Origin of the sequence: Scandinavium lactucae, assembly GCF_033843265.1 — a bacterium.
Classification (GTDB): domain Bacteria; phylum Pseudomonadota; class Gammaproteobacteria; order Enterobacterales; family Enterobacteriaceae; genus Scandinavium; species Scandinavium lactucae.
Genome location: NZ_JAWXRD010000032.1, coordinates 1 through 57,671, shown reverse-complemented (window position 1 = coordinate 57,671; position 57,671 = coordinate 1). Strand labels below are relative to the sequence as shown.

The window sequence follows — 57,671 nt, the reverse complement described above, 5'->3', positions numbered from 1 at the left end:
GACCGGCGGCGTGGTCGGCACTTTGACCAACGGTCAGCTCACCAATGACAACAAACCGACGCTGACCGGCACCGCCGAAGCGGGCAGCACGGTCAGTATTTACGATGGTTCAACCTTGCTTGGCACCACCGTCGCGACGGGCGGCAGCTGGAGCTTCACGCCGGGCACTGCGCTTACCGATGGCTCGCATACGTTGACCGTGACCGCCACCGATGCCGCGGGCAACATCAGTCCGGCAACCGGCAGCTTCGCAATTGTGGTCGATGCCACCCTGCCGGTGACGCCCGTCATCACCACTATCGTCGACGATGTGCCAAATATTGTTGGCGCAGTGGGCAATGGGCAGCCAACCAACGACACCCTGCCAACGCTAAACGGCACGGCGGAAGCCAACAGCACCGTGCGCATTTACGATAACGGGGCGCTGGTTACCACCGTCACCGCCAATGGTTCAGGGAACTGGGCCTGGACGCCAACCACCGCCCTGGCTCAGGGCAGTCACAGCTATACCGTGACCTCCACCGATGCGGCGGGTAACCTCAGCGCCACTTCGGGAGCTGCCGCAATTGTGGTGGATACCGTGGCCCCAGGCGCACCAACCAACCTGGCGGCGAACAGCACCGGGACACGCATTACCGGCACCGCCGAAGCCAACAGCACCGTGACCATCACCAGCAGTACTGGCACGGTTCTGGGAACCGCCACCGCCGACGGCACCGGGGCCTTTACGGTCAACATTTCCCCGGCGCAAACCAGCGGTCAGCCGCTGCTGGCCTTCGCTCAGGATAAAGCGGGCAACGTCGGGGGATCCACGCCGTTCACCGCGCCGGACACCCGCCTGCCGGATGCGCCAACCATCACCAGCGTGGTGGATGACGTCGCCAACTACACCGGGGCGATTGCCAACGGTCAATTGACCAACGACCCAACGCCGACCCTCAGCGGCGTGGCGCAGGCTAACTCGACGGTCAATATCTACAACAACGGTACGCTGTTGGGCACCACTACCGCGAATGCCAGCGGCGCATGGAGCTTCACCCCAACCGCCAACATGACCGAAGGCAGCCACGCCTTTACAGCCACGGCAACCAATGCCAACGGAACGGGTGCAGCCTCGTCATCCATCAGCATTAACATTGATACCACCGCCCCATCGGCACCGGGCATCACCATCAGCGCCGACGGCAGCACCCTCAGCGGGACAGCGGAAGCTAACAGCACCGTGACTATCACCCTGCCGAACGGCGCGGGCACCTTGACCGCCACCGCAGGCAGCGATGGTAACTGGACGCTCACCCTGCCGGTTCGCCAGATTGAAGGCCAACTGTTAACGGCCACTGCTACCGATGTCGCCGGGAATACCTCCGGCCCTGGCTCGGTGACAGCGCCATCTCTGCCACTGTCGGCGGGGGATAACATCACCAACCTGGCGCTGACCTCCACCGCGACCACCACCACCGAGCATCTCACCGACTACGGCTTGCTGCTGGTCGGGGCGCTCGGCAACGTGGCGTCGGTACTGGGGAACGACACCGCACAGGTGACGTTCAACATCGACAACGGCGGCTCCGGGGATGTCACCATTGATGCAGCCGCCACCGGGATCGTGCTGTCTCTGCTCTCGACGCAGGAAATCGTGGTGCAGAGATTCGATACCGCCAGCGGGTCATGGCAGACCTTCATCAACACCAGTAATCCGGATTTCGCCAACCTGCTGACCCTGACCGGCAGCGGCGTAACGCTGAATCTGACCGGCCTTACCGGCGGGCAATATCGCGTCCTGACCTACAACTCAAGCCTGCTGGCGACCGGGTCTTACACCAGCCTTGAGGTGGACGTGCATAAAACCAGCGCTGGATCGGTCAGCGGCCCGACCACGGAAACCGGGAACGTTATCACCGATCAGGATCCGACCGGCGGGCTGGATAATGCCCCAGCTGGCACCACGGTGACGCAGGTGACCAACGCCAACGGCATCGTGACCACGGTCGGCGCAGGTGGAGCGGATATCGTTGGGCTGTACGGCACGCTGCACATTAACCAGGACGGGAGCTACACCTACACCCTGACTAACACCTCAGCGGCGGTGCTCGGTCATAAAGAGAGCTTCACCTACACCATTACCCACAACGGCGTCAGCGATTCGGCGCAGCTGGTGGTGACCCTCGGCCCGGTTCCGCCAGCCAGTACCGTGGTTACCGCCGATGACAGCGCTTCGCTGGTGTTCAACACCGACGTGGAAGCAGTCAATAACGGGGCGTCGTCGCAGTCGGGCTTTACGGTGGTGGGCGTCGGTCTGGGCAACGTGTTGAGCCTCGACGTGCTCGCCAACATGAGCAACCCTATCAAGTTTGATGTGGAAGATGGCAGCACCCGCACCATGACGCTGCAATCGTCGGTGGGCGGGGTGGCGCTGGCCTCAACCTTTGACCTTTACATCTACCGCTTCAACGATGTCACCCAGCAGTACGAGCAGTATCAGATACAGAAAGGCTGGCTGAACGCGCCGCTGCTCGGTGGCCAGTCGAGCCAACTGACCCTGACTCTGCCCGGCGGCGAATACGTGTTCCTGTTGAATACCGCCAGCGGTGTGACCGCGCTGACCGGTTATACCCTCAACATTTTGCAGGATCACACCTACGCGGTGGACAGCCTCACCGCCAGCACGACGGGGAATGTGCTGGGCAACGATGTGCTGCCAGCCGGGGCGCTGCTGACCGAAGTGAACGGCGTGGCAGTGTCGCCGACCGGCACCACCACCATTAATGGGCTGTATGGCACGCTGACCATTAATGCCCAAGGGAATTACACCTACACCCTGAAAAACGGTGTCGGGGCCGATGGCATCAAAACCCCGGACAGCTTCGTCTACACCGTGAAAGCGGCGAACGGCGATACCGACACGGCGTCGCTGAACATCACCCCAACACCACACGCCCTGGATGCGGTAAACGACACCAGCGCTGTGATGGCGGTCAGTACGGCGCACAGTACCGGGACATATAGCGATCTGAGCGTGGGCTCAGCGCAATGGAACAACCCGTTGATTGGCACCGGGTCAGGCAGCGGTAGCGGCAACTTTACGGTTGATGCCAATACCCTGTTGCAGGGCGCAACGCTGCATTTCAACATTGCCAGCGCCCTGGCTCTGGCGGGACTGAGCGGCACCTGGTCGATAACGCAGAACGGCAGCGTTATTCAGAATGGTACCTACAGCGGAACGAACACTAACATCAACATTGCCGACCTCGGGGCCGGGAGCTACACCCTGAACTTCACCGGCACCACCAGCGGGATAGGTATACTCGGCTCGTACACGGTAACGCCAACCGTGACCGGGACGTCGGTTAACCTGGATAACTACATCTCGAACAACGCCAATACCGTCCACGGCAATATCTTCGACGGGACCGACGCTGCCGGGGCCACCGATCAGCTGGCAAGCGTGCATACCACCCTGAGCATCACCGGTGCGGGCAGCAGTACCGCCTCGCTGGATCCTGCGGCGAGTGCCAGCAGTGCCACGGTGTTGGGCAAGTACGGCTCGCTGCAATTTAACCTCGATGGCTCATACACCTACACCCTGAACAACGGCGTGGCCGTATCGTCGATAAACAGCAAGGAGACCTTCACCTACACCCTGAACGATCACAATGGTCATACCGATACCGCGACCCTGACCATCAATATGAATCCGCAGATGGCCAGCACCGGTCAGCATGACGTTCTAACCGGATCTGCCTACGGCGATACGTTGATTTATCACCTGCTGAAAGGCAGCGACGCGACCGGGGGGAACGGTAACGACGAATGGACCAACTTTAACCTCGCTCAGGGCGACAAAATCGATCTGCGCGAACTGTTAACCGGCTGGGATCACCAGGCGTCTACGCTCGGGAATTTCATCCAGGTCAACACCAACGGGTCTAACACGGTGATTTCAGTCGACCGTGACGGCACCGGCTCCACCTATCACTCAACGGCTTTAATCACCCTGGACAGCGTCCAGACCAACCTGACGGAACTGCTGCAACAGAACCACATTATTACCGGCTAGTCACAACAGCCCCGGGGGTTACGGCTCCCGGGGCAAAAAACAGCAACATGTCGTGATTTTTAAAAGGGATAGAAAATGGGAAGAAGAGCGCCTGTCGCATTATTGCTGGCATTCCACCTCTGTTCCATTCAGGTGTATGCCGAAGATGAGCCACAAACTATCAGTTCTGAAGGACTGGCCAACGAGCAAGGATTACCGTCGCTCGATGGCTCCGCCGCTGAACTTCCCCTGAGTACCGCCGCACCCGGCACGCTGACGCTGGGTAACGCCGTGAATCGCTCGGTTAACTGGCACCCGGCTATCCGGGAGGCGATCGGTAAACTGCAGTCACAAAACGAGCAGATAAACGTCGCCAAATCGAAGTATTACCCGCAGATAAGCGCGGGCATGAACAACGGTTACAGCAATACATACACCAACAACGGCTACAGCCCGTCGCTGGTGCTGTCGCTTTCGCAAATGCTGTATGACTTCGGCAAAGTATCAAGCCAGGTGCGAGCCGAAACCGCCGGAGCTGCGCAGGAGCAGGCCAACGTGCTGCTGAGTATCGACAATGTCGCCCACGATACCGCCGTCGCCATGGTGCAGGTGCAGTCCTGGCAGCAGATGGTGGAGGCCGCCAAAGCACAGCTGAATGCGCTCAACGGTATCGGCAAGCTCACCGAACAGCGCAACGATGAAGGGGCGACTTCCCTTTCGGATGTGGTGCAAACCAATGCCCGCATCGAATCCGCCCGCTCACAAATGGTGCAGTATCAGGCCAATCTCGAGAGTTCAGAGGCCAACCTGATGACGCTGCTGGGTTGGAATACGCTGAACGATATCAGCAGTGATTTTCCGGCGAAGCTTGAACAGAGTTGCATGATGGCGAAACCGGAAGACCGGCTGGTGCCGTCGGTGCTTGCCGCCTGGGCTGGGGCCAGTGCCGCACAGGCCAATCTGGATTACGCCAACGCACAAATGACCCCGACCATCTCGCTGGAGCCATCGGTTCAGCATTACCTCAACGACAAATATCCGAGCAATGAGGTGCTGGATAGAACGCAATATTCGACCTGGGTGAAGGTCGAAATGCCGATTTATCAAGGGGGCGGCCTCACTGCCCGACGCGATGCCGCCAGCCATGCGGTGGAGTCGGCGCAGTCCACTATCCAGCGCACCCGGCTCGACGTCCGCCAGAAACTGCTGGAAGCCCGCAGTCAGTCGCTGAATCTCGCCAGCGCGTTGCAGATTTTGCGCCGCCAGCAGCAGCTCAGTGAACGCACCCGCGAACTGTATCAACAGCAGTATCTCGACCTGGGTTCTCGCCCGTTATTGGATGTGCTTAACGCCGAACAGGAAGTCTATCAGGCGCGCTTTGCAGAGCTGCAAACGCAGAGCCAGCTCCATCAGCTACAGCTTGACTGCCTGTATAACACCGGCACGATACGCCAGGCTTTTGGCTTAAATAATCGCAGCATTCAGTCCGTGGAGATCCAGCCATGACCCGTGCCGCTCCTCCTGTTGAAGAACTCATTAGCGATCGCGCCCTCAGCAACTGGGCGCTGGCTATCGGACACGTTGCCGCCCACTATCGGGTGGTCTGTTCGCCGGGCGCGATTCAGGCCAATGCCCCGTGGTTTAAAGGCAAAAATCGCACGCCGGCACTGACGCAGCTTGCGCGTCAGGCCGGGCTCTCATTCCACCTGCTCACCCTGACCGAACACGCGTTCAGCCAATGGCGACTGCCGGTGGTGGCGGAACTCGAAGATGGCCAGTTGGCGGTCATCGAGCACTTCAACGGCGACGATGCGGTCGACGTGTTCATGATTGACGGCGACAGCGAAAGCAACCGGGTGGTTGCCAGCGAACTGTTGTCATCGGTGAAATACGTTGCCGCCCTGCGTCCGCTCTCGGCGCTGAAGGACAGCCGCGTCGATGCCTACGTATCCCGCTTCAGCCCCGACTGGATGAAGGGGCTGGTGTTACAGGATTTGCGGCCCTACATCCCGGTGATGATCGCCGCATTTCTGGTGAACGTCCTGTCACTGGCCGGGATCGTCTTTTCGATGCAGGTCTACGACCGGGTGATCCCGGCGCAGTCCTACCCGACACTGTATGTGCTGGCAACCGGGGTGCTTATCTCGGTGATATTCGGCTTCCTGCTACGGGAGGCGCGAACCCACATCATGGACGTGCTCGGCAAACGCGCCGACATGCGTATTTCTGACCGGGTGTTCAGCCACGCCCTACGGCTGCGGAACAGCGCGGTGCCGCGATCCACTGGCAGCTTTATTTCCCAACTGCGCGAGCTGGAACAAATCCGCGAGATGATCACCTCCTCGACCCTTTCCACACTGGTCGATTTACCGTTCTTCTTCTTGTTTGTAATAGTGCTGGGGATCATCGCCCCGCAGCTGTCGTGGATAGCCCCGGTGGCCGCGATAATGATGGTGCTGCCAGGCCTGCTGTTGCAGAAAAAACTGGCGATCCTGGCGAACCAGTCGGCGCATGAATCGACCCTGCGTAATGCGGTACTGGTGGAGAGCGTACAGGGGCTGGAGGACATCAAGCTGATGCAGGCGGAGAACCGTTTTTTGCAGCAGTGGAACAGCTACATTCGCATCACCGGGGAGTCTGGCCTGCGCACCCGCAAAGTGACCCAGGGCCTGATTGGCTGGGGCATGTCGGTGCAAAGCCTGGTGTATGCGGCAGTCATATTGTTCGGCGCACCGCTGGTGATCGAGGGCGACCTGACCACCGGGTCGGTGGTGGCCGCCTCCATGTTGGCATCACGGATGATTGCACCTATGGCCGGGCTGTGCGGCGTGCTGGCCCGCTGGCAGCAGGTCAAAGCCGCCAAAATGGGGCTCGACAGCATCATGCAATTGCCGACCGAAACCCAGCGCGATGAAACCCTGGTGCATCAGGAAATTTTCCATGGTCACTACGTCTTTGAGAACGCGCATTTCCGCTATCACCACGAGGATCAGCGGGTGCCGCTGCGCATCTCGCGGCTTGAGATTTTGCCCGGGGAACGCGTGGCCCTGCTCGGGCGCAACGGCGCGGGCAAATCGACGCTGTTGCAGGCTCTGGCGGGCGGGGTTGAAATCGTCAACGGCAATCTACGCCTCGATAACCTCAGCATCTCACAAATCGACATGGCCGACCTGCGCCGCAACATCGGTTTTCTCAGCCAGAACGCGCGGTTGTTCTTCGGCACCCTGCGCGAGAACTTAACCCTCGGCGCGCCGCATGCCAGCGATGAAGCGCTCTTTGAAGTGCTGGAGATCTGCGGGGCAGACGGCTTTGTGAAACGCCTGCCGAAGGGGTTAGATCACCCGATCATGGAAGGCGGCAACGGACTGTCAGGCGGCCAGCGTCAGGCGATTCTGTTGGCCCGAATGCTGCTCCGTTCGCCAAATATCGTCCTGCTCGATGAACCGAGCGCCTCGCTGGATGAACACACCGAGCGGGAGTTTATTCAGCGCCTCGGCAACTGGCTCGGCAACCGGACGCTGATTGTCGCCACCCATCGCGTGCCGGTACTGGAACTGGTGGATCGCGTGGTGGTGCTGAAAGATGGCCAGCTGGTGATGGATGCCCCGAAAGCCCAGGCGATGAACAATGGCCGCACACCGGCTCCGACAACGGCCAATGGACGGGGGTGGAACAATGAAAACCAGTCAGCGTGATATCGCCATGGACGACCTCGACATCCGTCGGGAGAATGAGTTTTCCGGGGCCACCAAAATCGTACTGCTCTCTGCCGTCTTGTTTCTGCTGCTCGGCGCGTGGGCGTGGTTTGGTCAACTCGACGAAGTCTCTACCGGCACCGGGAAGGTTATCCCCAGCTCACGCGAACAGGTGTTGCAGTCGCTTGACGGCGGGATCCTCACCGAGCTGTTGGTCCACGAAGGCGACAAAGTGCAGGCCGGGCAAGTGGTGGCGCGGCTGGACCCGACCCGCTCAGAGTCTAACGTCGGCGAAAGTGCCGCCCGCTACCGGGCCTCGCTGGCCTCCAGCGTGCGTCTGAATGCCGAAGTAAACGACCTGCCGCTCAAGTTTCCCGCCTCGCTCAATGCCTGGCCGGACCTGATCGCCCAGGAAACCCGGCTGTATAAATCGCGCCGCGCGCAGCTCATCGACTCGCAGGCCGACCTTCAGGACGCACTGAACTCGGTGAATAAAGAACTCGCTATCACCGAACGTCTGCAAAAAAGCGGCGCGGCGAGTCACGTGGAAGTGCTGCGTTTGCAACGCGAGAAAAGTGACCTCGGACTGAAAATCACCGATTTGCGCTCGCAGTATTACGTGCAGGCGCGCGAGGCGTTGTCGAAGGCCAATGCCGAAGTCGACATGCTGTCATCGATCATTAAAGGCCGGGAAGACTCGGTCACACGAATGACCGTGCGCTCGCCAATGCGTGGGATTGTGAAAAACATTCAGGTGACGACCATCGGCGGCGTCATCCCGCCGAACGGGGAAATGATGGAGATCGTCCCCGTCGACGATCATCTGCTGATTGAAGCCCGCCTCTCCCCGCGCGATATCGCGTTTATCCACCCCGGGCAGCGGGCGCTGGTCAAAATCACCGCCTATGATTACGCCATTTACGGCGGACTGGAGGGCGAAGTCGAGACCATTTCGCCCGACACGATTCAGGACAAAGTGAAGCCTGAAATCGTTTATTATCGGGTGTTTATCCGCACCCATCAGGATTATCTGGTCAACAAGCGCGGGCATAAGTTCTCCATCTCGCCGGGGATGGTCGCCAGCGTCGACATCAAAACCGGTGAAAAAACCATCATGGATTACCTGATCAAGCCGTTCAACCGCGCAAAAGAGGCGTTACGTGAGCGATAAGTGAGCGTTTACGCGGGTTATAGCGGTGGCGCTGGGGGCAAAAGGTCTGTTATACTGACTGGAACACATTGGGGCTGATTCTGGATTCGACGGGATTTGCGAAACCCAAGGTGCATGCCGAGGGGCGGTTTGCCTCGTTAAAAGCCGCAAAAAAATAGTCGCAAACGACGAAAACTACGCTGTAGCAGCTTAATAACCTGCTAAGAGCCCTCTCTCCCTAGCTTCCGCTCTTAAGACGGGGATCAAGAGAGGTCAAACCCAAAAGAGATCGCGTGGACATCCTGCCTGGGGTGAAATCGCTAAAACTAATCAGGCTAGTCTGGTAGTGGCGTGTCTGTCCGCAGCTGCCCGGCGAATGTAAAGACTGACTAAGCATGTAGTACCGAGGACGTAGGAATTTCGGACGCGGGTTCAACTCCCGCCAGCTCCACCAAAATTCTCCATCGGTGATTACCAGAGTCATCCGATGAAGTCGAAAGCCCGCATAGCGAAAGTTATGCGGGCTTTTTTGTGGGAGCTCCCCGCCTCCTGGAAGCGCCCTCGCAGCCACTTTGTAACCGTTGCAACGCACACAATATCTTTGGAAATCAACTCGCATTCTGTCCGTTAGCGGGTTGGTTAACGTCTGCGATTTGCGATATAGTCAGCCCCGCTGTGGCAAAATCCACAGCCGGGATTTGCACCCCGCCAGAAACTACAGGATTCACTTAGTGTCTTTCATTAAGTGTCAACGCCTCTGCACACCCGCTGTTTGAACAGTTCAAAACTGTACTGACAACTTCAATGGTGGCTCAGGCAGGGCAGTCTTCGGGCTGGCCGGTGTCCTTGTAGGCCGGTAGTGCAAACCCTGTCTGGGCTACCACCAAGAGATTTGCACCTCTGGTGGTAGTCGTTATCACTACAAGAAGATGTAAAGGACCCTTTCACACAGCCCCACTTTCCTGCCCTTTCATCAAGACTGACACCCCGTCGATATCATCGCGGCATTACGTAAAAAAGGCACTTCACTGGCAGCAGTATCCCGTGCTGCGGGTTTAAGTTCTTCCACGCTCGCTAATGCGCTGACCTGCCCGTGGGCAAAAGGGGAAATGCTGATCAGCAGAGCCATTGGCGTTCCCGCCGAAAGCATCTGGCCAAGCCGTTATTTTGACGCAAAGACGCGAGAACGTATCGTCAGACCTATACGCTCACCTTATAAGAAAATTGCTGCGAAAATGTCAGCAGAGCAGTAAACGAAAGCATTAAAAGCCCGTATGGCAGAAAGTCCAACGGGCTTTGTTGTATCATCAATATTTAATAGCACTTAAAACCAATCTATATTTATCACCCATATTTTCACACTCCCCATACATTTATTCTATGGCACCTTCTGTAACTAAAAACCATAAAAAAGTGGCGTAGTGTTGCCCCTTCGGACACTAAATATTAGGGATTATTTATGGGATGGGATGCAAGTGCAGCCGTAAGCTATGCCCGCAGGCGCGCAAGCTCGGTTTCGCAGGGTCGTTGCGCAGAATTTACTCGTAAAGCCATTAATGAGGGCGGGATTGATATTGGGCATACTCATTTCGCCAGAGACTATGGCAGATTGCTGGAGAAATCAGGCTTTCGTCCAATAGGTCCAGGAGAGAATCCACGCGCGGGGGATGTCGTTATTATTCAGCCTTATCCCGGCGGAAATCCGAGTGGTCACATGGCTATTTTTGACGGAACGACCTGGTATTCTGATTTTATACAGCGTGATATATGGGCTGGGCCAGGTTATCGCAAAACACATCCCGCTTACGTCATATACAGGAAAAATTGATGCGTATCATCTTACTGTTATCACTCGTTCTGACGGGTTGCGCAGCCCACATCCAGGCACCAGAAGCCACAGTAAAAGAGTTTTATACTTTCTATCTCAATGCGTATGTTTCGGATAACCATGCAGATGATCTGGGTTCGCCTCAAATGCGGCAGTACATAACAAAAGACACGCTGGCGCGGCTTAAAGATATTCAGGGCATCAAGGAGCAAGAGATTGTAAGTGCGGATTACTTCACGTACAGCCAGGACTATGCCGCAAAATGGATATCCGCTCTTGAAGTCGGAGCAGCAGAGGATTACACAGGCGGTAAAGTAATGAATGTCTGGCTTGGGATAGAGGATGGTAAAACAAAGCAGCTGCGCGATTATCTGCGCCTCGAGGATGGAAAATGGAAAATCTATCGCGTGGTCAGTGTTTCTGATAGCTACGAGCAAAATATCTTTGATGACAACGCGATTTCCGCCGCTAAAGCTTATGCAGAGACAATACCTGAAGTGGTTGACTGAATTTGCCCACCGTTAAGTTGACTTATGCCGAGCACCACATAACTGGAACCGCTCTCGCAGCCACTTTGTAACCGTTGCAACGCACACAATATCTTTGGAAATCAACTCGCATTCTGTCCGTTAGCGGGTTGGTTAACGTCTGCGATTTGCGATATAGTCAGCCCCGCTGTGGCAAAATCCACAGCCGGGTTTCGCAGCCCGAAACTTACCTTGAGAACACATATATTCCATAATTATGTGTTGCGCCTCCGTTCATCTGTCAAACGCATAGCCGTGTTTGTACAATCAATGGTGGCTCAGGCAGGGCAGCCTTCGGGCTGGCCGGGTCATCTCCAAGGTAACCGGTACTGCGAACCTTGTCTGAGCTACCACCAATTAAATTAAGAGTTTCGCAGCTCCATTGGTGGTCAAAACCATTACCTTGGAGAAACCGATGACCCTATCTCACAGCCCCACTTTCCTGCCTTTTCATCAAGACTGGCACCCCGCCGATATCATCGCGGCATTACGTAAAAAAGGCACTTCACTGGCAGCAGTATCCCGTGCTGCGGGTTTAAGTTCTTCCACGCTCGCTAATGCGCTGACCCGCCCGTGGGCAAAAGGGGGAATGCTGATCAGCAGAGCCATTGGCGTTCCCGCCGAAAGCATCTGGCCGAGCCGTTATTTTGACGCAAAGACGCGGGAACGTATCGCCAGACCTATACGCTCACCTTATAAGAAAATTGCTGCGAATTGTGGCGGCTGAAAACCTCTACGCTCTTTTTGCCCGGTGGCGCTGACGCTTACCGGGCCTACACGCCTCATAAAGTATGGCCTGGCAAGTGTAACGCCGCCGGGCGTTTGGCAAGGTTGTCAGCGCTGCGAATCCGACTATTGAGCAGGAGACGACACTCCCGTTCAGTACGGATAGAAATGATACAGCCCCGCCAGCAGCGCAACATTCAATATCACACTGATGATAAACCAGGTTTTAAACGGCTGCTTTTGGGTTTTATGGCGAAAGAGTTGCTGGCCGAGGATCGCCCCAGGCCATCCGCCAACAAAGCCGAACGTCAGCAAGGTGGACTCCGGCACTCTGCGCCACGCTTTACGGGCCGCCATTTTATCCCCGCCATAAACCACCAGCGTCAGCACGTTCGCCAGCAGGAACCACATCACGACTGGATGCGGTAAAAATGCACTGCCAATAGCCGCCAAGGCCAGCAGTAAATAACAGAATCGATTGAGGTTCATACTCGTTGCCGTAATGGCTCTCCAGCGGAAAATGCGAACAACTATACCCGATATTCGTCCCGTTCCAGGCAGATATTTGAACTCATGGGTGTCATATAGTCGCGCCAATGAACCTCCCAACGTTGTTTTAATCAATAGATACCAACCAATTGTTTTAACTAAACAATTCACCATTTGCATAGCATTTTTAGGCTAACATCATTTTAATTTTTGGCTGTTAATTGTCCAGGAAATAACGCTCAAAAAAGGACATCTCAAATGGCTATTCCCGCGTATTTATGGCTCAAAGATGATGGTGGCGCTTTGATCAAAGGTTCGATTGATGTAAATAACCGAGAGAACTCAATAGAAGTCACTTCGTTTGGCCACTCTCTTAGCATCCCGACCGATAGCAGTAACGGTAAACTCACTGGTACTCGGCTACATGGTGCCATGCAAATTGAAAAGGATTTTGACTCCTCCAGCCCATATCTTTATAAAGCTGTGGCAACGGGTCAGACGCTGGAATCAGCAGAGTTGAAATGGTATCGCATCAATGATGCAGGGCAGGAAGTAGAGTATTTCAACATGTTCCTCGAAGGCGTAAAAATTGTATCGGTGGTTCCGATGATGTATGACACGAAAACTGTCATAAATGTCGGTCATAAGGAGGCGATTCAGTTGCGCTATCAGAGGATCACCTGGAAGTATCTTGACGGTAATATTCAGTTCTCAGACGCATGGAATGAGCGTATTACAGGATAGGTCGCGAATGGATACCACCGAACAAATAACCGGTTACTACCTCAGTGGCCTTTCAAACCTCGGGCCGGGTGAACTTTATTTCTGGGTATTCCTGGATGAAGCGGGCAAACAACTCGGAGTGCAAGATTTAGCTGGCTTGGCTATGTTTATCCTGGGCCAGCCTATTATCTCTACCCGCGGCAAACCAAAAGGTGCGACCAAGGGCACTTCACCACTCAGTTATCACTTAAGGCAATGGCTGAAACAGGAAGTTGACCACTGGCCTACACTTACAACAGGAAGTATCAAGCGCCTGGAGTTTTCTTACGTAACTAATCTCGGTGCCTTTGTTGGCCGCTGGATTCCCTTTCTCGGGGCCGGTATTCTCGCTTATGACATTACACAAATCGTATGGAAAACCACAAAGCGTTACAACACCATTGCAAAACAGAGTGACCGATTATGGTGAGTGATGAAGAGGTTATCACCTGGTACAACGCCAGATGGAATAAGAAACGGAAACGACATATTACGATTGATACTAGCCTTAACACACGTGGGGAAAATTGGTCGTGGGAAATGGGTGAGGAGATCATTGAAAGCTACGCCATAACCTATAACGTGGATATGGCGGAGTTTAATTTTCTCAAATACTGGCCGAATGATAAGCCCCTATTGCCGCAATTCATGGTAGCTAAAGCGCTTAGAGGCAATTATCCTGCTCCGGAGCCACTAACTTTTAAGATGCTGGCCGAGTCAGCCCGCGCGGGAAAGTGGTTGTACGATTGAAGCCCCCTCAGAATCACTGTTGAATGATTCCGAGTGGGTTTTTCGCTTGAGCACGACAAACAGCCCCCCCTTAATGCGATTATTAATAAACCTGTGGACCGTTCCTAATCAATTGTTTTAACTGAGTAATTCATCAAATCTATAGCATTTTTAGGTTAAAAATAATTCGAATTTTGCTTATTAATAGGCCGGAAATTACCTGAGGCCAACAACCCGTGAATCCACCCCGCCGTTACCACCGCTCTCTCCGCGCCATCTTCGTGCTTCTGTTTATCGCGTTATGCCTACTGGCCTATACGCGAATAATGGCCAGATGGGGTCATGCCTCACCACCGGCGTTACTGCCTGCTGCGCAACAGGCTGATTTAATCGTCATCCATAAATCAAAGCGCACGCTGACCCTGATGCGTCACGGGGTTCCGCTTGCAAACTATCACGTGTCACTCGGGAAGAATGCTGATGCCGGTCCGAAACAGCGTGAAGGAGATAAGAGAACCCCGCAGGGGCATTATTTTATCGACAGCCGCAATTCCCATTCACGATTCAGCCTCAGCCTGCATATTTCTTATCCGGACAAAAATGATATCAAGGCAGCAAAAGCGGCGGGATACTCGCCCGGTGAAAATATCATGATTCACGGTCTACCCAATGGCTGGGCAGGATTAAATCCACTGCTTCAGCTTATCGATTGGACCGATGGTTGTATCGCGGTGACCAATACCGAAATGGATGACATCTGGAGTCGGGTATCAACCGGTACGCCTGTTGAGATTGAACCATGATACTCAACCTCCCTTATCTGCCCCGATAACCTACCCCACCAGCCGATACACCGGCACCCGCCTCACCGTGTCCGTCAGCGTATCGAACGCGTCCACTTCGGCGGTGGAAATCTTCATCCCGGATTTTCGTAAGGTCGAGACATCGGCGGCGATGCGCTGCATTCCAAACCAGAACAGGCCATCCAGCGCGGTCACCGGCAATCCGGCCTCCAGCGCCAGGCGCAGGCGTTCGCGCGGGGCTTTGACCTGTTTGGCAATCTCCTGATAGGGGGTATTGCTGACATTGCCCGCTTCCACCCGGCGGATGCGATTGGAGAAGCGGTAGCGAAAGGTGTCGGGAATGTGGCTGATATCGGTTTTGAGGCTATACACACAGCCGTAGCGATTATCGCTGATGGTGACCGCTTTGCGGTTGAGCTGCAGTTCGCCGCGTAAACGGTCGATAAGCTGCGGGGCACGAATCAGCTGCAGACGAAAAGGCAGCTCAAAGCTGGTGACGTAATCAACGTTCAGCAACGCCAGACGCAGGCGTGCCTCGCTGCCTGCTTTCTCCTGCCGGCATTCCGCCAGCACTTCGCTCCACTGCTGCGCCAGCCGTGGGGGCTCACTCACTTCACTAAACTGGTATTTCTCAATTTCATAATCGATGCGTGCCGTCATGCAGAGTTCCTTACCCACATCCCCTCAATTTTTACTCACTTTAGCGCAAAAAACTTCTCTCGCGCTATCAGTGGCTTCAACTGACGGGAATGCGTTGCACATAATCTATCCGCTGCAACTCCTCTAGCGTGTATTCCCGATGTAGAAAATACTGAAACTGTGTGCCGTAGCCGAGATTCATTTTCCGGGCAATGGTGGTTACACGCTGATACGCCGCTTTCGTTGAGCAGTGCAAAAACGGCGACACCGCCGGAATAGAATTTTGTCCACGTAACGCACAGACAGCTCTTATCTCTAACGCTGTCAGAGTACGTAGCTCCCGATAATTAGTCACCACGGTCAGCGCCTGTTCGAGGGTATACCCTTTCCCTTCGCTAATATGGCGGCTGTACTCGGTCACTGATGCCCAGCGAGGGATACTCACCAGCGGAGAGAGCACTTTCGACAGCATGTCCCGGCCTTTGATAAAAAGAAGGCGATAGTCGGTAGTCAGCTCATTGAGAATACGGTACTTAACTTCACGCAGGCTGGAAAAAGACTCTATATCGATAATACATAACTGCTCGTTATCCTGTTCGTTCATGCTTGCTAACGCTTCCACACCACGAGAAAATAAAATATCACCAGAGAGAACAATAAGTGACACTAGACAGAACCTTATCAATGATTAAAAAAAGCAGATCGTCACTTGTGAAGTGAGTTACTGTGTAGTTGGATCCAGAATCGTTATCTCTTTTTTATTCGGCATCACAACGATCCCTTTTGCCGATAAACTTTCGAGGGTACGTGACAGCGTTGAAATTGAAATGCCTAGCAACTCCGCCAGCTCTTTCTTACTGAGAGGCAACTCGATAATGCGGTACTCAAAGCCATACTCTTTATAGGTGTCAGACAACAGTTGCAGGAAATATTGTACTTTTTGCAAGGTATCGCTTTTAGTCAGCACAGAGATAAATTCCTGTTTATTTCGCGCAGAACGCGAAAGGACTCTAAGAATATAATCCGTAAACCCAGGCATCAACTGGCTCATTTGATAGAAATGTTGGCTCCTGAGCATACAGACTTCAACGTCCGTGGCAGCCTGAATATCCTGCCGACAGACCCCCGTGTGCAGTTCTTCCACGCCCATCACCTGGCCGGGTAGCACTACCCCCATAAGCTGCCCACGACTATCGTACACTTTGGCGATGCCACGGCGCAGCGCATAAAGCGCATCGACTTTATCTCCCACTCGATAAAGATAACCACCGCGGGGGATCTTTTTTTTCGTTTCCAGGTCTCGTATAAATAATGGGTCCAGGTACTCGAACAAAAAGGCAGAACATAGCTCTGCAAATCCGCAGGTTGCACAATTTACACAATTATTTTTTTTCATAGTAAGCGGATAGCACAACCCTGACTATTGAATCACACAGTTCATTAAAGGTAATAAGGCATTAGCAAAGGTAATAAAATTATTGTCTTTTTTATACAGGTATACGGTGTACTCCCCGTTCAGGCCAAATACCTTGGATGCCAATGGCTCGATGTCTGCGGGGACATTATCATGCGCCATAATATCTTTGGTGGCGGAAATCATCCGATACTGGTTGCCACTGACATTATCATAGGTGAAGGTCACATAACGCGACAGACGGTAATAATTGCCCTGATATTCTATATTTCCGGAAATGTTAAACATCCCGGTTTTATTTTCATTAAATTCAAAAGTGACATTGCCTTTGAACAATAAATCATTATCCGATGAATCACCATAATTTACATTGGCAAAACACCGGTTATCAAAATAAACACCAGCACGCTCTTTCACCTGCCATATCAATAGACCCGTCAGAGCTACAATGGCTACCAGCAGCGTAGCGAGCAGTTTCATTTCAGCTCCCACTGAAAGGAATAATGGTTCTCACAATAGACAATCTCTAGCGTTGCCTTGTCTGTTGGGCAATACGCGTAGAAAAATCGACCATAGCTTCCATAAAGCACGCTGGGCTGAAAATACACCATAATCTCCGCGGGCTGTTCGCTACACTTTTGTTCCAGATCCGGCTGTAAATGACGCAGGATATTCAATACCTGCGGGTCTACTTCATCTAATAGACCGTCGAACGTCATAAACGTGCAGTTGCCTATGTCACCAATACTGTATGACGACGCAAAACGCAGCGAGGCTTTTGGCAGGCTCCCTATCCACAGATTCCCCAATAGCAAGAGCACGATGATCGCCTCCAGCCACAGCGGTTTCTTGTCCTTCAGGCGAGGTGTCGGGATGGCGACAGGCACCGGCGCGAGAGTAATACGCTCGTCATCTGTGTTCAGACTTTCGACCCCGATATCCCGTGAAAAATAAAACCCTACTTTTGGCACGGCAATAATGATTTCCTCAATGAATATTAAGGAAGTTAATGTTTTCCTGAGGATACTTATATATTGGCTGAGGGAAGAACTGGATCCGGGATGACCGGCTTCCTCCCAGACTTTATCCAATAAGTAATCGCGCTTAAGCACCCTGCCAGGTGACGCAATCAGCAAAGAAAGAATGCGGTTAGCAGTATTTGTTAGCCTCTTACTCTGCTCAGAGCCGGGTTCATTGACCACCAACTCTCCGCTTTCACTATCGTAAATGACTCTATTGGCTATCAAATATTTCATTCGTTTTTCTTTCGGTAAATTAGAGCAATATTCTTCTTGCCTGACAGCGCGTGTCGCTAGTGCTGACAATTTAGTTCATCGTCACCAGTGGCCTGAGTACCGATATATTATGGCTTACCAGGTTGACGATGTCCTGGTCCAGTCGAAAGTTTGCCGCCTCTTCCTGTAATATAATCAATGCCTTCTCGCTGGACATTCCCTGCCGATAGGGACGATTTTCGGTCATCGCAGTAAACACATCCGCTACCGCAATGATGCGTGAAGGGATGTCCAACGCGGCCGCGCCCAGACGAAAAGGATAGCCGCTGCCGTCGAGACGTTCATGATGCCTGGCGGCCCAGGGCACAATCTCCCCCAGTTCAGCAATGGGATGCAGCATCTCCAGAGTTTTATAACTGTGGCGCTTCATTTGCGCATATTCATCAGGTTCGAGCTTGCCCTGTTTCTCGAGGATTTCCAGCGGAATACACAGCTTGCCGATATCGTGCAGGTAGCCCGCAATGCAGATTTTATCCCGGGTATAAGCATCGTATCCGTACAGTTCGGCGAGCTTTGCCGCCACGTGTGCCACGCTGGTACTGTGGGCCTGCGTAAAGCTGCTGTATTTATCGACAATATTCGAGATAAGCAGGCATACCTCAAGAAAATCATGGTGATCCAGCACCACATCATTCAGCGGACTGACGACGCGCAGCACCTGCTGTATTGACGGCGTACTCAGTCGAAACCAGAACCCGTCTTCATGGCTGACATCCTTTAGGGCCTCTATCAGGCTCGTCGGCCATTGACGGCTGCTGGCCAGAAAGCCGGAAATAATATTATGCCGCTGCGCAACATAGTCGCCTTCGATCCCACGCAGCCACAACTCGAACTCATCGGCCATATGCACCAGGCGCCAGCTATGCGGCGATGCACTCTGCGAATAGCCCAGCGCATCCGCATGGCGCGTTTCCAGGAGCGTAGTGACCGGGCGTAAAAAGCGCACGCCGGACATCATCGAAATCCCAAGCCGTCCATGCTCTTCGAAAAAGTCGCTGCCACGATCTTTGTTAAACGGGTAGGCCTTACTCAGCGCGCCGATATTATGCAACATGCCCGCCAGCCAGGCGTTATTGATCGTTGCGCTATCAAATCCTGCGCGATGCCCCAAATACCAGCAAATAAGCCCCGTGCGCTGCAAATGATGCACCAGCTCAGGCGAAAGCGGGTGCATAATGCTGTGCAGAAGATCCAGTACGGTCTGTAAAGATATTTTCATGGCGTCCTTTCAGGGTATAAATCTAAATAATTACTTATGCCCGGCAGGGCCAGACTCAATATCTAAGATTAATCATAGCCAAACATTAGCTGGGCCGTCGCTACCACGCTGCCGGTGGATAATTTCGACGGGTCATACACTTTGTAATACGCATGAAGATAAATATACTGTGTCATACTAATATCATCGCCCTTATCAATCTCTAATATTTTAGTGGCATGTTCCAGATCGTTGCTACTGGATAATTGTACTTCTTCATAACCGCCCAAGAACATACGGCTACGGATCGCGATACCAACCCCTCCGGCAGTGGTTTCAGCGTTCACCATTATCTGATAAGTGGTATCTGTCTCTACCAAATCATTGCTCGACAGCCAGGTCTGAACATTTCGTGTAGACGTTTTAACTCCGGAGAGATTGCCGCACCTGAGCGGAATGGTGAAATTAGTGCCCTCAGCTTTGCCATTTTTTTTCAGGTCGTTATAGCCCGCTCGAGGTAATTTAACACTCATGTCCCGGGTCATATTGCAGGTGGTCTCTTTCGGTTCGAACTGAATCGTAAGCTTTTCATAAGCCAGAAAATCGCTGGTACTCCAACTTTTACGCGGAGTCTCGGCCATCATATTATCCCAGGCGCGCTGAGCGTAATTTCTCTTGTCCCACAGACCCCAACCGTCAGAACCGCGGCCAGTGCCGCTCATGACCGCAGGAATCACCGTCAAAGCCCCATTGGTGGTTGTTTTGGTATAGCTTCCCACCCCTGTCGGGGCCACAGTCAGTAGTTCTGCCCGCAGCGTATATTGGGTCTGATACGCCAGGGAGTGGATCCCGACGATACCGCTGACGGTCACCCTCGTGTCACCGGTAATAGTGGACGTTAATTTAATCCAGTAGCTATTTTCACCATCCGTGCTGTTAAAATGCAAATAAACAGGAGCGTCATTAAATGCTGTGAAGTAATATAAATGGTCCTGCGCCAGACCACCAATACCGATATTCCCGTATGTACATGTCATGCTCCCTGACCAACTGGTTGTATACGTATATTCAACGACGTTAGAATTCACGAAGGCGTTTGAGAGATTGAGCGACTTATCCGACTCTGCGACACGAGCAAAGAAGATCCCAGAATTACGGCAGGTATCGCCTGTAATGCCGCGCTCCTGCGCCTGGGAGTTTGCATGCGCAGATAATATAGGGACAACGGTCATCATTAATGCCGTTAGCATAAGATACAAGAGTTTTTTCATGGTTAGTTCTGTCTTAGTCATAAATTGAGTTAACGGCAAATATTGACTGTATGCTCAGCGGGCCTTGAAATAACGCAGCTATTTTTGGTTTTCCCCTTACTGGTATTCACTTTGAGGCTATCCGGCAGCACATCAGCTTTAATAAATATCTGGCTACCCTGCGCCACATAACCGAGTTCTTCATTTCCTGCCCCGGTCACCATCGCACCGAACGGCAGTTGGCTGCCGTCACCGGCTTGCACATCGAAGGTAAATAACTTACGGGTATCCGTTTTATATTTCAGCCAGCTGATGCTGCCTTCGTACGGTGCCACGTTAAGCAAATTCCCCTCAAGATCGACGTCGCTGCTTTGGGTGCCATCCTGCTCAAGATGGAAATTGTTCTGCCGATAGGGTGTGGCGCTGGTGACAAGCGCGATGCCTTTTGCATTGGTGTGCGTAGCGCTATCCCCGTTAACCACCGCATTGACCACCCCAGGCGCTTCGATAATCACAAAATTGCGCCCATTGTTTGGCGAGGCCAACAACCCGCCTTGCCAGGCCAGCACGTTACCACTGGCTCCCAGACTCAGCTGGCGATACTCACGCGACAGCGTTGCACCGCTGTTCATACTGGTATAGTCATTTTTCCAACTGGTGTAGAGGTCAGCCGCGCGCGAATTACCGTCGCTGTCGTGGCTTAGCATCAGGCTGTAATCGACGTTATGCGCTTCTCCACTCATGCTGACATCGGACGAAGAATACTTGCCGTTCTGCACGCTAGCATGAGAAGAGAGGCTCCCGCCGCTGCCAAAAATGGAGAACGGCACCGTCACCGAAAAATAGAGGTTGTTTTCGGTCTTGCCGCGCGAGCGCAGGGCGGTCACCAGGTCGCCTTCATAGTTGGTTTCATAGTCGTAATACGACTGCGTGACCTCCGAACGGCGCAGCGAAACCGAGTAGTTCACGCTGTGGTACGCATTGCTCCAGGTCAGGTTGTACTGACGATTGCTTTTCTGGCCGCGCCAGTAATCACGCCAATAGGCGGAAAGCGACAGTCGGCCAAACGAGTCCCCTAGCGGCTGGCTAATATTGGCGCTAAAGGCCTGTTTGCTGTTCACCGTCGAAGTGCCCGTTCCGCCATAATCTTTAATGTTGGATTTGGTCAGGATATAGTCGCTGAACGAAGCGTAATCCTGGGTTCGGTAATAGTACGAGGCCAGTGAAATATTCGTCCGGGTCGGAAAGTACTTACTCCATGACAACGAATATTTTTCCCCGTGGCGACGGCCATCGCCAGGTAGGCGGTACTGTGACTCCTCCACGGTCGCCGAGACCGATCCGGCGTAGGGAATAGACACCGCGCCGCCCAGTAGCAGGGAGTGATAGTCGCTGTTCCAGATACCGCCCGCGAAGGCGGTCAGATAATTATTCACTCCGCGCGAATAGCTGAATTGCGCGAAATGACTGTTATCATCAACGTTACGCAGATCCACCGTCCCGACGTTAATCTGATAGTCACTGCTACCGGGGCGCAGCATATTCGGGATCGAGGAGAACGGCACCGCAAAGCGCTCGATGTTACCGCCGGTGTTTTTCACCTCGACGGATAAATCGCTCCGCGAGCCGGTCGGCATCAGGTCACGGATGGCAAAAGGGCCTGGCGGCACGTTCACCTGGTGGATGATTTGACCATCCTGGTAAATACTGACCACCGCTGAACTGGTGGCGATGCCGCTGATCACCGGCATATATACGTTTTCACTGTCCGGCAGCATTTGACGACTTTTATTCAGCGTTACCCCGCGAAACCGGACGGTATCAAAATACTCAGAAGTGGTGTAACTCCGGCCTAGACGCAGTACCGAGTCGATCGCCGCAATCGGTTTTTCAACATAGCGGGTATTATTCAGCCAGCTACCTTTCCCCATCGAGCTGTAACGCATCCACGACGAGTTATCGAGCAGGTGCCAACCGTACAGGTTAAGTCCGCTGTTGAGCGATAAATACATATTATCGCTGTTGCTGTAATCTTCCTGCAGGCCGTGGAAGTTGTAATAGTTGAAATTGTAATTGGTATACAGGCCATTAATTCCCTGATCCCATTTTTGCGGTGACACCCAGTTACGGCTGTGTTCTTTTACGAAGGCCTGAGGCACTTCTAAATCCAGACGCAGTGCGCCAGGCACCAGCGCGCTTTTCCCGCCGTGCAGCAGGGTATTCACATCCAGCTTATCAGCACTGTATTTATTGACGACATCGTGCAGCTTCAGAATATCCAGAAGTGGCACGTCGTCTTTATTCATCAGCAAGGTGCCTTTATCGTCATTGGCGACGGAAAGATTAAATTTGCCACGCCAGACGTTATTCACATACACATCTAAATCATAGGCACCTGGCGTCATTACCAGATGAGAATTACTCCAGTCCATATCCGCGGAATTACCTACCAGCAGGCTGCTATTAAAAGTTTCAGCATCCGCGCCAAATGAAAATAGCGCAAGGCTCACAGACTGAACGAGCAGGCTTATACGAAACAGAGATCTGTTTTTCATCAGAATGGTACCCGGTGTCATTAATCTCGAATATCAGTGGATAAGGCTGAATCTCTTTGCGCCGTAATCATCAAGCCAGGTGAGGCGATATTGCCTACCGGCCTGGATTTTGTCGGATACTGGCGCGCAGCCGAAAGGTGCAATAAATGCAGTCTCGGACAGCAAATTATCTTTTCGGCTCTGCTTGAGTGCGCCGCCCTGCCAGCTCACTACCTGGGCGAGAGTCATGTAATAAGGCGAATCATTTTTCAGGCAGGTGTGACCACCCGACGTTGATACCGAGATTTTCTCCGCCACACTGCTGTCGAGATCGCCCAACGATTCCGGACGATAAAAAAGCTTAATACGGTTGCGGATAGCCACCTGCAGGTAGCTTTCACCACTGCCTTCTGGAACCGGCGGAACGTCCAGCACGTTAAGCCAGTACACGCTTTCGCGGTCTTTTGGCAGCGCCTGGGTATTCATGGCCGCTATCTTCAGCGCCTGTCCGGCATGGCCGCTCATTTTGACCACCGGAGGCAACAGAGAGAATGGTACTTTCACCTTCTCCGGGGCCACGGAGGCATCCCCAGCGTCAATCCAGGACTGCACCAGATGGGTTTTATCGCTGTCGTTGACCAGCTGCACCGAAACAAATTTGGCGCTGGCCGGATAAATGACGCGGGTTTCGTTAATCACAACGCTTGCGCTGGCATTCACTGAAATGAAGGCAGCCGCGAGGAAAAGCATCAGAGTTTTCATAATGTCGTAGAGAGGAGCCGGGGCGAACCCCGGCTTTAGGGTTTAGTCGTAGCTGATGGAGTAAGTTGCGTCGGTGACCACTTTACCGGTCGTTACGGACGCACCGCCGTAGTTGTAGTAGTTGGCATACATGGTGAGGGTGACGCCATCTTCGCTGGCGGCATCGGCAGAGTTCAGGCCAGTATCAAATGCGGTATCAAACGGAACCGCAGTGTTGCCATCTTTGGTCAGCGCAATACCTACGCCTTCAGCGCCATTGTCACTGTAGTTTTTCAGGTATTTCGCATCATCTGACAGGTTGCTGCTGCTGAAAGTGATTTTCAGGGTTTTGGTTTCTTCCGAGGCAGCAGTGCAGTTTTTCAGATTCATGGTGAAGTCTTTGGCCTTAGTTTTCACTACGCCTGCGCTGGTGCCCATATCCGCGATGGCGATCGGGGAAAGGTTTACCGTGAAGTCAGAACCGTTGTTGGTCACCACGTTACAGGTGGTATCAGACACGGAACCGTTGAAGGTAATAGTGCCCCCGGCTACGCCGGTTGATTCTGTTGCAAGTGCTGAACCAGAAACCATCAGTGCCGCTACGATGAATGCTTTGTTAAACATTTGGTATATCCCGTTTTCATAATCAAGTTTGCTTTTAGAAGTTCACCTTCGCTGAGTGGCCAACGCGGTTGCAGGGCAACATTTTGCGCCACGGCAGAAAGTTGGAATATAAGACCATCGCCCCGTATTTTGGTAAACATAAATATCGGTTAAATGATTTTTTTAAGCTTAAAACACTAGCTTTAATGTTTTATATAAATTTAAATTCTGTCAGAAAGGAGATGGCGTAGTGGTTAAGAAATGATTTACTGCTTCAGCGAAGGGGAAACTCTGCAAATGACGATTTTGACAGGGGACAAAGAAACGGAACAAACAAATATATTAACCAAGCAATTGCAAATATATAACACGGTAAACACACCCGCTACATATATACGGATTTATTACCATTCAAATCAGCGAAATAAAGGTTGAGTGGGGTCGCCCTACCCCACTCTGTTATTAATGAAAGACTCAAACGGACTGAGTAAACGTCCGCGAAATGACATCCTGCTGCTGCTCGCGGGTCAGGGCGTTAAAGCGCACCGCATAGCCGGACACGCGGATGGTCAGATTCGGATAGTTGTCCGGATTCTCGATAGCATCCAGTAGCATCTCGCGGTTCATGACGTTGACGTTCAGATGCTGGCCGCCCTCAATGCTACGCTCATGGTGGAAATAACCGTCGAGTAGCCCGACGAGGTTGGTTTTACGGGTCCCATCCTCCTTGCCCAGCGCCGCAGGCACGATGGAGAAGGTGTACGAAATCCCGTCCTTGGCGTAGGTAAACGGCAGCTTAGCGACAGAGGTCAGCGAAGCCACCGCACCTTTACGGTCACGCCCGTGCATCGGGTTTGCCCCCGGGGCAAATGGCGTTCCGGCCCGGCGTCCGTCCGGTGTGTTGCCGGTCTTCTGTCCGTACACCACGTTGGACGTGATGGTCAGGATCGACTGGGTCGGCACCGCATGACGATAGGTTGGCAGCGCGCTGATTTTCTTCATAAAGCGCTCCACCAGATCACAGGCAATCTGGTCCACGCGGTCATCGTTGTTGCCGTACTGCGGGTAATCGCCTTCAATCACGAAGTCCACCGCCAGCCCGGTGTGATCGCGAACCGGACTCACCTTCGCGTACTTAATGGCCGACAGCGAATCCGCCGCCACCGACAGCCCGGCGATACCGCAGGCCATGGTGCGATAGACATCGCGGTCGTGCAGCGCCATCAGCGAGGCCTCATAGCTATATTTATCATGCATATAGTGAATGAGATTCAGGGCGCTGATGTACTGCGTCGCCAGCCAGTCCATGAAGTGATCAAGGCTGCTCATCACTGTGTCGTAGTCCAGCACCTCATCCATCAGCGGGGCCGTTTTCGGCCCGACCTGGATTTTGAGCTTCTCATCCACGCCGCCATTGATCGCGTACAGCAGCGTTTTCGCCAGGTTGGCGCGCGCCCCGAAGAACTGCATCTGTTTGCCGATCACCATCGGGCTGACGCAGCAGGCGATGGCGTAATCATCACTGTTAAAATCAGTGCGCATCAGGTCGTCGTTCTCATACTGCAACGAAGAGGTGACGATCGACATCTGCGCGGCATATTTCTTAAACGCAATCGGCAGCGCTTCCGACCACAGAATAGTCAGGTTCGGTTCTGGTGCCGGGCCCATGGTGTGCAGGGTGTGCAGGTAACGAAAGGCGTTTTTGGTGACCAGCGTGCGTCCGTCCAGCCCCATGCCGCCGATCACTTCCGTGGCCCAAATAGGGTCCCCGGAAAACAGGGTGTCGAACTCCGGCGTGCGCAGGAAACGCACCATGCGGATTTTCATGATGAAGTGATCGACCAGCTCCTGCGCCTGGGTCTCGTTCAGACGCCCGGCCTGCATGTCGCGTTCAATGTAGATATCGAGGAACGCGGTGGTGCGCCCGAGCGACATCGCCCCGCCATTCTGCGATTTCACCGCCGCCAGATAGGCAAAGTACAGCCACTGCACCGCCTCTTGTGCCGTGACTGCCGGACGGGAAATGTCGTATCCATATTTGGCGGCCATCTCCTGCATCTGCAACAACGCCCGCCGCTGTTCTGACAGCTCCTCGCGCAGGCGAATGGTGGCTTCGAGTTGCTCGCCCCGCTCCATTGCGCCCTGCAAATCGGCGAACTGCAGTTCACGTTCGCGCACCAGATACGCAATGCCGTACAGCGCCACCCGGCGGTAGTCGCCGATGATGCGCCCGCGTCCATAGCCGTCCGGCAGCCCGGTCAGCACGCCCGACTTACGACAGCGCATCATCTCCGGGGAGTAAACGTCAAATACACCCTGGTTATGGGTTTTGCGCAGCGAGGTGAACTGGTATTCAAACTGCGCATCCATTTCACGACGGTAGGCGTCAAACGAGCTTTTGATCATGTTGATGCCGCCAAACGGATGCAGCGCGCGCTTGAGCGGCTTATCGGTTTGCAGGCCGACAATTTTTTCCAGCGGCTGGTCGATGTAGCCTGCATCATGGGCGGTGATGGTGGTGGCGACGTTGGTGTCAAAATCGACCGGGGCGTGGGTGGCGTTTTCCTGACGGATCCCCGCCATCACCTTTTCCCACAGCGCGGTAGTCGCCGGGGTGGCCTCGGCGAGGAAAGATTCATCCCCATGATACGGGGTATAGTTGTGCTGAATAAAATCACGAACGTTAATTTCGTCTTTCCATTCAGTGCCGTTAAATCCCTGCCAGGCGTCGGTATACTGCCTATCGTGAATATCGATATTGACCTTCATTTATTCGCTCTCTGAATTTCTGTTCAATCGGTTCAGGAAAGTGCAACTTCAGCAGCGACATTCATTTCGCCTATCTGAATCGCATCGAGTGCAATCATTTTCTCTTCATTGGTCGGAATAACAGCGCAGGCCACCGCCGAACGTTCAGAGGAAATAATGCGTTCCCCGGCACTGCCCGGTAAGGCGTTCATTTGGTCGTCCAGTTCGACGCCAAATACCCGTAAATGCGCCATCACCAGACTGCGGATCAGCTGTGAGTTTTCGCCTATGCCGCCGGTAAAAATGATGCCATCGAGGCGATGCAGCGCCGCGGCATGACCCGCAATATGACGGGCGATGCGGTGGACAAAGGTCTGAATCGCCAGCCTGGCGTGCTGATGGCCCTCGTGCCAGGCCTTCTCCAGCACCCGCAAATCGGACGATAAACCGGAGATACCCAACAGCCCAGACTCCTTATTCACCACCCGTTCCAGCTCGCTGAAACTTTGCCCGGTCTGTTCGGCAATCCACGCCATTGCGCCAAAATCGACGTCGCCGCAGCGGGTGCCCATCATCAGCCCTTCCAGCGGCGTCATGCCCATTGAGGTGTCGACGCTACGACCATTGCGCACCGCACAAATCGACGCCCCGTTTCCCAAATGGGCGATGACCAGCCCGGAATCCTCTGGCTGCAGACCCAACAACGCATGGGCCTGCTGGCTGACATAGCGATGCGACGTACCGTGAAAACCGTAGCGACGCACGCCGTGCTCTTCGAAATAGCGCCACGGCAGGCCGTACAGATACGCGTGCGGTTCCAGCGTCTGGTGAAAACTGGTATCAAACACCGCCACCTGCGGCACGCCGGGGAACAGTCGCCGGGCCGCGTCCACCCCGCTGAGGTTGGCGTAATTGTGCAGCGGGGCCAGCGGCGATACTTCACGGATCTGGGCGATAACCTCGTCGGTTATCAGTACCGATTCGCTGAAAATACTGCCGCCGTGGGCGATGCGGTGGCCAATTAAGGCCACGCTGTCGATCAAGGCTCGGTGCTCCAGCTCCCCGGCAATCGCCTGTAAGGCACATTCATAATTCGGGTGGGCTAACGTGGCGGGCTCCCCGCCATTGACCGTTAAAAACGCGCCTTCGTTATTCAGGCCTTCGGCCATTCCCGCCAGCAATACGTCCTGACTTTGGGCATCCAGCACCGAGAATTTAATCGATGACGATCCACAGTTAATGACCAGCACTACCGGAAACTCAATCATTTTACGACTCCGTAATCCTTTACTCAGAACAGCTTATAAACGATGTTCAGAATGGTCAGTAAACCAATCGCGGTGACAAAAACGTTGTCCGCTTTGCCTTTATATTTCGCCAGCGACGGCGCTTTACGAATGGCATACATCGGCAGCAGGCACAGCAGCGAAGCAATAATCGGTGCGCCCATCGCTTCAATTAAATCGAGAATATTCGGGTTGGCATACGCCACCACCCAGGTGGATCCCATGATGAAAATCATGCTCAGGGTATTGAGCTTGCGGGCAGAGACTTTATTTTTGTCGCCTTGATAACCGAACTTGAGGATTAACCCATTCAGGCCTTCCAGCGTGCCGAGGTAGTGCCCGAAGAAGGATTTGAATATCGCCACCAGCGCGATAATCGAAGCACCATATTCCAGCACCGTGGCGAAGGTCGTTTTTTGCCCAGTCATTGAGGCGAAGTGGTTCGCCAGATAGGAGAGCACCGGAATGTTCTGCGCTTTGGCTTCGGCCATATTTTGCGGCGAGAGGGTAAACAGGCAGCTGAAGGCGAAGAACATCACCACCGCCACCATCAGCATACTGGCGCGACCAATGATTTTTGAACATTTGCGCTCGGTGTATTCCCGGCCAAAGTCCGCTTCATACTCTTCGCGTTTGGAAACCACGAAAGAGGAGACAATCGGCGAGAAGTTGAAGGAGAAGACCATAATGGAAATCCCCAGCCACACAGTCACCAGAATGCCGTCATGTCCGGTGAAGGCGATATCGCTCAGGTTAACCTGGTCAATCACCGCCGAGTTCCAGTAAGGGATCAACGACAGCGAAATCAGCACCAGGCTGGCGATAAACGGAAACACCAGGAAACTCATCACCTTGACCATCAGGTCTTTGCCGAACCAGATGACGAACGCCATCACCAGCAGCAGAACCAGCGCCACCAGGCCACGGTTAAGCGGCACCAGCTGGAGCTGGTTTTCCCAGAAGGTCATGAACGTGTTGGTAATGGTGACGCCGTAAATCCACAACAGCGGGCAAATCGCGAAGAAATACAGGAAGGTGATCACCACCCCGCCGGTTTTCCCGAAGTGCTCTTCGACGGTTTCGGTGATGTTACCCGATGGATTACTCCCCGACAGGCACAGACGCGCCAGCGCCCGGTGGCAGTAAAACGCAATCGGATAGGCCAGTACCAGCATCAGTAATATCGGAATCAATCCGCCATAACCGGCACGAATTGGGAAGAACAAAACGCCCGCCCCGATGGCGGTACCAAACAGGCCTAGCGTCCAGGTGGTGTCGGATTTACGCCAGCCCGAGACCTTGTCGGCACTGGCGATGAGGGTTTCTGCGTTGCTCATAGTCGTTTCCTTTTCACAAGAAATTAAGCGTCAACTAAACCGGTAATGTGTGACACGCGGGAGAGGTCGATATTGCCGCCGGAAATAATGCTGACGGTTTTACGCCCACGAATATGTTCATCGAGTTTGCCGCTGAGCAGCGCCGCCGAAGCCAGCGCGCCTGCGCCTTCGGTGATCACCTTGTTGCGCTGGATAAGGGCCACCATACTGCGGCGGATCTCGTCCTCGCTGACCAGCACAATGTCGTCCACCAGTTCGCGAACAATTTCGAAGGTTAATGCGCCCGGACGAGCCACGTCGCAGCCGTCGGCCAGCGTGGTGCTGGTGCGGTGATTCATGATTTCCCCGGCAAAGAACGAGGCCGCCATGCCATGTACGTTTTCAGACTGCACGCCGATGATGCGGATAGTCGGGTTGATGGATTTGATGGCCATCGCAATCCCGGCAATCAGACCGCCGCCGCCAATAGGCACAATCACGTTATCGACGTCGTACAGATCCTGGAGGATCTCCAGGCCGATGGTGCCCTGCCCGGCGATGACCATTTTGTCGTCATACGGTGGGATGAAAATGCGGCCTTCCATTTCAACGATTTCGCTAGCTTTAGCGATGGTGTCGTTAAAGCTGTCACCGTGCAGCACCACTTCGGCGGAGTAATCGGTGGTAGCGGCAACTTTGGATTTCGGCGCGCTGCGCGGCATCACCACTTTGCCGTCGATACCCAGCATCGCACAGGAGAGCGACACGCCCTGAGCGTGGTTCCCGGCGGAGCAGGCCACCACGCCTTTGCGTTTTTCCGCATCGCTTAGCGAGCTTAATTTATTGAACGCACCGCGAATTTTAAACGAGCCGGTGCGCTGCATATTTTCGAACTTGAGGTATATTTCGCCTTTACAGCATTCACTTAAATAATTAGAACGCGGCATCCCTGTCTTATATATTTTTCCGGCCAGTCGTTTCTGGGCCATTTTAATGTCGTCAAGGGTTACGGGCAGATCGTAGGTAATATGCATATCATCCTCTTTTCAGGATTAACAATAAAAGGGGTTAAGCGTCTGTCAGACAGCACGCCAGGCGTATTTTTATAAAAACTAAATCAGGCTAATTTGATTAATTCTTTTCGCTTTCGACAATTATGCAGAGAATATTGTTTGGCCAGTTCCACTAATACCGAGGCCGATTTTTTAATCCGATAATTTTTCGACCAGATGGCGGCATAGCGGGCAATCGGCAGCACATCTTCCACGGGCAGAGTGATGAACTGATTTGAACCAAAGGGAGCGGTCATGTCACACGGGATAACGGTCAGGAAATTGGCATTCAGCACCAGGTTATAAATGGTGACCACGGAGTCAGTTTTAACGATGTTTTCCGTGCTGATGTGGTGTTTTTCGAAGGTGGAAAGCAGCTCTTTATAGTAGCCCATATCGGTTTGCGGCAGGACCCACTGTTCGTTTTGCAACGCTTCCAGCGTGGTCTTGCCGGTGGGTGTTCGGGACTTGCTGGCCACCAGCACAAACTCGGACTCAAACAGCGGTTCGACGTGCAGGTCCTGCAACTGCATTTCATCGCTCAGCGTGCCAATGGCGAAATCCAGACGTCCGTCACGCAGCGCCGGGAGGAACGATGAAAGCTGAGCCTCGTACATTGATACCTGTGCTTTCGGGAACACCTCTTTGAACTTCTTCATCATACTGGACAGAAAGGTGAAACCAATCAGCGACGGAAAACCGAAGGAAACATCGACCACATGGTTACAGCTCAGGCTGTTTATCTCACTGACCATGTTCTTCATTTCGCGGGTGATGGACTCAGAATAAGACAGCAGCACCTGCCCGGCGTTGGTCAGCGTGACGCCGGTATTTTTGCGCACCATCAGTTCGATGCCAAAGTAGGATTCGATATCGTTAATAATTTTACTGACCGCAGGTTGGGTTAACCCAAGCTGTTTTGCCGCAGAGCCGATAGAGCCACTTCTGATGACTTCCTGAAAAACCACCAGCTGCTGCGTTTTCGGTAAAATGATATTTTCCATCGTCTCCGTCCCTAATTTCCATTTCGCGGTGAATTCTAGGCAATATTGCTACCCGGGGTATGTGCGGTGACTCACAATTCCCCTCCCGCTGTTATTTACCGACACACAACACCCAATAAAACACATTAAAATCAATAATATAAAAATAATCGATCTGCATTCAGACTGATTTCCATCAATAAACCAAGAGGGTATAAAATAAATTTATGGCGATAAGTCCATTCTCATAAACTTATTTTCAAAGAGGTTTTAAGGTTGTCTTTCAAACAATTATCGAACAGTAATTAGCCACTGAAAATTCAATTATATTTGTAATTATCAAAATACCCGATAAAACCCATGATGATATATAGGTAAACCCCGATCGGGATCGCATAAAATTGTTAATACCAGAGTGTTAGCAGCAGGAGATTATCATTTCATCTTGTTTTTTTTAACATCAAAACAAATTAAAGAACAAAATTACAACACTGGATTTCACCCCTATTCCGGGGGAATATTTTACATAAATTGACACAGGCAGCGACACGAATCGACTCACCCACCACCTAACAGTGTTTTGTGCTGAATGTCGCAGATCGGACATCTTGTCGATTTTTGAGCCTGGGTAATAAAACAATATTAAATAACTTCTCGCTTGTCGCATCATCCTGAAATGATTAAGATCCGCGCAATTCCCCTCTCTCACTCTCCGCCCAAGCGCGGGTGGAACGGCTATGTTTGACACTAAAATGGCTGACCTGCGTCAGAAGCGCTGGAAAAAGCACCTCCCCCTTTTTGTCTCTCAGGATGCACGCAGTGGCAATCCCTATAACTACTACGCCGTGTTTCTGGTGGATGTTGATCGCAACCGCTATCAGCTGACCGGCTATCGCAAAAGAGCGGTGACCCTCGCCCGTTGGGATTATGACGCCGGATGCTATCTCGACAAGCAGCGGATTAGCGTGGCGGAACTGGATGCAATGCAGGCGGAAATCATCCATTACCGCAGCTACGGGCCGATTCCTTTCTCCGGGATCCTCAGCTTTAGCTTTAACCACCGCACCCGTCTGATTTACCTGAAAACGTTGCTCAACCGGGGTAAAGGCAAGTTCGTTTCGGCTTTTTTTGCCAACAAAGAGCTAAAAAGTCGCGACCGTATCGCTCTGCTCAATTTACTGGTGAACGAATATGTTCAGCAACGGCCATCCCGTATTCATGCCGGGCTGACGCTGGAGGAAGTGATTGAGATGCTGTATGGCAAGCTGTGGTACCAGCATATTCGCAACGAGGAGTTTCGCCGTAAGGTGCGACTGTTGCTGAAATCACTGACCATTACCGGCGATCTGGTACAGAACGAGGTGCATTATAACGTGCAGCCAAAAGCCGTGGCGACGATTGTCGATTTTGAGAAAGAAGAGCACCGCATTAAGCAGCAGGATAAGATGCAGCGCAATTTTGTGCGCCTGATGCTGGTTATCACCGCCTCGACAGTGTTGATTACCCTGGCCTTATTAGGGCTGGCGGGGGTGGTTGATTTGCATAAAGTCTGGGCGTTTCTCAGTGACCTGAATCCGCTAAGCATGCTGATGAAGCTGGTGTAACACCTGACCTTGGGATGCAGATTTGCCAGTGAAGAAATAAAGGGGGAATATTTCCTCACTGGCAAGAATATTATTTCTTCAGCTCTTTTTTAATTTCGTCTTTAATTTTAGACAGCTCACTTTGTGGATGTTTTTTGCAAAGATCGACAGTCAGCGGTACCGCCGTGGTTTCAGTTTCCTGAAAATCAATATAGTCCCCGCCTTTGAAATCCTGATCTTCATTCAGCATCCAGAAAGTGACAGGCACCAGTGCCTGTGGGTTGAGATCGATAAACTGCTGGCAGTTCATATTCTTCGGTGTCACTTCTTTGGTGACGGCCCCCACACTGGCAGTCGCCATCGCGGCTGCCATTAAAACACCGGCGGTTGCCAGAGAAAATTTATTGGTCATGACGAACTCCATATATCCTGTTAATAACCAGAGTAGGTTTATCCGGCGCGATAATATGTCGGATAGCGGGATCTTACTGCGTTAAATTAAAAATGGCAGAGTCCTAAACTAAAATAGCCATTAGCGATATCGGTAGCGCCAATATTTATATTTTTGTCACTTCACGTTGCAGGTGATCGATAAAACTGGTCAGTTTGGGCAGCGGACGTAAATCTTGTCGATACAGAATATGCACCGCCCGCGGGGTGGGCAGAAATGCATCCAGCACGCGTACCAGACGGCCCTCTCTGAGTTCATCTCGCAGTAAGATTTCCGGCTGGAGCAGCAGTCCGGCCCCGGCCAGGGCCGCCATTTTCAACCCTAATCCGTCGTTACAGGCCAGCACCGGATCGCGCCGCCAGGGGCTTTGCGCCTCACTCCCGGGCAGCCGCCATTCGTTGCGGGCATTCCACACCATATGCGACAGGCAGCGATGAGCCGCTAAATCCGTGGGTGTTTGCGGCGTGCCGTAGCGGGCGAGGTATTCCGGCGCGGCGCATATCACCATCCGGTACAGACACAGCGGTTTTGCCACCAGGTCGCTATCGCGTAGTTCGCCGATACGCACCGCAAGGTCAAAACCTTCTTCGATCAGACTGACCAGCCGGTTGCTGAGATCGAGTTCGACACGCACCTCCGGGTATTGCTGTAAAAATGTCGCCACCGCCGGAGCTACCACGCACGCCCCGAGGGTAGAAGGCGCGCTAATCCGTAGCGTTCCTGACGGTGCCGCCCGCAGGCGTTCGATCGACGAATCCGCCGCTGCCATCTGCTCCAGCACCCGGCGGCACTCTTCGACATACACACGTCCAGCATCCGTCAGGCTCTGGCGACGCGTGGTTCTGTCGAGCAGCCGCGCCCCAAGCTCTGCTTCAAGCTGATGGATGTACTTCCCCACCATCACCGCAGAAATCTCCAGCCGCGCGGCCGCATCGGTGAAGCTCCCGCACTCGACCACCGTGACAAAGATTTCGATGCTGCGCAGCTTATCCATATTCCGAACCACCCGTTATTAATGTTCTAACCCTGCGCCACTTTATCGCACAAATAATTAGGTAAAGAATAGCTTTCAGACCAAAACGAGGATCCTGCTATGAAAATTGTAATTGTGGGTGCCAGCGGCACAGTGGGCCGTGCAGTAGTGACAGAACTGGAAAAAAACGGGGAGCATGCGTTAATTCGGGTCGGCCATCGTCAGGGGGATATGCAGGTTGATATCACCGATGATGCCAGCGTCGAGGCACTGTTTGCCCACACGGGTAAGGTAGATGCGATTATCGCCACCACCGGCAATTTGTTCTTTGGCCCGCTCAATGAGATGACGACGGACAACTTTTCCATTGGCTTGCAGGACAAGTTGCTCGGGCAGGTCCGTCTGGCGCTCAAGGGCCAGCATATCCTCAATGATGGCGGGTCCATCACCTTAACCAGCGGCATCGTTGCCGACGAGCCGATTGCTCAGGGCGTCAACGCCACCACGGTTAATGCTGCTCTCGCCGGGTTTGTGAAGGCCGCCGCCTGCGAATTACCGCGTGGAATACGCATCAATCTGGTCAGTCCTACGCTGCTGACGGAATCGGAAGCGGCTTATGGCCCATTCTTCCCAGGGTTTGAAAGCGTTCCCGCCGCACGCGTGGCGCTGGCCTATCGTCGAAGCGTGGAAGGGGTGCAAAGCGGTCAGGTGTTTAAAGTCGGGTATTAATGAGTTGATGAGATGCCCGGCAAGCGATAGCTCGCCGGGCAAAAATCACCGCTTAGTCGCGAGTCTGAACCCAGAAGGCGTGGATCAGGCCCGGAATATAGCCCAGCAGCGTCAGGACGATATTGAGGATAAACGCCCAGCCAAATCCTTTACCGAGCAACACACCCAACGGTGGGATCAGAATAGTAAAAACAATGCGCCAGAAACCCATATACACTCCATGCAATTCGTTAAAAGAGAAATATCTCTAAGCGTAGCCATTGTCACCCGAGCTGCCATTTCCACCCATCGCTTTTACCCTCTTTTACCTTTGGTTAAGAAAGTGCTTTCCCTTATCAGCTGTGGGGGAATAAGGCTCTGGCGAAATAAAACGGTGAGTGCAACCTCACCGCTTGAACCGTTTAAATCAGGAAATCGTCAAGCGATTTACCATTAGCAACCGCCTGCGCGATCGGCTTTGGCATTCTGCCTTGACCGGTCCATGTTTTTTGCTCACCGTTGAAATCGGTGAAGCGATATTTCGCCGGACGTGCCGGGCGTTTATTGCGGCCAGTTTTTGGTACCACAGCGTCATTCAGTAAATCATCCGGAGAAATACCTTCTGCTTTCATCAGCTCCAGCAAGGTATTGATCCGTTGCTGTTTCTCGGCCAGACTCTCACGCATTTCCGCTTCTTCAGCACGCTTTTCTTCAGTCACGGTCCTGAATTTTTCTAACATCTCTTCAAGAACGTCAATGGAGAATTCCCGCGACATTGCGCGCAGGGTGCGAATATTATTGAGTTTATGTAACATACTAGACATATATTATTAAAATTCCTTTTGACTGGCTAAAAATGAGACTGTAACGACTATTGTATTAGATACGATAATTATTTTCCACCTTCAAGCCCATCCAATAGTCTCATCTTAATATTTTTTAATCTAATTATAGTAATAACAGTTATGGGACATTTGTATATATCAGTAGGCCATTTTGTTATGTCACTGAATAGAATAGACCACCCTGGCCCTCACACCGCATATATAGTCATAAAATGCGCATAGAAAAACAACGCTATCAATAGCACAAAACACCAACAACACCTGCCTGCACGACAAATTACACCAAAAAGGAATTTGAAAATTATCTTATTGATATGTAAACGAAAATGATGTGACTGCAACAAAAATAGCGCCACACCGTCAAACAGAGACTGCGCAGAGTATTTTATTAACAAAATCGCAAGAAATAAAAATTTTACACTAGTTGTCACTTTTGATGCAGATGGATACTCTACTGTATAAAGCAGCACCAATACAAAATCGCTGTTAACGGCACGATTTTCATCATCACCCTCTTCTTTCAAGGAGCATACCGATGTTCTCTGCGCAGTCACGCCTGCGTCATGCGGCAGCAGACACTTTCGCCATGGTGGTCTACTGTTCCGTCGTGAACATGTTGATTGAAATATTCCTCTCCGGTATGAGCTTTGAGCAGTCACTTTCTTCGCGTCTGGTGGCTATCCCGGTCAACATCTTAATTGCATGGCCATACGGTTTTTATCGCGATTGGGTGATGCAGTTCGCACGTCGTTTAAGCCCGTCAAAAGGGATGAAAAACCTGGCCGATGTATTAGCCTATGTGACCTTCCAGTCGCCGGTATACGTGGTTATTCTGCTGTCGGTGGGCGCAGACTGGCATCAAATTGCTGCTGCGGTGAGTTCAAATATCGTGGTGTCGATGCTGATGGGCGCGGTATACGGATATTTCCTCGATTACTGCCGCCGTCTGTTTCGCGTCAGCCAGTACGCCTGACGCTAAATGCCACGACTGGCCCAGTGCCAGCCGTTGGCTTATTGTCCTTCGCCAAACAGTCCATTTAAAAAACGCTCAAGCGCGATGCGGGAGCTGAATCCGTGCGGAATTCCATAATGCTCTCGCGCATCGCCGCCTAAATAAAGCGGAAACTGTTGGTAATGGTCGCAGGTTTTAATCTCAGACGCCGGGTCCGCCAGCAAATAGCTGCGCTCTTTCAGGGCCGGATGAATGATAAGCGCCGTTCTGCCCATCCTTGCTTCACGATTCACATAGACATAATTATCGCCACGGCGATAGCCGTAAATTTTCTGCGTCACTTCGTCCATCGTGAATCCGACTTTTTCAAGAACGCGCGCCACCTCATCAGGTCGTAAATACATATTCTTTCCTCGTTATCCTGTACAGCCACGCCACCTTACAGTATTCAGCATTAGCATCGCTTTCAGAAAAATCCATAAACGGGCAAATAAGACGTTATTCACCTCCGAGGAATAAAATCTGTCCTAAACTTAGACTCACCGTTAATCAAGGGAGGATGGCATGTTTAACAAACCCAATCGCAAAGATGTAGACGATGGCGTACAGGATATTCATAACGATGTCAGCCAGTTGGCTGATTCGCTTGAAGAGGTTCTGAAATCCTGGGGCAGCGATGCCAAAGACGAAGCGGACGCGGCGCAGCGCAAAGCCAAATCGCTGTTGCGCGAAACCCGCGCCAGAATGCAAGGGCGCACCCGCGTTCAGCAGGCCGCACGTGATGCCGCTGGGTGTGCAGATACGTTTGTGCGGGATAAACCCTGGCAGAGCGTGGGGGCCGCGGCAGCGGTCGGGATCTTTATCGGTGCCTTACTGAGTCTGCGCCGCTAATTAAAGCGTGATAGTGAGCATGATAGTGACAGCCCCGGTAGCCTTCTGGTTTGCCGGGGCGTTTATTTGATCGCCTGCCAAAGCATTCGCGCCTGCTGTTGTGCCATCGCAAAACTGGAAATATTGGTAAAACTCATTAGCAGGCCCGATTCCCCCCAGCTATTAATCCGCCAGTCGCTTAACGCCTGCACGGAAAGACGCGCCTGGCGGCCGCGCCGGGCCAGGTCACGATCGTCCCCGTCGACTGCCATTACCAGTTGAATACCCCCTTCCTGCGGCACCACGCTGAACCCCTGCTCCGCCAGCGCCTGCTCCAGCCATTGCCGCCGTTGGGCATAGTGCTGACGCATTTTTTTCAGATGCCGCCAGAAATAGCCTTCACGGATAAAGTCCGCCAGAGTCTGCTGCCACAACAGCGGCACGCCACACGCCGCCCGTGAAGCCTGCTGGCGAAACGCAGCCACCTGCGGGAGCGGCACCACCAGCCAGGCGGTACGCACGGCAGGAAACAGCGATTTGCTGAACGTTCCGGCGTAGATCACCCGCTGTGGGGAGTCGAGACTTTTGATCGGCGGCAACGGTTTGCCCTGATAGCGAAATTCACTGTCGTAATCATCTTCAATAATCCACGCGTCGCGATGCGCTGCCCACTCCAGTAGCTGATGACGGCGCGGCATTGACAACGCCACTCCCAGCGGGCTTTGGTGCGCCGGGGTCAACAGGGCAAAACGCGCCTCGGGAGCCAGCCGCAGCCCCTCGTCGATACGCATCCCCTCTTCATCCACCGGCACCGGGCAAAACGCGATCCCCTGCTGCGCAATCAGCGGGCGGATCAACGGAAAGCCGGGATCTTCCAGCCAGATTTTATCCCCGCGCTGCCCCAGGGTTTGCAGGATAAGCGTCATCGAGGCCGCATAACCGGTGGTGATAAACACCTGTTCAGGCTGGCATTCAATGCTTCTGGAAAATCGCAGATATTCAACAATGGCACCGCGCAATGACAGGTCGCCGCACACGTCCCCTAAGGCCAGATCAAAGCGGGTCTGGGTACGGAGCCGTCGGCCCATCACCCGCGCCCATTGTGCTCGCGGAAACAAGTCCAGCGCGGGCAAGCCCATCTGAAACGGCTGCGGTTCGGGCTGCTCTCCGCCATACCAAACCGGTTCTGCTGCGGCAGGCCCTGGCACCACGCCTGCGCTGACAAAGGTGCCTGCCTGACCGCGTCGTTCCAGCCAGCCCTGCGCCACCAGCTCGCCATAGGCCGCTTCCACGGTCGCCCGTGAGACGCCTAATGACTGGGCATATACCCGGCTGGCGGGCAGGCGTTTGCCTGGCGTGAGCTCCCCTTTTTCAATAGCGACTTTCAGCTGGCGCGAGATTCGCTGGTAGCGTGGGCCGTTGAAGGCATCATTCATGGTCTGGTTTTTTACTCAAATTATGGCTCTCTTTAGCAGACCATTATAGTGCTAAAGTTTCGCCATCGTTAAGAGGAGAAGCCCCATGACCACATTACGTCAGCCGTACTATGAATTGAGCCCTGAAGTCTATGCTGCCTTTGTGCAGGCGAGTAAAGCCCTGGAACGCAGCGACCTGGATCTGTCGTTGATTGAGCTGGTCTATCTGCGCGTGTCACAGATCAACGGCTGTGCTTTTTGCCTGGAGATGCACAGCAAAGCGCTGCGCAAGCAGGGTGTTGAGCAGGTGAAACTGGATGCGTTGGCGGGCTGGCGGGTAAGCCATCAGTTTTCTGATCGCGAGCGTGTGGCGCTGGCGTGGGCGGAAGATGTGACCGATATCACCCGCACCCGGGCGGAAGATTCCGTGTATGAGCCGCTGTTGGCGTATTTCAGCGCGAAAGAGATCAGCGACCTGACCTTCGCCATTAGTCTGATGAATGCGTTCAACCGTCTGGCGGTCAGTATGCGCATGTAATTGCGACCAAAACCCTCGCCCTCGCTACGCTCGTTAATGGGGGCAAAATTACCGCAAAATAACTATATATTGTATGGTTGAAGTTTTTACAAACTACATCTAGTATTCCTTTTGAAGAGACATCCCCACAACCGACGCTGATTTTTGCGCCGCTTTGTCATTTTAAACGGAAATACGAATCATGCGCATTACTATTTACACTCGAAACGACTGCGTTCAATGTCACGCCACCAAACGAGCGATGGAATCCCGAGGTTTTACGTTCGACATGGTGAACATTGACCACGATCCTGCCGCCGCTGACGCTTTGCGCGCGCAAGGATTCCGCTCTCTGCCGGTGGTGTTTGCGGGCGATGAGAGCTGGTCAGGCTTCCGCCCGGACATGATTAATCGCCTGCGCGTTGAGGCGACCGCGGCGCGGGCATGAGCACGCTCGTCTACTTCTCCAGCAGCTCCGAAAACACGCTGCGTTTTATCGAGCGTCTGGGGCTGCCTGCGGTACGCATTCCGCTCAATGAGCGGGAGCGTATCAGAGTGGATGAACCTTACATCCTGGTGGTGCCGAGCTACGGCGGAGGCGGCACGGCGGGCGCGGTGCCCCGCCAGGTCATCCGTTTTTTAAACGATCCGCACAATCGCGCGCTGATCCGCGGGGTCATTGCGGCAGGTAACCGAAACTTCGGCGAGGCCTTTGCGCGCGCCGGAGACGTGATTGCGCAGAAATGCGGCGTGCCCTACCTCTACCGGTTTGAGCTGATGGGTACCCCGAGCGATATCGACAACGTGCGAAAAGGAGTGAGCGAATTTTGGCTACGACAACCGCAGAACGTGTGACCCACAGCGTCCCGGACTACCATGCCCTGAACGCCATGCTGAATCTGTACGACAAAAATGGTCGCATACAGTTTGAGAAAGATGCCGAAGCCGTCAGCGCGTTTATGGAAGGCCACGTAAAACCGCAAACCCGCACCTTTGCTAATCAGGATGCACGGCTCGACTGGCTGGTCGCTGAAGGCTATTACGATCCCCGGATCCTCGCCCGCTTTGATAGAGCGTTCGTGGTCGATTTATTCGCACATGCCCACGCCAGCGGCTTTCGCTTCAAAACCTTCCTCGGTGCGTGGAAGTATTACACCAGCTACACCCTGAAATCGTTCGACGGCAAACAGTTCCTCGAACACTTTGAGGATCGAGTGGTGATGGTGGCGTTGAGCCTCGCGCAAGGCGATGAAGACCTTGCCCGTCAGCTCACCGACGAGATGCTTTCTGGCCGCTTCCAGCCCGCGACTCCGACGTTTCTCAACGGCGGCAAGCAGCAGCGCGGCGAGCTGGTGTCCTGTTTCCTGCTGCGTATTGAAGACAATATGGAGTCGATTGGCCGGGCGGTAAATTCGGCGCTTCAGCTCTCCAAACGCGGCGGCGGCGTGGCCTTTTTACTCTCGAATCTGCGGGAAGCGGGCGCGCCGATTAAGCGCATTGAAAACCAGTCTTCGGGCGTTATCCCGGTGATGAAAATGCTGGAAGATGCGTTTTCGTATGCCAACCAGCTCGGTGCCCGTCAGGGCGCGGGGGCGGTGTATCTGCACGCTCATCATCCGGATATTCTGCGCTTCCTCGACACCAAGCGTGAAAACGCCGACGAGAAAATACGCATCAAAACCCTGTCGCTCGGGGTGGTCATCCCGGACGTGACCTTCCAGCTCGCCAAAGACAACGCGCAGATGGCGCTGTTTTCGCCGTATGACGTCGAGCGCCTGTACGGCAAACCGTTCGGCGATATTGCGGTAAGTGAGATGTACGACACCCTGTTAGCCGACGAGCGAGTTCGCAAAACGTTTATTAACGCCCGCGATTTCTTCCAGACCCTGGCGGAAATTCAGTTCGAATCCGGTTATCCGTACATCATGTATGAAGACACGGTCAATCGCGCCAACCCGATTGCCGGGCGGATTAACATGAGCAACCTGTGCTCGGAAATTTTGCAGGTCAACAGCGCCTCAACCTTCGATGAGAATCTCGATTATGCCGCCACTGGGCACGATATCTCCTGCAATTTAGGCTCGCTGAATATTGCCCTGGCGATGGATTCTCCGGATTTTGCCCTGACGGTAGAAACCGCCATTCGCGGCCTGACCGCGGTGTCCGACATGAGCCATATCCGCTCGGTGCCGTCGATCGAGGCCGGAAATTCCGCCTCACACGCCATTGGCCTTGGGCAGATGAACCTGCACGGCTATCTGGCGCGGGAAGGGATTGCCTACGGCAGCCCGGAAGGCCTGGATTTCACCAACCTCTATTTCTATACCGTGACGTGGCATGCGCTGCACACCTCGATGAAGCTGGCGCGAGAGCGTAACCAACGCTTCGCCGGGTTTGCCGCTTCGCGTTACGCCAGCGGGGAGTATTTCAGTCAGTACCTCGAAAACGACTGGCAACCGAAAACCGAAAAAGTCCGGGCGCTATTTGCCTACGCCGGGGTCACGCTGCCGACGCGTGAGATGTGGCAGCAGCTGCGTGCGGACGTGATGCAGTACGGGATTTATAACCAGAACCTGCAAGCAGTGCCGCCGACCGGGTCGATTTCCTATATCAACCACGCGACTTCGAGCATTCATCCGATCGTGTCGAAAATTGAAATCCGTAAGGAAGGCAAAACCGGCCGCGTCTACTATCCCGCGCCGTTTATGACCAACGACAACCTGGCGCTGTATCAGGATGCCTACGAAATAGGCCCAGAGAAAATCATCGACACCTACGCCGAAGCGACGAAACACGTCGACCAGGGCCTGTCGTTGACGCTGTTTTTCCCGGACACCGCCACCACCCGCGACATCAATAAGGCGCAGATTTACGCGTGGAAAAAAGGCATTAAAACCCTGTACTACATTCGTCTGCGCCAGCTCGCGCTGGAAGGTACTGAAATTGAAGGCTGCGTGTCATGCGCGCTGTAAGGAGAAAAGGATGAGCCGATTATCACGCGTCAGCGCCGTCAACTGGAACAAAATCCAGGATGATAAGGACCTGGAGGTCTGGAACCGTCTGACCAGCAACTTCTGGCTGCCGGAGAAAGTGCCGCTGTCGAACGACATTCCAGCGTGGCAGTCGCTGAGCGATGAAGAGCAGCAGTTGACGATCCGCGTATTTACCGGCCTGACGCTGCTGGACACCATTCAGAATACCGTCGGTGCGCCCGCGCTGATGGCCGATTCCCTGACTCCGCATGAAGAAGCGGTGATGTCGAATATCAGCTTTATGGAAGCGGTACATGCCCGCTCCTACAGCTCGATTTTCTCGACGCTTTGCCAGACCAAAGATGTGGATGCGGCCTACGCCTGGAGCGAGGAAAACCCACCGTTGCAGCGAAAAGCACAGCTGATGCTGGAGCAGTACGCCGCCGATGCGCCGTTGAAGAAGAAAATTGCCAGCGTGTTTCTGGAATCGTTCCTGTTCTATTCCGGCTTCTGGCTACCGATGTATTTCTCGAGCCGGGGCAAGCTCACCAATACCGCCGATCTTATTCGGCTGATTATCCGCGATGAAGCGGTTCACGGGTATTACATCGGGTATAAATTCCAGAAGGGCCTGGAAAAGGTCAGTACCGAAGAGCGGGAATCGTTGAAAACCTTCGCTCTCGATTTGCTGATGGATTTATACGATAACGAACTCGCCTATACCGACGCGCTGTACGCGGGCACCGGCTGGGAAGAGGATGTTAAAGCGTTCCTGTGCTACAACGCCAACAAGGCGCTGATGAATCTCGGCTACGAAGCCCTGTTCCCGGCGGAAATGGCTGATGTGAACCCGGCAATCCTGTCTGCGCTGTCGCCGAACGCCGACGAAAATCACGACTTTTTCTCCGGGTCGGGCTCTTCATACGTGATGGGGAAAGCGGTGGAAACGACTGACGAAGACTGGAATTTTTGACACAAATGAAGGGGGGAAATATTCCCCCCATTCATCCAGGGATATTCCCGATTCACGCCAATTTTTCACGCCAAATATCCCTTTCAGCGCTTTCGCTATTTTAACCTCATCAACCGCCTGAATTATCCAGATTCAAGCTTAATTTCCCGCCGCTGACAAAAAATATCAGCAAAATTTCGCTTGCGCTCAGCCCTTATATCATGGGGGCATAGCGCCATTCGGCACCGGGAAATGCCCATGCCATCAGGACACTTAGGGTTGTCTCAGAATCTGAGTATGTTAGGGTATGCCCAGTCAATTATTTCCATCAGGTAGCATATCGATACAATTAAATAACAGGAATAAGTTTATTGCATGGCAATTAAATTAGAAGTTAAAAATCTTTATAAAATATTTGGCGAGCATCCGCAACGCGCATTCAAATATATTGATAAAGGTCTGAGTAAAGAACAAATTCTTGAAAAGACCGGGTTATCACTTGGCGTTATCGACGCCAGTCTGGCCATTGAAGAAGGCGAGATTTTTGTCATCATGGGGTTATCCGGTTCCGGCAAATCCACCATGGTACGCCTTCTCAATCGCCTGATTGAACCTACCCGCGGACAGGTCCTGATCGACGGTACTGATATTGCCAAAATATCGGACGCCGAACTCCGTGAGGTGCGCAGAAAGAAAATCGCAATGGTCTTCCAGTCATTCGCGTTAATGCCGCATATGAACGTGCTGGATAATACCGCATTTGGTATGGAATTAGCCGGTACACCGCCGCAGGAACGTCAGGAAAAAGCGCTCGACGCCCTGCGTCAGGTGGGTCTGGAAAATTATGCCCACGCTTATCCCGATGAATTATCCGGCGGGATGCGTCAGCGTGTTGGTCTGGCCCGTGCGTTAGCCATTAACCCTGACATCTTATTAATGGATGAAGCGTTCTCTGCGCTTGATCCGTTAATTCGTACCGAGATGCAGGATGAGTTGGTGAAATTGCAATCACGTCAACAGCGTACCATTGTCTTTATTTCCCACGATCTTGATGAAGCCATGCGCATCGGCGACCGAATTGCCATTATGCAAAATGGTGAAGTGGTGCAAATTGGTACTCCGGATGAAATTCTGAATAATCCGGCCAATGATTATGTGCGTACCTTCTTCCGTGGCGTGGATATTAGCCAGGTGTTCAGTGCGAAGGATATTGCGCGCCGAGTGCCGAAAGGCCTGCTGCGTAAAATTCCGGGCTTTGGCCCACGCTCGGCTATCAAGCTGTTGCAGGATGAAGACCGCGAATACGGCTACGTCGTTGAACGCGGAAATAAGTTCATCGGTATTGTCTCCATTGATTCCCTGAAGGCCGCGCTGGCCGAGGGTCAGGGCATTGACGCCGCGCTGCTGGACGCTCCGCAGCCCGTCGACGCTCAGACCGCGCTCAGCGAGTTGCTCTCTCATGTTGGTCAGGCCCCGTGCGCGGTGCCGGTCGTAGATGAAGAACAACAGTACGTTGGCATCATTTCCAAAAGCATGCTGCTACAGGCTTTAGATCGTGAGGGAACAAACAATGGCTGATCAATCCAATCCGTGGGCAACCACACCGGCGGCCGATAGCGCCGCGCCATCCGCCGACGCCTGGGGCACGCCCGATGCGGCACCCGCTACAGGTGGCGGTGCCGACTGGCTGCACAGCGCACCTGCGCCGAAGGTCGAACACTTTAATATTCTCGATCCATTTCACAAAACGCTGATCCCGCTGGATAGCTGGGTGACGAGCGGGATCGACTGGGTGGTCACCCACTTCCGTCCAGTATTCCAGGGCATTCGCCTGCCGGTGGATTACATCCTGAACGGTTTCCAGCAGCTGCTGCTGGGGATGCCTGCCCCGGTGGCGATCGCGGTCTTCGCGATGATCGCCTGGCAAATTGGCGGCGCGGGAATGGGTATCGCCTCGCTTATCTCGCTGATCCTGATTGGTGCGATTGGCGCATGGTCTCAGGCGATGGTAACGCTCGCCCTGGTGCTGACCGCCCTGCTGTTCTGCGTCATCATCGGCCTGCCGATGGGGATCTGGCTGGCGCGAAGTCCGCGTGCGTCGAAAATAATCCGGCCCTTGCTTGATGCGATGCAGACCACGCCTGCGTTCGTCTACCTGGTGCCTATCGTGATGCTGTTCGGGATCGGCAACGTGCCGGGCGTGGTAGTGACGATTATCTTCGCCCTGCCGCCGATTGTCCGTCTGACGATCCTCGGCATTAACCAGGTCCCGGCTGACCTGATTGAAGCGTCCCGTTCGTTTGGTGCCAGCCCGCGCCAGCTGCTGTTCAAAGTGCAGCTACCGCTGGCGATGCCAACCATTATGGCCGGGGTTAACCAGACGCTGATGCTGGCACTGTCGATGGTGGTTATCGCCTCGATGATCGCCGTAGGCGGTCTGGGCCAAATGGTCCTGCGCGGAATTGGCCGTCTCGATATGGGTCTGGCGACCGTCGGCGGCGTGGGGATCGTTATCCTCGCCATTATTCTCGACCGCCTGACGCAGGCCGTTGGCCGTGATTCCCGTAGCCGCGGCAACCGTCGCTGGTACACCACCGGCCCTATCGGCCTGGTGACACGCATTTTCAGCAAGTAATTCTGCATTACCCGGCGGCCATGCGCCTGCCGGGTCCACTCCCTGATACCTATAAAGGAACAACGATGCGACAGAGCGTTATTTTTGCCACAGCTTTTGCCACCCTTGTCTCCACCAGCGCGTTTGCCGCTGACCTGCCTGGCAAAGGCATTACCGTTCAACCGGTACAAAGCACCATTTCCGAAGAAACCTTCCAGACCCTGCTGGTCAGCCGTGCGCTGGAAAAACTGGGTTACACCGTCAATAAGCCAAGCGAAGTGGATTACAACGTCGGTTACACCTCAATTGCCTCTGGGGATGCGACCTTCACCGCGGTGAACTGGAAACCGCTGCACGACGATATGTATGCGGCCGCGGGTGGCGATAAGAAATTCTATCGCGAAGGCACCTTTGTGACCGGTGCGGCGCAGGGTTACCTTATGGATAAGAAAACCGCTGAGCAGTACCACATCACCAAAATCGATCAGCTCAAAGATCCGAAGATTGCCAAACTGTTCGATACCAACGGCGACGGCAAAGCGGACCTGACCGGTTGTACGCCGGGCTGGGGCTGTGAAGCGGTGATTAATCATCAGATTGAGGCCTTTGGCCTGAGCAGTAACGTGGTGCATAACCAGGGTAACTATGCGGCAATGATGGCCGATACCATCACCCGTTATAAAGAAGGCAAACCGGTGCTGTATTACACCTGGACGCCATACTGGGTCAGCGATGTGCTGAAGCCGGGCAAAGACGTCGTTTGGCTGCAGGTGCCGTTCTCGGCGATGCCGGGCGAGCAGAAAGATATCGACACCAAACTGCCGAACGGGGCCAACTATGGCTTCCCGGTCAACACCATGCACATCGTAGCCAACAAAGCCTGGGCTGAGAAAAACCCGGCGGCGGCGAAGCTGTTCTCACTGATGAAGCTGCCTATTGCCGATATCAATGCCGAGAATGCGATGATGCATGAAGGCCATGCCTCTGAAGCGGATATTCAAGGTCACGTTGATGGCTGGATTGCCGCTCACCAGCAGATGTTTGACGGCTGGCTGAAAGAAGCGCAGGCCGCGCAGAAGTAAGACTCTCGATTGCCCGGCGGCGCTTGAGCTTGCCGGGCCTCCCCCCTCCCCGTAAAACGCACGATTCGACACCCGTCATTTTTCGCCTTCCCGCACTTATTGGTTATTATTGCTTACCTGCAAAATAATCACTCACAGAACAACCCATCACCATGACCAAACATTCTCAGGGGCTTACCCCGGCGCTGATTGCGCTGATGTCGGTGGCAACCGGCCTCGCCGTTGCCAGCAATTACTATGCGCAACCTTTGCTGGACACCATCGCCCGCGCCTTTTCACTCAGTGCCGGTCAGGCGGGTTTTATCGTGACCGCCGCCCAGTTGGGCTATGCCGCCGGGCTACTGTTTCTGGTGCCGCTCGGCGATATGTTCGAACGCCGCACCTTAATCGTCACCATGACGCTGCTCGCGGCGGGTGGAATGCTCATCACGGCCACCAGCCAGTCGCTGGCCCTGATGATCCTCGGCACCGCCCTTACCGGCCTGTTTTCGGTGGTGGCGCAGATTTTAGTCCCATTAGCCGCCACGCTCGCCAGCCCGGACAAACGGGGCAAAGTGGTCGGCACCATCATGAGTGGCCTGCTGCTCGGCATTTTGCTGGCCCGCACCGTGGCGGGTCTGCTCGCCAGTCTCGGCGGTTGGCGGACCGTGTATTGGGTGGCGTCAGCGTTAATGGTGCTGATGGCGCTTGCGCTGTGGCGAGGTCTGCCGAAGGTGAAACAAGAAACGCACCTTAACTATCCGCAGCTATTGCGCTCAGTGTTTAGCCTGTTTGCCCACGATAAGCTGCTACGCACTCGCGCCCTACTGGGCTGCCTGACCTTCGCCAACTTCAGCATTCTTTGGACCTCCATGGCCTTTCTGTTGGCGGGCGCACCGTTCCACTTTTCCGAAGGCGTGATTGGCCTGTTTGGCCTGGCGGGGGCCGCCGGAGCATTGGGCGCACGTCCTGCGGGCGGACTGGCGGATAAAGGCAAATCGCATCTGACCACCACCAGCGGATTAGTGTTGCTCCTGCTTTCCTGGCTCGCTATCTGGTTCGGCCACAGTTCGGTGTTGGCGCTGATTGTCGGTATTCTGGTGCTCGACCTCACCGTGCAGGGCGTCCACATTACCAACCAGACAGTTATCTATCGCGTGCAGCCCGAGGCGCGTAACCGCCTGACCGCCGGTTACATGACCAGCTACTTCATCGGCGGTGCAGCGGGTTCGCTGATTTCTGCCTCCGCATGGCAGCACTGGGGCTGGGCCGGGGTGTGCCTGGCGGGCGTAACGATGGCGGCGCTGAACCTGTTGGTGTGGTGGCGAGGATTTCATCGACAGGAAGCGGTTGTCTGAAAAGGCTATACATTCATGGCCTTATTCCGGCGTTGGGGTGTCAACACCCCCCGCTGTCTGTTAAGGTTATCTACCTGATTAGCCGGGAAACTGTTTCAACGGTAAATAATTCCTCCACGCACTGAAGCCTCCCGGAATACTGGCGGCGAGCTGTATCGTCGCCGGTCGTCATTTTTTTGATTTAATTGTCCGCATGTATGATTTCGGGACATTAATTCATTTACATTATTTGTCACTGTCGTTACTATATCGGCTGTAATTAATGAGGTTATGCCCAAATGGATAGTTCGTTTACGCCCATTGAACAAATGCTAAAATTTCGCGCCAGCCGCTATGAAGATTTCCCTTATCAGGAAATCCTTCTGACTCGCCTGTGCATGCACATGCAAGGTAAGCTGCTGGAAAACCGCAATAAAATGCTGAAAGCTCAGGGGATCAATGAGACGTTGTTTATGGCGTTAATCACGCTTGAGTCTCAGGAAAATCACAGTATTCAGCCGTCGGAACTGAGCTGCGCACTGGGTTCTTCTCGTACGAACGCCACCCGTATCGCCGATGAACTGGAAAAACGCGGCTGGATCGAACGCCGTGAAAGTGACAATGACCGTCGCTGCCTGCATCTGCAACTCACCGAGAAAGGTCATCAGTTTCTGCGCGAAGTGTTACCGCCGCAGCATAACTGCCTGCACCAACTCTGGTCTTCATTAAGCGTCACCGAAAAAGACAGTCTTGAGCAAATTACCCGCAAACTCCTGACCCGTCTCGATCAGATGGAAGAGGAAGGCGTTGTTCTGGATGCACTTCGCTAAGCGTGTGAATCGCTCAATATCCTGATTTCAAAAATAAAACCGACAGGCCAGCAGCGCATAACTGCTGGCCTTTCTGATAAACAAGTCGGCTCAGCCGATGTGAAATAATAAGATCGTGGAGAAAAACATGAGCGCGAATGCGGAGACTCAAACCCCGCAGCAACCGGCTGGCAAGAAAAGTAAACGTAAAGGAACTCTTCTGCTGCTGACCTTGCTCTTTATTCTTATTGCCGTGGCATATGGGATTTATTGGTTTTTAGTACTGCGTCATTATGAAGAAACCGATGACGCATACGTGGCAGGGAACCAGGTTCAAATCATGGCGCAGGTGTCGGGCAGCGTGACTAAGGTCTGGGCTGACAACACCGATTTCGTCAAAAAAGGCGATCCGCTGGTCACGCTCGATGAGACCGATGCCCAGCAGGCGTTCGAACGCGCGCAAACTCAGCTCGCATCCAGCGTCCGCCAGACCCGTCAGTTGATGATCAACAGCAAGCAATTGCAGGCCAGCATCGACGTCAAAAAGACCGCGCTTGAACAGGCACAAACTGACCTCAATCGTCGTATCCCGTTGGGTAACGCGAACCTGATTGGTAGGGAAGAACTGCAGCACGCCCGCGATGCGGTGGCCAGTGCGCAGGCCGAACTGAACGTGACAATCCAACAGTACAACGCTAACCAGGCGATGGTGCTCGGCACCAAGCTCGAAGACCAGCCTGCGGTCAAACAGGCGGCAACCGAAGTGCGTAACGCCTGGCTTGCTCTGCAAAGAACCAAAATCGTCAGCCCAATGACCGGCTATGTCTCCCGCCGGGCGGTGCAGCCGGGGGCGCAAATCAGCCCGAGTACTCCGCTGATGGCGGTCGTGCCTGCCACCAATTTGTGGATTGATGCTAACTTCAAAGAGACCCAGTTGGCGCATATGCGTATTGGCCAGCCGGTGACCGTGGTCAGCGATATCTACGGTGATGATGTGAAATACACCGGGAAGGTGGTGGGTCTGGATATGGGGACCGGCAGCGCCTTCTCCCTGCTTCCGGCGCAGAACGCCACCGGGAACTGGATTAAAGTGGTTCAGCGTCTGCCGGTTCGTATCGAACTTGATGCCAAACAGCTGGCCGACCATCCGCTGCGCATTGGGTTATCGACGCTGGTAGAAGTTGATACTTCTAACCGCGACGGTCAGATCCTGGCTAATCAGGTTCGCACCTCGCCAGCGTATGAGAGTAATGCCCGTGAAATCAGCCTGGAGCCGGTGAATCAGCTGATCAACACCATTGTGCAGGCCAACGCCAACTAAACCGGGGTGAACGGAATGCAACAGCAAAAACCGCTGGAAGGCGCGCAGCTGGTCATTATGACCATTGCGCTGTCGCTGGCGACGTTCATGCAGGTGCTGGACTCAACGATTGCCAACGTGGCAATCCCGACCATCGCCGGTAACCTTGGCTCCTCGCTGAGCCAGGGAACCTGGGTCATCACCTCATTCGGGGTGGCAAACGCCATCTCGATTCCAATCACCGGCTGGCTCGCGAAGCGTGTGGGTGAGGTCAAACTGTTCCTGTGGTCCACCGTGGCGTTTGTTATCGCCTCCTGGGCCTGTGGTATGTCAAACAGCCTGACTATGCTTATCTTCTTCCGCGTTATCCAGGGCGTGGTCGCCGGGCCGCTGATCCCTCTGTCGCAGAGTCTGCTGTTAAACAACTATCCGCCTGCCAAGCGCTCCTTTGCCCTGGCTATCTGGTCGATGACGGTGATCGTCGCGCCGATTTGTGGCCCGATCCTCGGGGGTTACATTAGCGATAACTACCACTGGGGCTGGATCTTCTTTATCAACGTGCCGATTGGTGCGGTGGTGGTGATGATGACCCTGCAAAGCCTGCGCGGTCGTGAAACCCGCACCGAACAGCGGCGTATTGACGGCGTCGGTCTGGCGTTGCTGGTTATCGGCATCGGCAGCCTGCAGGTGATGCTCGACCGCGGGAAGGAGCTCGACTGGTTTAACTCCACCGAAGTGGTGGTGCTAACCATCGTCGCGGTGGTGGCGATAAGCTTCCTGATTGTCTGGGAGCTTACCGACGATAACCCGATAGTCGACCTGTCATTGTTTAAGTCGCGAAACTTCACCATAGGCACACTGTGTATCAGCCTGGCCTACATGCTCTACTTCGGCGCTATCGTGTTGCTGCCGCAGCTATTGCAGGAGGTATACGGTTATACCGCCACCTGGGCCGGGCTGGCGTCAGCGCCAGTCGGCATCATCCCGGTATTGCTGTCGCCGATTATCGGCCGCTTTGCGCATAAGCTCGATATGCGACGGCTGGTCACCTTCAGCTTCATTATGTATGCAGTGTGCTTCTACTGGCGAGCGTATACCTTTGAGCCGGGAATGGACTTTGGCGCATCAGCCTGGCCGCAGTTTATTCAGGGCTTCGCGGTGGCGTGCTTCTTTATGCCATTGACCACCATTACGCTCTCTGGCCTTCCACCTGAGCGTCTGGCGGCGGCGTCGAGTCTGTCTAACTTCAGCCGTACGCTGGCAGGTTCAATCGGCACGTCGTTCACCACCACCATGTGGACCAACCGGGAAGCGATGCACCATGCACAGCTCACCGAGGCGGTGACGCCGTATAATCCGAATGCCCAGCAGATGTACGATCAGCTGCAAGGGATGGGGATGACGCAGCAGCAGGCCTCCGGCTGGATAGCCCAACAGATTACCAGCCAGGGACTCATCATCTCGGCCAACGAAATATTCTGGTTATCGGCGGGGATCTTTATCGTCCTGCTGGGGTTAATCTGGGTCGCCAAACCGCCGTTTGGCGCGGGCGGCGGCGGCGGTGGCGCGCACTAACCTTCTGGACCCTCTCATTGCAGAGGGTCTTTTTTTATATACGGACAGATAATGGTTTCTCCCCGCTCGCGCGGGGAACACTTTGCATTGATGTTTTTGATTGCCTGAACTACCGGTTTATCCCCGCTCACGCGGGGAACACGTAAGCCAGAAATCTTCCTGTCCCTCTGTTAGCGGTTTATCCCCGCTCACGCGGGGAACACTGTGCCGGTGTGATCGAATATGAGGCAATTCTCGGTTTATCCCCGCTCACGCGGGGAACACTGCCGCCATCTTGTTGGCAGCAATGCCGCCATCGGTTTATCCCCGCTCACGCGGGGAACACCTCCACATAAACCAGAACGCGCCCGGTAGTGCCGGTTTATCCCCGCTCACGCGGGGAACACCATTGCTGCGCCCATAATCATCGGCATAGCGCCGGTTTATCCCCGCTCACGCGGGGAACACACTGAAATTATACCTTTGATTTATAAGTGTTTTTCAGCACCCGTAAAATCTACCGACTCTTCGGTATTTTTCGAAAACCATAACCCATTGATATAAAAGGGCAGGAAAGAAAGACAACTCAATTCATCCGGGTTCACCGACCCCTTGAGTCCCTTAGCCTAAATAACATTCCGAATCATTTTTACCATACTGGCCGTGAAAAGATGGTGAGTTCGGTCGTAAATCTCCGGCTCGGCAAACCTGTTGATTTCTTTACTGCATGAATCACAACGGAAAGAACAAAACTAAAACCAGGGGAATACGATATGGCGGTGGTAACCGGAGAGGAGAGGATCAGACCCGGCGAGCACGCGCCCGGCGGGTCTGTGGAGAAAAACTAGATATGCAGTTCCTGCAGTTTCTCTTTCGGCAGCGCCAGCTCATCATTGCTGTTCACACGCACACCTCTGTCGATGATGTGGCGGGCAATTTCCTGCGCTTCTTCCAGCGAGTGCATGGTATAGGTACCACACTGATAGACGTTCAGTTCCGGGATCTGATTCTGCTCTTTCACTTTCAGCACGTCAGCCATCGCCGCTTTCCACGCGTCTGCCACGCGAGATTCGTCAGGCGTACCAATCAGGCTCATGTAGAAACCGGTCCGGCAGCCCATTGGCGAAATGTCGATGATTTCCACGCCGTTGCCGTTGAGATGATCGCGCATGAAGCCCGCAAACAGGTGCTCCAGAGTGTGGATCCCGCGCTCTGGCATCACTTCTTTGTTCGGTACGCAGAAGCGCAGATCAAAAACCGTGATTTCATCGCCGTGTGGCGTGTGCATGGTTTTAGCGACGCGAACAGCAGGGGCTTCCATTCGGGTATGGTCGACAGTAAAGCTATCTAATAACGGCATTTTGTCTCCTCCGAACTCTTCATTTTTTCTCGTTCCATCAGGGAGTTGAGAAAAAAACGCTGAAGAGTGTGATTTTTTTTAAATTTAACTGAACTCTTCGTTCCCGGGCGAGTCTGAATATATGAAAGACGCGCATTTGTTATCATCATCTTTGTTTTCAGAGATGAAAGTTTGGCCACCTCGTTGTGGCCTTTTTCTTTTCTGTCAGGCGTGACGCGCAACCAGCTCAGAGAACGGCTCGGTATCTGCCGCTTCAATTTGACGCTGACGTGCCCACGAAGCTTCACGCTCCGCTTCAAAATCCGCTTCGCTTAAAATCTCCAGCGGCTCTTCACGCAGCATCGTACGGTATTCATCACCCAGCGCTTTGCCGGTGCCACCAATGCCACTTTCAAGCATAGAACGCAAAATGCGCGCTGAGAAAGTTAATTCCGGATTATCAAAGCTTGCGACCAGTTCATCACACACTTTCTGATACGCTTCACCGCCGTCCATGCTATCTAACGTCTGTGCGACCCGACGCAAATCAGCAAACAGATCTTTACCCACTTTCGCCAATGGGAACTGTGCGGTTTCGCAGCCAATGCCTAGCGTCAGGCCAGGCTTACGCCCTTCCAGAATCACACGGTTCCAGTTAGTGCGTGTACACAGCAATTCATCGCTGCTCATCTCTGGCGCATCCGCCAGCACGCACCAGACCATAAACAGATCGAGGAAGCGTACCTGTTGCTCGTCCACGCCAATCGGCGAGAACGGGTTGATGTCCAGCGATCGCACTTCTATGTATTCAATGCCGCCGCGCAGCAGCGCATCCGACGGCGTTTCACCGCTGCGGGTGACACGTTTAGGACGAATCGGCGCATACAGCTCATTTTCAATCTGCAAAATGTTGCTGTTGATCTGCATGAATTTGCCGTCTTTCTCCACGCCAATTTTGGCGTACTCTTCCGACGGCGTTTTGATCGCCCGCTTCAATCCTGCCACATACTCGTGGAGATCTTTAAACGTAATTCCGAGATTGCTTTGCGACTTATTGGTATAACCCAGGTCGCTCAGACGCAACGAGGTGGCGTATGGCAGGTAGTACATGCCACACTCCGTTTTCTCAAACGGTAGCGTCGTCGGTTTGCCCTGCAGGAACGAGGAACAAATGGCCGGTGAGGCCCCGAACAAATACGGGATAACCCAGCCAAAACGATAATAGTTGCGAATCAAACGGAAATAACCGGCTGAGATAGCTTCTTTACCGTCTTCGGTTCCGTCCACGCCGCACTTCGCCTGCCAAAATGCCATCGGCAGCGAGAAGTTATAATGCACGCCAGAGATAGTCTGCATCAGCGCGCCATAACGGTTTTTCAGTCCTTCACGATACAGCGTTTTCAGACGGCCCACGTTAGAGGTGCCGTACTGCGCCAGTTCGATATCCTGACCCGGTGCGATGTAGCACGGCATACTCAGCGGCCACATCCGTTCGTTGCCAATGTGGCGCGCCGTATAGCGATGCACATCGCGCATCAGCGTCAGCATATGATCAATGTCGCCGTCCACCGGAGTAATAAACTCCAGCAGCGCTTCGGCAAAATCTGTGGTAATCCATTTATGGGTCAATGCAGACCCAAGCACTTCCGGATGGCCAGTGGTTGCCAGTGAGCCATCTGCGTTTACGCGCAGCGTTTCACGCTCAAGACCACGTTGGATCCCCTTAATTGCCTGAGGATGCTTTTCCAGCCAGGCCAGCGCCTGTGATACGTCCGGGATCAAATTGACCTCCCGCCTGTCGAAATCATTTTATTAAGCATAATTGTAATGGTTGACGGTCACAATCAATCCAATTAGTGCCACCACGTCATACCCTGTAGCGTCGCTGCGGCAATGGCCACATAGCGCAACGCCTTGCCAAGGCATAAGAAAAAAAGTACCGGTCCCCAGGAAAGACGCATCCATCCTGCCAGGACACACAGTAAGTCGCCGATAACCGGCATCCAGCTCAATAACAGTGTGGCTGCGCCGTAACGTCTTAGCCAGCCCACTGCTTTCTCCCGCCAACGCGAATTATCACGCTGCGGAAATAAACGCCCAAGAATAACGTTAGTTACCCCTCCAAGGCTATTACCCATTGTTGCTATTAACACGAGCTGCCAGGGATGACTGACACCTGCGAGTAACATGCCCACCAGGACAACTTCGGAATTACCGGGGAGTATGGTCGCGCTGAGAAAACTGCTGGCAAAGAGTGAGAGCAGCGGCAGAGCGTCACTCACAGTAAGCGCACGTCCACGACATCCATGCCTGCACTCTTCGCCGCTTGAATACCAAAATCAGCATCTTCAAAGACCACGCATTTCTGGGGCGCGACGCCAATCAGGTCGGCGCACAGCAGAAATGTATCAGGTGCAGGTTTGTGATGTTTCACATGATCGGCGGCGACCACCGCAGAGAAATAGTGACGCAGGCCCAGATGATTCAGCAGCGCGTCGGCTAGCGCACTTTCGCTGCCGGTGCCAACAGCCATCGGGCGGCGGCCATGCCACTCTTTTACCACATCAATTAACGGCAGCGGACGCACGGTGTCCAGTAGCATCGCTTTTACAGCATCCGTTTTCTCTCGCGCCAGCTGATGCGGGTCCAGGGTGGCCTGATTCAGTTCAATCACCGCCTGCGCAATACGCCACGTGGGCGATCCGTTGAGGGATGCCATGGCCTGGGCTTCATAGCGCATCCCGTAGCGTCCGAGAACATCATGCCACGCCTTGAGATGAGTGGGTTCGGTATCAAGGATGGTGCCATCCATGTCGAAAATCAGCCCTGCATAACGCTCGTACATCATGTCCTCACTCACCGCAGATCGAAAGGTTACTTTACCGTATAACGGGGCGGTTTGTCGCTGCCCGCTGAAAACAACAAAGGCACCAAACGGTGCCTTTTAGCTTCATTTTCAGACGTTACTTGACCTGCATATCGTTCTCAACAACACGTACGCCAGTGACGTTGCGGGTGATCTCCACCGCACGGTTGGCAATCGCCTGCGAAGAGACAAAACCGCTCAGCTGTACGCGGCCTTTAAAGGTCACCACACCGATTTCGGAGGATTTGATCTCTTTATCACTGAACAGGGCGGATTTCACTTTGGTGGTCACCACGGTGTCATCGATATAACCGCCGGTGCTTTCCTTGGTGGAAGATCCTGCACAGCCCGCCAGAGACACGCCAACGATGACAGCTGCACAGAATGCAGAAACAGCTTTAAACCATTTCATGGATTTCTCTCCTTGCTACCTGAAAACAAATTAATCACAGATATAAATTAGCCTGGAAGGAGAAAGATGCCAATAGTAAACAAATGGTTAACGCTTTTTTTGGGGAAAAATCTGAGTTTTGAAACTTGAGGGGGATACCTGGGGAGATATGGTGCATCCGGGAGGATTATTCGCCGAAGGCTTGCCCTAAAGGGCCGTTGCAAAAGCAACGTTATCCTCTCTTGTGCTTGCTGAGAGTATTTCGCTCTCTGGCACATTATCATCGCTGATAACTCGGAGAAGATGGTGCATCCGGGAGGATTCGAACCTCCGACCGCTCGGTTCGTAGCCGAGTACT

At 53.6% G+C, this 57,671-nt stretch carries 56 protein-coding genes, 1 other RNA gene, 1 pseudogene and 1 CRISPR repeat array (1 of these 59 running past the window's edge); of the genes and pseudogenes, 31 read left to right on the top strand and 27 right to left on the bottom strand.

Going from position 1 to position 57,671, the window contains the following annotated elements:
• From SIK69_RS14210 to SIK69_RS14170, 11 genes and pseudogenes are all read left to right on the top strand, one after another.
• Positions 1-4,057 carry the end of a BapA/Bap/LapF family large adhesin gene (locus SIK69_RS14210; protein WP_319786402.1) on the top strand. It extends 7,445 nt beyond the left edge of the window, so only the last 4,057 of its 11,502 coding nucleotides appear in the window; its start codon lies beyond the left edge, outside the window; its stop codon occupies positions 4,055-4,057.
• A 75-nt stretch (positions 4,058-4,132) separates the two neighbouring features.
• Positions 4,133-5,542 (top strand): TolC family outer membrane protein, encoded by a 1,410-nt coding sequence (locus tag SIK69_RS14205; RefSeq protein WP_319629050.1) that lies wholly within the window; start codon positions 4,133-4,135, stop codon positions 5,540-5,542.
• Positions 5,539-7,731 (top strand): type I secretion system permease/ATPase, encoded by a 2,193-nt coding sequence (locus SIK69_RS14200; protein ID WP_319786401.1) that lies wholly within the window; start codon positions 5,539-5,541, stop codon positions 7,729-7,731. The genes SIK69_RS14205 and SIK69_RS14200 overlap by 4 nt, the downstream gene beginning before the upstream one ends.
• Before the next feature lie 7 nt (positions 7,732-7,738).
• The gene (locus SIK69_RS14195; RefSeq protein ID WP_319629085.1) at positions 7,739-8,902 is read left to right on the top strand and encodes a beta-barrel domain-containing protein; all 1,164 of its coding nucleotides are present in this window, start codon (positions 7,739-7,741) and stop codon (positions 8,900-8,902) included.
• Between the two features lie 70 nt (positions 8,903-8,972).
• Positions 8,973-9,335: a transfer-messenger RNA gene (ssrA, locus tag SIK69_RS14190) on the top strand.
• A 305-nt stretch (positions 9,336-9,640) separates the two neighbouring features.
• Positions 9,641-9,733 (top strand): annotated as a pseudogene (locus tag SIK69_RS22945) (hypothetical protein); the annotation flags it as partial.
• A gap of 143 nt (positions 9,734-9,876) precedes the next feature.
• Entirely contained in the window at positions 9,877-10,134 is a 258-nt protein-coding gene (locus tag SIK69_RS14185) for a helix-turn-helix domain-containing protein (RefSeq protein WP_319786412.1), read from the top strand.
• Between the two features lie 206 nt (positions 10,135-10,340).
• The gene (locus tag SIK69_RS14180; RefSeq protein WP_319786400.1) at positions 10,341-10,709 is read left to right on the top strand and encodes a CHAP domain-containing protein; all 369 of its coding nucleotides are present in this window, start codon (positions 10,341-10,343) and stop codon (positions 10,707-10,709) included.
• Complete coding sequence (locus SIK69_RS14175; protein WP_319786399.1) at positions 10,709-11,218, top strand: YqhG/Tai3 family protein; 510 nt, start codon at positions 10,709-10,711, stop codon at positions 11,216-11,218. The genes SIK69_RS14180 and SIK69_RS14175 overlap by 1 nt, the downstream gene beginning before the upstream one ends.
• Positions 11,219-11,386: 168 nt before the next feature.
• A complete protein-coding gene (locus SIK69_RS22940) occupies positions 11,387-11,602 on the top strand; it encodes an ash family protein (RefSeq protein WP_374941372.1) in 216 nt (71 codons plus the stop codon).
• A 49-nt stretch (positions 11,603-11,651) separates the two neighbouring features.
• Positions 11,652-11,963 (top strand): helix-turn-helix domain-containing protein, encoded by a 312-nt coding sequence (locus SIK69_RS14170; protein WP_319786398.1) that lies wholly within the window; start codon positions 11,652-11,654, stop codon positions 11,961-11,963.
• 152 nt (positions 11,964-12,115) lie between these two features.
• Here the strand turns inward: SIK69_RS14170 and SIK69_RS14165 are convergent, their stop codons facing one another.
• Entirely contained in the window at positions 12,116-12,451 is a 336-nt protein-coding gene (locus SIK69_RS14165; RefSeq protein ID WP_319786397.1) for a DUF1294 domain-containing protein, read from the bottom strand.
• 258 nt (positions 12,452-12,709) lie between these two features.
• On the opposite strand from SIK69_RS14165, the gene SIK69_RS14160 reads away from it, so the two are divergent.
• The 4 genes from SIK69_RS14160 (at position 12,710) to SIK69_RS14145 (ending at position 14,745) form a co-directional block, all read left to right on the top strand.
• Entirely contained in the window at positions 12,710-13,195 is a 486-nt protein-coding gene (locus SIK69_RS14160) for an Hcp family type VI secretion system effector (protein ID WP_319786396.1), read from the top strand.
• A gap of 7 nt (positions 13,196-13,202) precedes the next feature.
• Positions 13,203-13,643, top strand: a complete 441-nt coding sequence (locus SIK69_RS14155) for an STM2901 family protein (RefSeq protein WP_319786395.1) — start codon at positions 13,203-13,205, stop codon at positions 13,641-13,643.
• Entirely contained in the window at positions 13,637-13,963 is a 327-nt protein-coding gene (locus SIK69_RS14150; protein ID WP_319786394.1) for a DUF1493 family protein, read from the top strand. Before SIK69_RS14155 ends, SIK69_RS14150 begins: the two co-directional genes overlap by 7 nt.
• 305 nt (positions 13,964-14,268) lie before the next feature.
• The gene (locus SIK69_RS14145) at positions 14,269-14,745 is read left to right on the top strand and encodes a L,D-transpeptidase family protein (RefSeq protein ID WP_319786393.1); all 477 of its coding nucleotides are present in this window, start codon (positions 14,269-14,271) and stop codon (positions 14,743-14,745) included.
• 30 nt (positions 14,746-14,775) lie between these two features.
• On the opposite strand, the gene SIK69_RS14140 is transcribed toward SIK69_RS14145, so the two are convergent.
• From SIK69_RS14140 to tdcA, 15 genes are all read right to left on the bottom strand, one after another.
• The gene (locus tag SIK69_RS14140) at positions 14,776-15,405 is read right to left on the bottom strand and encodes an ECs1377 family protein (RefSeq protein WP_319629055.1); all 630 of its coding nucleotides are present in this window, start codon (positions 15,403-15,405) and stop codon (positions 14,776-14,778) included.
• Between the two features lie 76 nt (positions 15,406-15,481).
• Positions 15,482-16,051, bottom strand: a complete 570-nt coding sequence (locus tag SIK69_RS14135) for a hypothetical protein (protein WP_319786392.1) — start codon at positions 16,049-16,051, stop codon at positions 15,482-15,484.
• A 54-nt stretch (positions 16,052-16,105) separates the two neighbouring features.
• Complete coding sequence (locus SIK69_RS14130) at positions 16,106-16,780, bottom strand: Crp/Fnr family transcriptional regulator (RefSeq protein WP_319786391.1); 675 nt, start codon at positions 16,778-16,780, stop codon at positions 16,106-16,108.
• Positions 16,781-16,804: 24 nt separating this feature from the next.
• On the bottom strand, positions 16,805-17,278 hold the full coding sequence (locus SIK69_RS14125) for a FidL-like protein (RefSeq protein WP_319786390.1): 474 nt from the start codon (positions 17,276-17,278) through the stop codon (positions 16,805-16,807).
• Positions 17,275-18,054 (bottom strand): winged helix-turn-helix domain-containing protein, encoded by a 780-nt coding sequence (locus SIK69_RS14120; protein ID WP_319786389.1) that lies wholly within the window; start codon positions 18,052-18,054, stop codon positions 17,275-17,277. The genes SIK69_RS14125 and SIK69_RS14120 overlap by 4 nt, the downstream gene beginning before the upstream one ends.
• Positions 18,055-18,124: 70 nt before the next feature.
• A complete protein-coding gene (locus SIK69_RS14115; RefSeq protein ID WP_319786388.1) occupies positions 18,125-19,312 on the bottom strand; it encodes an HD-GYP domain-containing protein in 1,188 nt (395 codons plus the stop codon).
• A 68-nt stretch (positions 19,313-19,380) separates the two neighbouring features.
• A complete protein-coding gene (locus SIK69_RS14110) occupies positions 19,381-20,562 on the bottom strand; it encodes a fimbrial protein (RefSeq protein ID WP_319786387.1) in 1,182 nt (393 codons plus the stop codon).
• A gap of 29 nt (positions 20,563-20,591) precedes the next feature.
• Complete coding sequence (locus tag SIK69_RS14105; RefSeq protein ID WP_319786386.1) at positions 20,592-23,096, bottom strand: fimbria/pilus outer membrane usher protein; 2,505 nt, start codon at positions 23,094-23,096, stop codon at positions 20,592-20,594.
• Between the two features lie 33 nt (positions 23,097-23,129).
• The gene (locus SIK69_RS14100) at positions 23,130-23,825 is read right to left on the bottom strand and encodes a fimbrial biogenesis chaperone (RefSeq protein WP_319786385.1); all 696 of its coding nucleotides are present in this window, start codon (positions 23,823-23,825) and stop codon (positions 23,130-23,132) included.
• Positions 23,826-23,879: 54 nt separating this feature from the next.
• Complete coding sequence (locus SIK69_RS14095; RefSeq protein ID WP_319786384.1) at positions 23,880-24,440, bottom strand: fimbrial protein; 561 nt, start codon at positions 24,438-24,440, stop codon at positions 23,880-23,882.
• 453 nt (positions 24,441-24,893) lie between these two features.
• Positions 24,894-27,188: a formate C-acetyltransferase gene (gene pflB / locus SIK69_RS14090; protein WP_319786383.1), complete on the bottom strand. Its 2,295-nt coding sequence runs from the start codon at positions 27,186-27,188 to the stop codon at positions 24,894-24,896.
• A gap of 32 nt (positions 27,189-27,220) precedes the next feature.
• Positions 27,221-28,435, bottom strand: coding sequence for a propionate kinase (gene tdcD / locus SIK69_RS14085; RefSeq protein ID WP_319629057.1), 1,215 nt, complete (start codon positions 28,433-28,435; stop codon positions 27,221-27,223).
• 23 nt (positions 28,436-28,458) lie between these two features.
• On the bottom strand, positions 28,459-29,790 hold the full coding sequence (tdcC, locus tag SIK69_RS14080) for a threonine/serine transporter TdcC (protein WP_319786382.1): 1,332 nt from the start codon (positions 29,788-29,790) through the stop codon (positions 28,459-28,461).
• Between the two features lie 23 nt (positions 29,791-29,813).
• Positions 29,814-30,803 (bottom strand): bifunctional threonine ammonia-lyase/L-serine ammonia-lyase TdcB, encoded by a 990-nt coding sequence (gene tdcB / locus SIK69_RS14075; RefSeq protein WP_319629059.1) that lies wholly within the window; start codon positions 30,801-30,803, stop codon positions 29,814-29,816.
• A gap of 83 nt (positions 30,804-30,886) precedes the next feature.
• The gene (gene tdcA, locus SIK69_RS14070; protein ID WP_319629060.1) at positions 30,887-31,825 is read right to left on the bottom strand and encodes a transcriptional regulator TdcA; all 939 of its coding nucleotides are present in this window, start codon (positions 31,823-31,825) and stop codon (positions 30,887-30,889) included.
• A gap of 716 nt (positions 31,826-32,541) precedes the next feature.
• Between tdcA and SIK69_RS14065 the strand changes: the two genes are divergently transcribed.
• Positions 32,542-33,408 (top strand): hypothetical protein, encoded by an 867-nt coding sequence (locus tag SIK69_RS14065; protein ID WP_319786381.1) that lies wholly within the window; start codon positions 32,542-32,544, stop codon positions 33,406-33,408.
• A gap of 70 nt (positions 33,409-33,478) precedes the next feature.
• Here SIK69_RS14065 and hdeB read toward each other — a convergent pair whose 3' ends face one another.
• Both hdeB and SIK69_RS14055 read right to left on the bottom strand, forming a co-directional pair.
• The gene (gene hdeB, locus SIK69_RS14060) at positions 33,479-33,799 is read right to left on the bottom strand and encodes an acid-activated periplasmic chaperone HdeB (RefSeq protein WP_319786380.1); all 321 of its coding nucleotides are present in this window, start codon (positions 33,797-33,799) and stop codon (positions 33,479-33,481) included.
• A 145-nt stretch (positions 33,800-33,944) separates the two neighbouring features.
• Positions 33,945-34,832: a LysR substrate-binding domain-containing protein gene (locus SIK69_RS14055; protein ID WP_319786379.1), complete on the bottom strand. Its 888-nt coding sequence runs from the start codon at positions 34,830-34,832 to the stop codon at positions 33,945-33,947.
• Positions 34,833-34,931: 99 nt separating this feature from the next.
• On the opposite strand from SIK69_RS14055, the gene SIK69_RS14050 reads away from it, so the two are divergent.
• The gene (locus SIK69_RS14050; RefSeq protein WP_319786378.1) at positions 34,932-35,540 is read left to right on the top strand and encodes a short chain dehydrogenase; all 609 of its coding nucleotides are present in this window, start codon (positions 34,932-34,934) and stop codon (positions 35,538-35,540) included.
• 52 nt (positions 35,541-35,592) lie between these two features.
• Here the strand turns inward: SIK69_RS14050 and SIK69_RS14045 are convergent, their stop codons facing one another.
• Both SIK69_RS14045 and stpA read right to left on the bottom strand, forming a co-directional pair.
• Positions 35,593-35,751, bottom strand: a complete 159-nt coding sequence (locus tag SIK69_RS14045; RefSeq protein WP_110511345.1) for a YqaE/Pmp3 family membrane protein — start codon at positions 35,749-35,751, stop codon at positions 35,593-35,595.
• A 190-nt stretch (positions 35,752-35,941) separates the two neighbouring features.
• Positions 35,942-36,343, bottom strand: coding sequence for a DNA-binding protein StpA (gene stpA / locus SIK69_RS14040; RefSeq protein WP_319629063.1), 402 nt, complete (start codon positions 36,341-36,343; stop codon positions 35,942-35,944).
• A gap of 556 nt (positions 36,344-36,899) precedes the next feature.
• On the opposite strand from stpA, the gene alaE reads away from it, so the two are divergent.
• On the top strand, positions 36,900-37,337 hold the full coding sequence (alaE, locus tag SIK69_RS14035; protein WP_319629065.1) for an L-alanine exporter AlaE: 438 nt from the start codon (positions 36,900-36,902) through the stop codon (positions 37,335-37,337).
• Positions 37,338-37,375: 38 nt separating this feature from the next.
• On the opposite strand, the gene SIK69_RS14030 is transcribed toward alaE, so the two are convergent.
• Positions 37,376-37,720, bottom strand: coding sequence for a DUF2002 family protein (locus SIK69_RS14030; protein WP_319629066.1), 345 nt, complete (start codon positions 37,718-37,720; stop codon positions 37,376-37,378).
• A 160-nt stretch (positions 37,721-37,880) separates the two neighbouring features.
• Between SIK69_RS14030 and SIK69_RS14025 the strand changes: the two genes are divergently transcribed.
• Entirely contained in the window at positions 37,881-38,207 is a 327-nt protein-coding gene (locus tag SIK69_RS14025; RefSeq protein ID WP_319629067.1) for an ElaB/YgaM/YqjD family protein, read from the top strand.
• Positions 38,208-38,269: 62 nt separating this feature from the next.
• On the opposite strand, the gene pdxR is transcribed toward SIK69_RS14025, so the two are convergent.
• Positions 38,270-39,622: a MocR-like pyridoxine biosynthesis transcription factor PdxR gene (gene pdxR / locus SIK69_RS14020; RefSeq protein ID WP_319786377.1), complete on the bottom strand. Its 1,353-nt coding sequence runs from the start codon at positions 39,620-39,622 to the stop codon at positions 38,270-38,272.
• A gap of 85 nt (positions 39,623-39,707) precedes the next feature.
• Between pdxR and SIK69_RS14015 the strand changes: the two genes are divergently transcribed.
• From SIK69_RS14015 to emrB, 12 genes are all read left to right on the top strand, one after another.
• Positions 39,708-40,139 carry a carboxymuconolactone decarboxylase family protein gene (locus tag SIK69_RS14015; protein WP_319629069.1) on the top strand — a complete coding sequence of 144 codons (432 nt, stop codon included), beginning with the start codon at positions 39,708-39,710 and terminating at the stop codon, positions 40,137-40,139.
• A gap of 181 nt (positions 40,140-40,320) precedes the next feature.
• Positions 40,321-40,566 (top strand): glutaredoxin-like protein NrdH, encoded by a 246-nt coding sequence (nrdH, locus tag SIK69_RS14010; protein ID WP_319629070.1) that lies wholly within the window; start codon positions 40,321-40,323, stop codon positions 40,564-40,566.
• On the top strand, positions 40,563-40,973 hold the full coding sequence (gene nrdI / locus SIK69_RS14005; RefSeq protein WP_319629071.1) for a class Ib ribonucleoside-diphosphate reductase assembly flavoprotein NrdI: 411 nt from the start codon (positions 40,563-40,565) through the stop codon (positions 40,971-40,973). Before nrdH ends, nrdI begins: the two co-directional genes overlap by 4 nt.
• On the top strand, positions 40,946-43,090 hold the full coding sequence (gene nrdE, locus SIK69_RS14000) for a class 1b ribonucleoside-diphosphate reductase subunit alpha (protein WP_319786376.1): 2,145 nt from the start codon (positions 40,946-40,948) through the stop codon (positions 43,088-43,090). The genes nrdI and nrdE overlap by 28 nt, the downstream gene beginning before the upstream one ends.
• A 10-nt stretch (positions 43,091-43,100) precedes the next feature.
• Positions 43,101-44,063 (top strand): class 1b ribonucleoside-diphosphate reductase subunit beta, encoded by a 963-nt coding sequence (gene nrdF / locus SIK69_RS13995; protein ID WP_319629073.1) that lies wholly within the window; start codon positions 43,101-43,103, stop codon positions 44,061-44,063.
• Between the two features lie 354 nt (positions 44,064-44,417).
• Positions 44,418-45,620 (top strand): glycine betaine/L-proline ABC transporter ATP-binding protein ProV, encoded by a 1,203-nt coding sequence (gene proV / locus SIK69_RS13990; protein WP_319629074.1) that lies wholly within the window; start codon positions 44,418-44,420, stop codon positions 45,618-45,620.
• Positions 45,613-46,677, top strand: a complete 1,065-nt coding sequence (gene proW / locus SIK69_RS13985) for a glycine betaine/L-proline ABC transporter permease ProW (protein ID WP_319629075.1) — start codon at positions 45,613-45,615, stop codon at positions 46,675-46,677. Before proV ends, proW begins: the two co-directional genes overlap by 8 nt.
• 65 nt (positions 46,678-46,742) lie before the next feature.
• The gene (proX, locus tag SIK69_RS13980) at positions 46,743-47,738 is read left to right on the top strand and encodes a glycine betaine/L-proline ABC transporter substrate-binding protein ProX (protein ID WP_319629076.1); all 996 of its coding nucleotides are present in this window, start codon (positions 46,743-46,745) and stop codon (positions 47,736-47,738) included.
• A gap of 152 nt (positions 47,739-47,890) precedes the next feature.
• Positions 47,891-49,075, top strand: coding sequence for an MFS transporter (locus SIK69_RS13975; RefSeq protein WP_319629077.1), 1,185 nt, complete (start codon positions 47,891-47,893; stop codon positions 49,073-49,075).
• Between the two features lie 278 nt (positions 49,076-49,353).
• Complete coding sequence (gene mprA / locus SIK69_RS13970; protein ID WP_319786375.1) at positions 49,354-49,884, top strand: transcriptional repressor MprA; 531 nt, start codon at positions 49,354-49,356, stop codon at positions 49,882-49,884.
• 127 nt (positions 49,885-50,011) lie between these two features.
• Positions 50,012-51,184: a multidrug efflux MFS transporter periplasmic adaptor subunit EmrA gene (emrA, locus tag SIK69_RS13965; protein ID WP_319786374.1), complete on the top strand. Its 1,173-nt coding sequence runs from the start codon at positions 50,012-50,014 to the stop codon at positions 51,182-51,184.
• 15 nt (positions 51,185-51,199) lie between these two features.
• On the top strand, positions 51,200-52,738 hold the full coding sequence (gene emrB / locus SIK69_RS13960) for a multidrug efflux MFS transporter permease subunit EmrB (protein WP_319629080.1): 1,539 nt from the start codon (positions 51,200-51,202) through the stop codon (positions 52,736-52,738).
• 52 nt (positions 52,739-52,790) lie between these two features.
• A CRISPR array of direct repeats spans positions 52,791-53,185; the repeat unit is 29 nt; unit sequence CGGTTTATCCCCGCTCACGCGGGGAACAC.
• Positions 53,186-53,561: 376 nt separating this feature from the next.
• Here the strand turns inward: emrB and luxS are convergent.
• The 5 genes from luxS to SIK69_RS13935 all read right to left on the bottom strand — a co-directional run bounded on the left by luxS (position 53,562) and on the right by SIK69_RS13935 (position 57,334).
• Positions 53,562-54,077, bottom strand: a complete 516-nt coding sequence (gene luxS, locus SIK69_RS13955) for an S-ribosylhomocysteine lyase (protein WP_319629081.1) — start codon at positions 54,075-54,077, stop codon at positions 53,562-53,564.
• A 204-nt stretch (positions 54,078-54,281) separates the two neighbouring features.
• A complete protein-coding gene (gene gshA, locus SIK69_RS13950) occupies positions 54,282-55,838 on the bottom strand; it encodes a glutamate--cysteine ligase (RefSeq protein WP_319786373.1) in 1,557 nt (518 codons plus the stop codon).
• A 71-nt stretch (positions 55,839-55,909) separates the two neighbouring features.
• Positions 55,910-56,338 (bottom strand): YqaA family protein, encoded by a 429-nt coding sequence (locus SIK69_RS13945; RefSeq protein ID WP_319786372.1) that lies wholly within the window; start codon positions 56,336-56,338, stop codon positions 55,910-55,912.
• Complete coding sequence (gene yqaB / locus SIK69_RS13940; RefSeq protein WP_319629088.1) at positions 56,335-56,901, bottom strand: fructose-1-phosphate/6-phosphogluconate phosphatase; 567 nt, start codon at positions 56,899-56,901, stop codon at positions 56,335-56,337. Before yqaB ends, SIK69_RS13945 begins: the two co-directional genes overlap by 4 nt.
• 118 nt (positions 56,902-57,019) lie before the next feature.
• The gene (locus SIK69_RS13935) at positions 57,020-57,334 is read right to left on the bottom strand and encodes a BON domain-containing protein (protein WP_319629084.1); all 315 of its coding nucleotides are present in this window, start codon (positions 57,332-57,334) and stop codon (positions 57,020-57,022) included.
• Between the last annotated feature and the right edge of the window lie 337 nt (positions 57,335-57,671).

Bases quoted from the DNA above. Each gene is read 5' to 3' on its own strand.
- nrdI (WP_319629071.1), top strand. From the start codon at position 40,563: ATGAGCACGCTCGTCTACTTCTCCAGCAGCTCCGAAAACACGCTGCGT.
- SIK69_RS14180 (WP_319786400.1), top strand. From the start codon at position 10,341: ATGGGATGGGATGCAAGTGCAGCCGTAAGCTATGCCCGCAGGCGCGCA.
- SIK69_RS14100 (WP_319786385.1), bottom strand. From the start codon at position 23,825: ATGCTTTTCCTCGCGGCTGCCTTCATTTCAGTGAATGCCAGCGCAAGC.
- SIK69_RS14195 (WP_319629085.1), top strand. From the start codon at position 7,739: ATGGACGACCTCGACATCCGTCGGGAGAATGAGTTTTCCGGGGCCACC.
- SIK69_RS14130 (WP_319786391.1), bottom strand. From the start codon at position 16,780: ATGAAAAAAAATAATTGTGTAAATTGTGCAACCTGCGGATTTGCAGAG.
- SIK69_RS14025 (WP_319629067.1), top strand. From the start codon at position 37,881: ATGTTTAACAAACCCAATCGCAAAGATGTAGACGATGGCGTACAGGAT.
- SIK69_RS14160 (WP_319786396.1), top strand. From the start codon at position 12,710: ATGGCTATTCCCGCGTATTTATGGCTCAAAGATGATGGTGGCGCTTTG.
- SIK69_RS14115 (WP_319786388.1), bottom strand. From the start codon at position 19,312: ATGAAAATATCTTTACAGACCGTACTGGATCTTCTGCACAGCATTATG.
- stpA (WP_319629063.1), bottom strand. From the start codon at position 36,343: ATGTCTAGTATGTTACATAAACTCAATAATATTCGCACCCTGCGCGCA.
- luxS (WP_319629081.1), bottom strand. From the start codon at position 54,077: ATGCCGTTATTAGATAGCTTTACTGTCGACCATACCCGAATGGAAGCC.
- SIK69_RS14045 (WP_110511345.1), bottom strand. From the start codon at position 35,751: ATGGGTTTCTGGCGCATTGTTTTTACTATTCTGATCCCACCGTTGGGT.
- SIK69_RS14105 (WP_319786386.1), bottom strand. From the start codon at position 23,096: ATGAAAAACAGATCTCTGTTTCGTATAAGCCTGCTCGTTCAGTCTGTG.
- SIK69_RS13935 (WP_319629084.1), bottom strand. From the start codon at position 57,334: ATGAAATGGTTTAAAGCTGTTTCTGCATTCTGTGCAGCTGTCATCGTT.
- SIK69_RS14140 (WP_319629055.1), bottom strand. From the start codon at position 15,405: ATGACGGCACGCATCGATTATGAAATTGAGAAATACCAGTTTAGTGAA.
- SIK69_RS14145 (WP_319786393.1), top strand. From the start codon at position 14,269: ATGGCCAGATGGGGTCATGCCTCACCACCGGCGTTACTGCCTGCTGCG.
- SIK69_RS13975 (WP_319629077.1), top strand. From the start codon at position 47,891: ATGACCAAACATTCTCAGGGGCTTACCCCGGCGCTGATTGCGCTGATG.
- SIK69_RS14050 (WP_319786378.1), top strand. From the start codon at position 34,932: ATGAAAATTGTAATTGTGGGTGCCAGCGGCACAGTGGGCCGTGCAGTA.
- proW (WP_319629075.1), top strand. From the start codon at position 45,613: ATGGCTGATCAATCCAATCCGTGGGCAACCACACCGGCGGCCGATAGC.
- SIK69_RS14030 (WP_319629066.1), bottom strand. From the start codon at position 37,720: ATGTATTTACGACCTGATGAGGTGGCGCGCGTTCTTGAAAAAGTCGGA.
- mprA (WP_319786375.1), top strand. From the start codon at position 49,354: ATGGATAGTTCGTTTACGCCCATTGAACAAATGCTAAAATTTCGCGCC.
- SIK69_RS14155 (WP_319786395.1), top strand. From the start codon at position 13,203: ATGGATACCACCGAACAAATAACCGGTTACTACCTCAGTGGCCTTTCA.
- nrdF (WP_319629073.1), top strand. From the start codon at position 43,101: ATGAGCCGATTATCACGCGTCAGCGCCGTCAACTGGAACAAAATCCAG.
- hdeB (WP_319786380.1), bottom strand. From the start codon at position 33,799: ATGACCAATAAATTTTCTCTGGCAACCGCCGGTGTTTTAATGGCAGCC.
- emrA (WP_319786374.1), top strand. From the start codon at position 50,012: ATGAGCGCGAATGCGGAGACTCAAACCCCGCAGCAACCGGCTGGCAAG.
- SIK69_RS14055 (WP_319786379.1), bottom strand. From the start codon at position 34,832: ATGGATAAGCTGCGCAGCATCGAAATCTTTGTCACGGTGGTCGAGTGC.
- tdcC (WP_319786382.1), bottom strand. From the start codon at position 29,790: ATGAGCAACGCAGAAACCCTCATCGCCAGTGCCGACAAGGTCTCGGGC.
- proX (WP_319629076.1), top strand. From the start codon at position 46,743: ATGCGACAGAGCGTTATTTTTGCCACAGCTTTTGCCACCCTTGTCTCC.
- tdcA (WP_319629060.1), bottom strand. From the start codon at position 31,825: ATGGAAAATATCATTTTACCGAAAACGCAGCAGCTGGTGGTTTTTCAG.
- SIK69_RS14205 (WP_319629050.1), top strand. From the start codon at position 4,133: ATGGGAAGAAGAGCGCCTGTCGCATTATTGCTGGCATTCCACCTCTGT.
- yqaB (WP_319629088.1), bottom strand. From the start codon at position 56,901: ATGTACGAGCGTTATGCAGGGCTGATTTTCGACATGGATGGCACCATC.
- SIK69_RS14110 (WP_319786387.1), bottom strand. From the start codon at position 20,562: ATGAAAAAACTCTTGTATCTTATGCTAACGGCATTAATGATGACCGTT.
- SIK69_RS14125 (WP_319786390.1), bottom strand. From the start codon at position 17,278: ATGAAACTGCTCGCTACGCTGCTGGTAGCCATTGTAGCTCTGACGGGT.
- tdcB (WP_319629059.1), bottom strand. From the start codon at position 30,803: ATGCATATTACCTACGATCTGCCCGTAACCCTTGACGACATTAAAATG.
- SIK69_RS14015 (WP_319629069.1), top strand. From the start codon at position 39,708: ATGACCACATTACGTCAGCCGTACTATGAATTGAGCCCTGAAGTCTAT.
- nrdH (WP_319629070.1), top strand. From the start codon at position 40,321: ATGCGCATTACTATTTACACTCGAAACGACTGCGTTCAATGTCACGCC.
- SIK69_RS14165 (WP_319786397.1), bottom strand. From the start codon at position 12,451: ATGAACCTCAATCGATTCTGTTATTTACTGCTGGCCTTGGCGGCTATT.
- alaE (WP_319629065.1), top strand. From the start codon at position 36,900: ATGTTCTCTGCGCAGTCACGCCTGCGTCATGCGGCAGCAGACACTTTC.
- SIK69_RS14175 (WP_319786399.1), top strand. From the start codon at position 10,709: ATGCGTATCATCTTACTGTTATCACTCGTTCTGACGGGTTGCGCAGCC.
- SIK69_RS14200 (WP_319786401.1), top strand. From the start codon at position 5,539: ATGACCCGTGCCGCTCCTCCTGTTGAAGAACTCATTAGCGATCGCGCC.
- emrB (WP_319629080.1), top strand. From the start codon at position 51,200: ATGCAACAGCAAAAACCGCTGGAAGGCGCGCAGCTGGTCATTATGACC.
- pflB (WP_319786383.1), bottom strand. From the start codon at position 27,188: ATGAAGGTCAATATCGATATTCACGATAGGCAGTATACCGACGCCTGG.
- SIK69_RS14120 (WP_319786389.1), bottom strand. From the start codon at position 18,054: ATGAAATATTTGATAGCCAATAGAGTCATTTACGATAGTGAAAGCGGA.
- SIK69_RS14150 (WP_319786394.1), top strand. From the start codon at position 13,637: ATGGTGAGTGATGAAGAGGTTATCACCTGGTACAACGCCAGATGGAAT.
- tdcD (WP_319629057.1), bottom strand. From the start codon at position 28,435: ATGATTGAGTTTCCGGTAGTGCTGGTCATTAACTGTGGATCGTCATCG.
- SIK69_RS14170 (WP_319786398.1), top strand. From the start codon at position 11,652: ATGACCCTATCTCACAGCCCCACTTTCCTGCCTTTTCATCAAGACTGG.
- SIK69_RS14095 (WP_319786384.1), bottom strand. From the start codon at position 24,440: ATGTTTAACAAAGCATTCATCGTAGCGGCACTGATGGTTTCTGGTTCA.
- proV (WP_319629074.1), top strand. From the start codon at position 44,418: ATGGCAATTAAATTAGAAGTTAAAAATCTTTATAAAATATTTGGCGAG.
- pdxR (WP_319786377.1), bottom strand. From the start codon at position 39,622: ATGAATGATGCCTTCAACGGCCCACGCTACCAGCGAATCTCGCGCCAG.
- SIK69_RS14065 (WP_319786381.1), top strand. From the start codon at position 32,542: ATGTTTGACACTAAAATGGCTGACCTGCGTCAGAAGCGCTGGAAAAAG.